This is a genomic window from Actinoallomurus rhizosphaericola, from assembly GCF_024055675.1.
Taxonomy (GTDB): domain Bacteria; phylum Actinomycetota; class Actinomycetes; order Streptosporangiales; family Streptosporangiaceae; genus Actinoallomurus; species Actinoallomurus soli.
Genome location: NZ_JAMXMW010000020.1, coordinates 112,265 through 167,914 on the forward strand (window position 1 = coordinate 112,265; position 55,650 = coordinate 167,914).

60 protein-coding genes, 1 tRNA gene and 1 riboswitch (2 of these 62 only partly in view) are annotated in these 55,650 nt (G+C 70.9%); of the genes, 35 read left to right on the plus strand and 26 right to left on the minus strand.

From position 1 onward, the window contains the following. Positions 1–95, minus strand: partial view of a hypothetical protein gene (locus NE234_RS34825; RefSeq protein WP_252785180.1) — the beginning only. 553 nt of this gene lie to the left of the window's left edge; 95 of the gene's 648 nt are visible here — the first part of the coding sequence; the start codon lies at positions 93–95; its stop codon lies off the left edge, out of view. A gap of 130 nt (positions 96–225) precedes the next feature. Here NE234_RS34825 and NE234_RS34830 point away from each other — a divergent pair, with 130 nt between their 5' ends. Further along, the gene (locus NE234_RS34830; protein WP_252785182.1) at positions 226–1,422 is read left to right on the plus strand and encodes an arginine deiminase; all 1,197 of its coding nucleotides are present in this window, start codon (positions 226–228) and stop codon (positions 1,420–1,422) included. 74 nt (positions 1,423–1,496) lie between these two features. Here the strand turns inward: NE234_RS34830 and NE234_RS34835 are convergent, their stop codons facing one another. Both NE234_RS34835 and NE234_RS34840 read right to left on the minus strand, forming a co-directional pair. Beyond that, complete coding sequence (locus NE234_RS34835) at positions 1,497–1,952, minus strand: ATP-binding protein (RefSeq protein WP_252785184.1); 456 nt, start codon at positions 1,950–1,952, stop codon at positions 1,497–1,499. 191 nt (positions 1,953–2,143) lie between these two features. Then, positions 2,144–4,009 (minus strand): sensor histidine kinase, encoded by a 1,866-nt coding sequence (locus NE234_RS34840; RefSeq protein WP_252785189.1) that lies wholly within the window; start codon positions 4,007–4,009, stop codon positions 2,144–2,146. 321 nt (positions 4,010–4,330) lie between these two features. Between NE234_RS34840 and NE234_RS34845 the strand changes: the two genes are divergently transcribed. Further along, complete coding sequence (locus tag NE234_RS34845) at positions 4,331–4,636, plus strand: hypothetical protein (protein ID WP_252785191.1); 306 nt, start codon at positions 4,331–4,333, stop codon at positions 4,634–4,636. Between the two features lie 415 nt (positions 4,637–5,051). After that, complete coding sequence (locus NE234_RS34850) at positions 5,052–6,329, plus strand: serine hydrolase domain-containing protein (RefSeq protein WP_252785193.1); 1,278 nt, start codon at positions 5,052–5,054, stop codon at positions 6,327–6,329. Positions 6,330–6,380: 51 nt separating this feature from the next. Here the strand turns inward: NE234_RS34850 and NE234_RS34855 are convergent, their stop codons facing one another. After that, positions 6,381–7,742 carry a purine-cytosine permease family protein gene (locus tag NE234_RS34855; RefSeq protein WP_252785195.1) on the minus strand — a complete coding sequence of 454 codons (1,362 nt, stop codon included), beginning with the start codon at positions 7,740–7,742 and terminating at the stop codon, positions 6,381–6,383. After that, a riboswitch (TPP riboswitch) is annotated at positions 7,733–7,849 on the minus strand. (Overlaps the previous gene by 10 nt.) 24 nt (positions 7,850–7,873) lie before the next feature. Further along, a complete protein-coding gene (locus NE234_RS34860) occupies positions 7,874–8,212 on the minus strand; it encodes a rhodanese-like domain-containing protein (protein WP_252785196.1) in 339 nt (112 codons plus the stop codon). A gap of 42 nt (positions 8,213–8,254) precedes the next feature. Here NE234_RS34860 and NE234_RS34865 point away from each other — a divergent pair, with 42 nt between their 5' ends. Beyond that, positions 8,255–8,794, plus strand: coding sequence for an SSI family serine proteinase inhibitor (locus NE234_RS34865; protein ID WP_252785197.1), 540 nt, complete (start codon positions 8,255–8,257; stop codon positions 8,792–8,794). Positions 8,795–8,821: 27 nt separating this feature from the next. On the opposite strand, the gene NE234_RS34870 is transcribed toward NE234_RS34865, so the two are convergent. Continuing rightward, entirely contained in the window at positions 8,822–9,682 is an 861-nt protein-coding gene (locus tag NE234_RS34870) for an Fpg/Nei family DNA glycosylase (protein ID WP_252785198.1), read from the minus strand. Between the two features lie 125 nt (positions 9,683–9,807). Between NE234_RS34870 and NE234_RS34875 the strand changes: the two genes are divergently transcribed. Continuing rightward, a complete protein-coding gene (locus tag NE234_RS34875; RefSeq protein WP_252785281.1) occupies positions 9,808–10,776 on the plus strand; it encodes a CapA family protein in 969 nt (322 codons plus the stop codon). A gap of 105 nt (positions 10,777–10,881) precedes the next feature. Next, on the plus strand, positions 10,882–11,964 hold the full coding sequence (locus NE234_RS34880) for an alpha/beta fold hydrolase (protein ID WP_252785199.1): 1,083 nt from the start codon (positions 10,882–10,884) through the stop codon (positions 11,962–11,964). Positions 11,965–11,971: 7 nt separating this feature from the next. Here NE234_RS34880 and NE234_RS34885 read toward each other — a convergent pair whose 3' ends face one another. Further along, a complete protein-coding gene (locus tag NE234_RS34885; protein WP_252785200.1) occupies positions 11,972–12,805 on the minus strand; it encodes a sulfite exporter TauE/SafE family protein in 834 nt (277 codons plus the stop codon). 148 nt (positions 12,806–12,953) lie between these two features. Here NE234_RS34885 and NE234_RS34890 point away from each other — a divergent pair, with 148 nt between their 5' ends. From NE234_RS34890 to NE234_RS34905, 4 genes are all read left to right on the plus strand, one after another. Then, positions 12,954–13,664 (plus strand): sulfotransferase family protein, encoded by a 711-nt coding sequence (locus tag NE234_RS34890; protein ID WP_252785201.1) that lies wholly within the window; start codon positions 12,954–12,956, stop codon positions 13,662–13,664. Further along, the gene (locus NE234_RS34895; RefSeq protein WP_252785202.1) at positions 13,661–15,259 is read left to right on the plus strand and encodes an AMP-binding protein; all 1,599 of its coding nucleotides are present in this window, start codon (positions 13,661–13,663) and stop codon (positions 15,257–15,259) included. Before NE234_RS34890 ends, NE234_RS34895 begins: the two co-directional genes overlap by 4 nt. A gap of 87 nt (positions 15,260–15,346) precedes the next feature. Beyond that, positions 15,347–15,688: a hypothetical protein gene (locus NE234_RS34900; protein WP_252785203.1), complete on the plus strand. Its 342-nt coding sequence runs from the start codon at positions 15,347–15,349 to the stop codon at positions 15,686–15,688. A gap of 45 nt (positions 15,689–15,733) precedes the next feature. Further along, complete coding sequence (locus tag NE234_RS34905) at positions 15,734–16,333, plus strand: TetR/AcrR family transcriptional regulator (RefSeq protein WP_252785204.1); 600 nt, start codon at positions 15,734–15,736, stop codon at positions 16,331–16,333. A gap of 6 nt (positions 16,334–16,339) precedes the next feature. Here NE234_RS34905 and NE234_RS34910 read toward each other — a convergent pair whose 3' ends face one another. Together NE234_RS34910 and NE234_RS34915 are read right to left on the minus strand one after the other, a co-directional pair. Next, on the minus strand, positions 16,340–16,915 hold the full coding sequence (locus tag NE234_RS34910; RefSeq protein WP_252785205.1) for a hypothetical protein: 576 nt from the start codon (positions 16,913–16,915) through the stop codon (positions 16,340–16,342). Between the two features lie 580 nt (positions 16,916–17,495). Further along, positions 17,496–17,578, minus strand: a tRNA-Leu gene (locus NE234_RS34915). A 107-nt stretch (positions 17,579–17,685) separates the two neighbouring features. Here NE234_RS34915 and NE234_RS34920 point away from each other — a divergent pair. The 7 genes from NE234_RS34920 to pknB are packed head-to-tail and all read left to right on the plus strand — an operon-like array spanning position 17,686 to position 26,684. Then, positions 17,686–18,426 (plus strand): FhaA domain-containing protein, encoded by a 741-nt coding sequence (locus NE234_RS34920; protein ID WP_252785206.1) that lies wholly within the window; start codon positions 17,686–17,688, stop codon positions 18,424–18,426. Positions 18,427–18,438: 12 nt separating this feature from the next. Continuing rightward, positions 18,439–18,924 (plus strand): FHA domain-containing protein FhaB/FipA, encoded by a 486-nt coding sequence (locus NE234_RS34925; protein ID WP_252785207.1) that lies wholly within the window; start codon positions 18,439–18,441, stop codon positions 18,922–18,924. Then, positions 18,921–20,483: a protein phosphatase 2C domain-containing protein gene (locus tag NE234_RS34930; RefSeq protein ID WP_252785208.1), complete on the plus strand. Its 1,563-nt coding sequence runs from the start codon at positions 18,921–18,923 to the stop codon at positions 20,481–20,483. Before NE234_RS34925 ends, NE234_RS34930 begins: the two co-directional genes overlap by 4 nt. After that, on the plus strand, positions 20,483–21,982 hold the full coding sequence (locus NE234_RS34935; RefSeq protein ID WP_252785209.1) for an FtsW/RodA/SpoVE family cell cycle protein: 1,500 nt from the start codon (positions 20,483–20,485) through the stop codon (positions 21,980–21,982). The genes NE234_RS34930 and NE234_RS34935 overlap by 1 nt, the downstream gene beginning before the upstream one ends. After that, the gene (locus tag NE234_RS34940; protein WP_252785210.1) at positions 21,979–23,427 is read left to right on the plus strand and encodes a peptidoglycan D,D-transpeptidase FtsI family protein; all 1,449 of its coding nucleotides are present in this window, start codon (positions 21,979–21,981) and stop codon (positions 23,425–23,427) included. Before NE234_RS34935 ends, NE234_RS34940 begins: the two co-directional genes overlap by 4 nt. Before the next feature lie 2 nt (positions 23,428–23,429). Continuing rightward, complete coding sequence (locus NE234_RS34945; protein ID WP_252785211.1) at positions 23,430–24,854, plus strand: serine/threonine-protein kinase; 1,425 nt, start codon at positions 23,430–23,432, stop codon at positions 24,852–24,854. A 42-nt stretch (positions 24,855–24,896) separates the two neighbouring features. Next, positions 24,897–26,684, plus strand: coding sequence for a Stk1 family PASTA domain-containing Ser/Thr kinase (pknB, locus tag NE234_RS34950; protein WP_252785212.1), 1,788 nt, complete (start codon positions 24,897–24,899; stop codon positions 26,682–26,684). Between the two features lie 231 nt (positions 26,685–26,915). On the opposite strand, the gene NE234_RS34955 is transcribed toward pknB, so the two are convergent. From NE234_RS34955 to NE234_RS34965, 3 genes are read right to left on the minus strand one after another with little or no spacing between them, the layout of a single operon-like run. After that, a complete protein-coding gene (locus NE234_RS34955; RefSeq protein ID WP_252785213.1) occupies positions 26,916–27,122 on the minus strand; it encodes a hypothetical protein in 207 nt (68 codons plus the stop codon). Beyond that, on the minus strand, positions 27,122–27,772 hold the full coding sequence (locus NE234_RS34960) for a class E sortase (protein ID WP_252785214.1): 651 nt from the start codon (positions 27,770–27,772) through the stop codon (positions 27,122–27,124). Before NE234_RS34960 ends, NE234_RS34955 begins: the two co-directional genes overlap by 1 nt. Next, the gene (locus tag NE234_RS34965) at positions 27,753–28,532 is read right to left on the minus strand and encodes a DUF881 domain-containing protein (RefSeq protein ID WP_252785215.1); all 780 of its coding nucleotides are present in this window, start codon (positions 28,530–28,532) and stop codon (positions 27,753–27,755) included. Before NE234_RS34965 ends, NE234_RS34960 begins: the two co-directional genes overlap by 20 nt. Positions 28,533–28,651: 119 nt before the next feature. Between NE234_RS34965 and NE234_RS34970 the strand changes: the two genes are divergently transcribed. Then, entirely contained in the window at positions 28,652–28,909 is a 258-nt protein-coding gene (locus NE234_RS34970; RefSeq protein WP_252785216.1) for a cell division protein CrgA, read from the plus strand. A 284-nt stretch (positions 28,910–29,193) separates the two neighbouring features. Here NE234_RS34970 and NE234_RS34975 read toward each other — a convergent pair whose 3' ends face one another. Together NE234_RS34975 and NE234_RS34980 are read right to left on the minus strand one after the other, a co-directional pair. Continuing rightward, positions 29,194–30,075, minus strand: coding sequence for a rhomboid family intramembrane serine protease (locus tag NE234_RS34975; RefSeq protein ID WP_252785217.1), 882 nt, complete (start codon positions 30,073–30,075; stop codon positions 29,194–29,196). Between the two features lie 32 nt (positions 30,076–30,107). After that, on the minus strand, positions 30,108–30,626 hold the full coding sequence (locus NE234_RS34980; RefSeq protein WP_252785218.1) for a peptidylprolyl isomerase: 519 nt from the start codon (positions 30,624–30,626) through the stop codon (positions 30,108–30,110). Between the two features lie 210 nt (positions 30,627–30,836). On the opposite strand from NE234_RS34980, the gene NE234_RS34985 reads away from it, so the two are divergent. The 3 genes from NE234_RS34985 (at position 30,837) to NE234_RS34995 (ending at position 32,728) form a co-directional block, all read left to right on the plus strand. Continuing rightward, positions 30,837–31,430, plus strand: a complete 594-nt coding sequence (locus NE234_RS34985) for a hypothetical protein (protein ID WP_252785219.1) — start codon at positions 30,837–30,839, stop codon at positions 31,428–31,430. Between the two features lie 238 nt (positions 31,431–31,668). Then, positions 31,669–32,397, plus strand: a complete 729-nt coding sequence (locus NE234_RS34990) for an acyltransferase (protein WP_252785220.1) — start codon at positions 31,669–31,671, stop codon at positions 32,395–32,397. Between the two features lie 172 nt (positions 32,398–32,569). Next, positions 32,570–32,728: a hydrophobic protein gene (locus NE234_RS34995; protein ID WP_252785221.1), complete on the plus strand. Its 159-nt coding sequence runs from the start codon at positions 32,570–32,572 to the stop codon at positions 32,726–32,728. A gap of 28 nt (positions 32,729–32,756) precedes the next feature. On the opposite strand, the gene NE234_RS45595 is transcribed toward NE234_RS34995, so the two are convergent. Then, entirely contained in the window at positions 32,757–33,521 is a 765-nt protein-coding gene (locus tag NE234_RS45595; RefSeq protein ID WP_252785222.1) for a group II truncated hemoglobin, read from the minus strand. A gap of 210 nt (positions 33,522–33,731) precedes the next feature. Here NE234_RS45595 and NE234_RS35005 point away from each other — a divergent pair, with 210 nt between their 5' ends. Beyond that, on the plus strand, positions 33,732–34,112 hold the full coding sequence (locus NE234_RS35005; protein WP_252785223.1) for a group I truncated hemoglobin: 381 nt from the start codon (positions 33,732–33,734) through the stop codon (positions 34,110–34,112). 121 nt (positions 34,113–34,233) lie between these two features. Here NE234_RS35005 and NE234_RS35010 read toward each other — a convergent pair whose 3' ends face one another. Further along, positions 34,234–35,730, minus strand: a complete 1,497-nt coding sequence (locus NE234_RS35010; protein WP_252785224.1) for an APC family permease — start codon at positions 35,728–35,730, stop codon at positions 34,234–34,236. 529 nt (positions 35,731–36,259) lie between these two features. Between NE234_RS35010 and NE234_RS35015 the strand changes: the two genes are divergently transcribed. The 5 genes from NE234_RS35015 (at position 36,260) to NE234_RS35035 (ending at position 40,724) form a co-directional block, all read left to right on the plus strand. Then, positions 36,260–37,273 (plus strand): SIS domain-containing protein, encoded by a 1,014-nt coding sequence (locus NE234_RS35015; RefSeq protein WP_252785225.1) that lies wholly within the window; start codon positions 36,260–36,262, stop codon positions 37,271–37,273. Positions 37,274–37,292: 19 nt separating this feature from the next. Beyond that, a complete protein-coding gene (locus tag NE234_RS35020) occupies positions 37,293–38,120 on the plus strand; it encodes a PfkB family carbohydrate kinase (RefSeq protein ID WP_252785226.1) in 828 nt (275 codons plus the stop codon). 99 nt (positions 38,121–38,219) lie between these two features. After that, complete coding sequence (locus tag NE234_RS35025; RefSeq protein WP_252785227.1) at positions 38,220–38,939, plus strand: GntR family transcriptional regulator; 720 nt, start codon at positions 38,220–38,222, stop codon at positions 38,937–38,939. Then, positions 38,940–39,686: a sulfite exporter TauE/SafE family protein gene (locus NE234_RS35030; RefSeq protein ID WP_252785228.1), complete on the plus strand. Its 747-nt coding sequence runs from the start codon at positions 38,940–38,942 to the stop codon at positions 39,684–39,686. Positions 39,687–39,809: 123 nt separating this feature from the next. Next, a complete protein-coding gene (locus tag NE234_RS35035; RefSeq protein WP_252785229.1) occupies positions 39,810–40,724 on the plus strand; it encodes a sulfotransferase family protein in 915 nt (304 codons plus the stop codon). On the opposite strand, the gene NE234_RS35040 is transcribed toward NE234_RS35035, so the two are convergent. From NE234_RS35040 to NE234_RS35065, 6 genes are all read right to left on the minus strand, one after another. Further along, positions 40,711–41,601, minus strand: coding sequence for a glycoside hydrolase family protein (locus NE234_RS35040; protein WP_252785230.1), 891 nt, complete (start codon positions 41,599–41,601; stop codon positions 40,711–40,713). The two genes, NE234_RS35035 and NE234_RS35040, sit on opposite strands and share 14 nt — an antisense overlap. Positions 41,602–41,752: 151 nt before the next feature. Further along, positions 41,753–42,904 carry a methyltransferase domain-containing protein gene (locus tag NE234_RS35045; protein ID WP_252785231.1) on the minus strand — a complete coding sequence of 384 codons (1,152 nt, stop codon included), beginning with the start codon at positions 42,902–42,904 and terminating at the stop codon, positions 41,753–41,755. Between the two features lie 367 nt (positions 42,905–43,271). Further along, on the minus strand, positions 43,272–43,496 hold the full coding sequence (locus tag NE234_RS35050) for a hypothetical protein (RefSeq protein ID WP_252785232.1): 225 nt from the start codon (positions 43,494–43,496) through the stop codon (positions 43,272–43,274). Between the two features lie 53 nt (positions 43,497–43,549). Further along, positions 43,550–43,882, minus strand: a complete 333-nt coding sequence (locus tag NE234_RS35055; RefSeq protein ID WP_252785233.1) for a hypothetical protein — start codon at positions 43,880–43,882, stop codon at positions 43,550–43,552. A 143-nt stretch (positions 43,883–44,025) separates the two neighbouring features. After that, positions 44,026–45,267, minus strand: a complete 1,242-nt coding sequence (locus NE234_RS35060; RefSeq protein ID WP_252785234.1) for a helix-turn-helix domain-containing protein — start codon at positions 45,265–45,267, stop codon at positions 44,026–44,028. Between the two features lie 290 nt (positions 45,268–45,557). After that, complete coding sequence (locus NE234_RS35065; protein ID WP_252785235.1) at positions 45,558–46,433, minus strand: aldo/keto reductase; 876 nt, start codon at positions 46,431–46,433, stop codon at positions 45,558–45,560. A 94-nt stretch (positions 46,434–46,527) separates the two neighbouring features. Between NE234_RS35065 and NE234_RS35070 the strand changes: the two genes are divergently transcribed. Next, a complete protein-coding gene (locus tag NE234_RS35070; protein ID WP_252785236.1) occupies positions 46,528–47,193 on the plus strand; it encodes a helix-turn-helix domain-containing protein in 666 nt (221 codons plus the stop codon). A 690-nt stretch (positions 47,194–47,883) separates the two neighbouring features. Here the strand turns inward: NE234_RS35070 and NE234_RS35075 are convergent. Continuing rightward, positions 47,884–48,696 (minus strand): inositol monophosphatase family protein, encoded by an 813-nt coding sequence (locus tag NE234_RS35075; protein WP_252785237.1) that lies wholly within the window; start codon positions 48,694–48,696, stop codon positions 47,884–47,886. After that, positions 48,693–49,616, minus strand: coding sequence for a DUF5919 domain-containing protein (locus tag NE234_RS35080; RefSeq protein WP_252785238.1), 924 nt, complete (start codon positions 49,614–49,616; stop codon positions 48,693–48,695). Before NE234_RS35080 ends, NE234_RS35075 begins: the two co-directional genes overlap by 4 nt. A gap of 199 nt (positions 49,617–49,815) precedes the next feature. Between NE234_RS35080 and NE234_RS35085 the strand changes: the two genes are divergently transcribed. Further along, entirely contained in the window at positions 49,816–50,082 is a 267-nt protein-coding gene (locus NE234_RS35085) for a hypothetical protein (protein ID WP_252785239.1), read from the plus strand. Between the two features lie 97 nt (positions 50,083–50,179). Here NE234_RS35085 and NE234_RS35090 read toward each other — a convergent pair whose 3' ends face one another. Then, positions 50,180–50,989: a TetR/AcrR family transcriptional regulator gene (locus NE234_RS35090; RefSeq protein ID WP_252785240.1), complete on the minus strand. Its 810-nt coding sequence runs from the start codon at positions 50,987–50,989 to the stop codon at positions 50,180–50,182. 135 nt (positions 50,990–51,124) lie between these two features. Between NE234_RS35090 and NE234_RS35095 the strand changes: the two genes are divergently transcribed. The 3 genes from NE234_RS35095 to NE234_RS35105 all read left to right on the plus strand — a co-directional run bounded on the left by NE234_RS35095 (position 51,125) and on the right by NE234_RS35105 (position 52,860). Further along, complete coding sequence (locus tag NE234_RS35095) at positions 51,125–51,571, plus strand: nuclear transport factor 2 family protein (protein ID WP_252785241.1); 447 nt, start codon at positions 51,125–51,127, stop codon at positions 51,569–51,571. Between the two features lie 81 nt (positions 51,572–51,652). Beyond that, on the plus strand, positions 51,653–52,048 hold the full coding sequence (locus tag NE234_RS35100; RefSeq protein ID WP_252785242.1) for a VOC family protein: 396 nt from the start codon (positions 51,653–51,655) through the stop codon (positions 52,046–52,048). A 161-nt stretch (positions 52,049–52,209) separates the two neighbouring features. Continuing rightward, positions 52,210–52,860 (plus strand): class I SAM-dependent DNA methyltransferase, encoded by a 651-nt coding sequence (locus NE234_RS35105; RefSeq protein ID WP_252785243.1) that lies wholly within the window; start codon positions 52,210–52,212, stop codon positions 52,858–52,860. Positions 52,861–52,992: 132 nt separating this feature from the next. Here NE234_RS35105 and NE234_RS35110 read toward each other — a convergent pair whose 3' ends face one another. Then, a complete protein-coding gene (locus NE234_RS35110) occupies positions 52,993–53,589 on the minus strand; it encodes an HD domain-containing protein (RefSeq protein ID WP_252785244.1) in 597 nt (198 codons plus the stop codon). A gap of 194 nt (positions 53,590–53,783) precedes the next feature. On the opposite strand from NE234_RS35110, the gene NE234_RS35115 reads away from it, so the two are divergent. The 3 genes from NE234_RS35115 to NE234_RS35125 form a co-directional block, all read left to right on the plus strand. After that, positions 53,784–54,188: a hypothetical protein gene (locus tag NE234_RS35115; RefSeq protein WP_252785245.1), complete on the plus strand. Its 405-nt coding sequence runs from the start codon at positions 53,784–53,786 to the stop codon at positions 54,186–54,188. Between the two features lie 189 nt (positions 54,189–54,377). Beyond that, positions 54,378–55,544, plus strand: coding sequence for an MGDG synthase family glycosyltransferase (locus NE234_RS45600; RefSeq protein WP_252785246.1), 1,167 nt, complete (start codon positions 54,378–54,380; stop codon positions 55,542–55,544). Beyond that, positions 55,541–55,650: the start of a polysaccharide deacetylase family protein gene (locus NE234_RS35125; RefSeq protein WP_252785247.1), read on the plus strand. 652 nt of this gene lie beyond the right edge of the window; the window shows 110 of its 762 coding nt (coding positions 1–110); the start codon lies at positions 55,541–55,543; its stop codon lies beyond the right edge, outside the window. Before NE234_RS45600 ends, NE234_RS35125 begins: the two co-directional genes overlap by 4 nt.

The window sequence follows — 55,650 nt, forward strand, 5'->3', positions numbered from 1 at the left end:
GCGAGCACCTGATCCTCGAGGCCGGGGACGCCGCCCTGCCACCCCGGGTTGATCCCGTCGTAGTCGCCGACGAGCAGATAGGACCGGTTCGCCATGGTGGCCGACCCTAGCGCCCACGCCGGCGCGGGCAGGCGCAGTTGTGGCAACTGTCCGGTTGTGGAGTCTTTGGTCGATTCAAGCAAATCTGCAAAGGTCAGGGACGGAATATCCGGTTAAGCTCCTCCTGTGACTCATGTGCATCGCGTCGACAGCGAGGTCGGTCGCCTCCGCACGGTCCTTCTGCACCGGCCGGGCCCAGAGCTCAAGCGACTCACTCCCCGCAACAACGATCAACTCCTCTTCGACGGCATCCCCTGGGTGGGCCGTGCCCAGCAGGAGCACGACGCCTTCGCCCAGGCGCTGCGCGACCATGGGGTCGAGGTCCTCTACCTGACCGAGCTGCTGCAGGAGGCCCTCGAGTACCAGGACGCGCGGAGCGAGGCCATCGCGGACGTCCTGAGCGACCAGCGGCTCGGCGACCAGCTCCGCGTCATCCTGGAGAGCCACCTGGCCGACCTGACCACCGAGGACCTGACCCAGGTGCTCGTGGCCGGCCTGGCCCACGAGGAGCTGAAGACCGGCCGCGGCCTGGTGTACCGGCTGATGGACCGGCACGACTTCGTCATCGACCCGCTGCCGAACCTCCTGTTCACGCGGGACTCCAGCGTGTGGGTCGGCGACCAGGTCGCCGTCACCAGCCTGGCGATGAACGCCCGCCGCCGGGAGAGCGCCCTCACCCGGGTGATCTACCGCTACCACCCGCGCTTCGAGGGCACGAAGCACCTGTACGACCCGGAGCTGGAGCACATCGAGGGCGGCGACGTCCTCCTGCTGGCCCCCGGCGTGCTGGCCATCGGCACCGGCGAGCGTACGACCCCGGCGGGCGTGGAGCGGATCGCCCGCCGCGCGTTCGAGGCCGGCCTGGCGCACACGGTCCTCGCGGTGCCGATCGCGCAGGAGCGCGCGACCATGCACCTCGACACGATCTGCACGATGGTCGACGTGGACAAGGTCGTGATGTACCCGGCCGTCGCCTACTCCCTCGTCGCCTACACGGTGACGAAGGACGACGGCGACCTGCGCGTCTCACGGGCGCGGCCGTTCCTGGAGGCCGCCGCGGACGCGATGGGCATCGACCGGCTCCGGGTCATCGACACCGGCCTCGACCCGGTGACCGCCGAACGCGAACAGTGGGACGACGGCAACAACACCCTCGCCATCGGCCCGCGCCTGGCGGTGGCGTACGAGCGCAACGTCGAGACCAACGCGCGCCTGGAGGCGGCCGGCATCGAGGTCATCCGGATCCAGGGCAGCGAGCTGGGCAGCGGTCGCGGCGGCCCGCGCTGCATGTCCTGCCCCATCCTCCGCGACCCGGCCCGGTAGGTGTAGGTAAGGGCGGAACGAAGAGATCCGGTGCCGAAACGGGCACCGGATCAGATCCGCCTCGCCGTCCCGGCTCAGGCGGACTGGTCGAAGGCGATGTGCAGCGGCTGCATCAGGGCGGCGGCCCGGCCGTTGCCCGACTGCTGGTCTATGCGGAGCTTGGCCCAGACGGTGGTGGTCTCCGCCTCATGGGAGACGCCCCACTTGTCGGACAGCGCCTCGACGATGCTGAGGCCGCGGCCGCCGAGGGAGGACAGGGCGGCGCGGGTGCGGCGCGGCTCGGTCATCGAGCCGCCGTCGCTGACGGCCAGCTGGATGAGTTCGCCTTCGTGGGTCCACGAGACGCGGATGTCGCCGGACGGCAGAGGACGGGCGTGCCGCAGCGCGTTGCTGATCAACTCGCTGATGATGACGGCCGCGTCATCCGCGATCTCCTCGTACACCCCCGCTGCGCGGAGTTCGGCGCACAGGCGCTTTCGCACGTCCGAGACGCTGGACGGCGCGTGTGGCAGGAACACGACGCTCGACACCCTCACCTCCCCGGGCGGTTGGCTCCCGGATACTCCCCGTAACTTGGTCACCCCGGTAACGACCGAAATGCCCACTTAAAAAACGCGGAAACCGCGCCACAGGAATCTGTTACCAACACCACGTGTAACTGTGACCTCCAACACGTGGCGAAGGCGCAGCCCAGCTGGGCGGTATGCCCAAGTATGACCGGTTACGCTGTGTCACCACAGTGGGGGAGGGTGAAGCGCATGCTGGTGCCCGCCAGGCCGTCCGCGCGGGGATGCGCGGAGACTTCGCCCTGCTGAGCGCGGGCGAGCCGGCGCACGATGTACAGGCCCAGCCCGAGACCGCCGAACCGGCGGCGATCCCCCGCCTCCCCCTGGACGAAGCGCTCGAAGACCCGCTCCCGGTCCCCGGCGGTGATCCCGATCCCGGCGTCCTCCACCGTCACCGCGATGACGTCGCCCTCGACCCCCGCCCGCACGGTGATGACACCGCCGTCCGGGGAGTACTTCACGGCGTTCTCCAGGAGCTGGCCCACGATGATGTCGGTGGCCATCGGGTCGCCGAGGGCAGCCGGCAGGTCGGCGGCGACGTCCAGCTCCACCGCGTGGCGCTCGGACACGCCCCGCAGGCCGTACGCCGCGCCGCGCAGGAGCCCGGCCAGGTCGAACGGCTCGCTCGTCACGGTCAGGCCGTTCGGGACCGCACGGGAGTACAGGAGGTTGTCGACCAGACGCCCGAGGGCGTCGGCACGGTCGGCGATCGTCGCGACCGCCCGCCGCCGGTCCGCCTCGTCGAGCTTCTCCCACCGGTCCACCAGCGTCTTGGCGAACCCGCGTACCACCGTGATCGGCGTCCGCAGCTCATGGCTGGTCATGGACAGGAAGAGGTCCTTCTCCGCCTCGAGCGACTTCGCCTCGGTGACGTCACGGAAGTCCACGACCACCTCGTCATGGCCCTCGATCTCGGTGTGCAGGACGCCCAGCCAGGTGCCGGACTCCAGCCGGATCGTCGGCTCGCCGTCCGGATCGGGCAGCGGGAACGGCAGCGGACGGCCGATCACCTCCTCGGGGGCCAGGCCGGTGATCCGCTCCGCCGCGAGGTTCCACCGCTTGACGACGCCGTCGCGGTCCAGCACCGCGATACCGTCCGCGCTGGCCTCGATCACCGCCCTCTCATGCCTGCGCTGCCGGACCGCCTCGTCGTAGTGCAGGGCGTTGCCGATCACCACGCCCGCGTGCCCGGCGAACAACTCGAGCAGCTCCAGCTCGATGTGGCCCGCCCGCCGGCCGGAGAACAGCGCGTACAGCGCGCCGTACGGGCTGCCGTGGACGTTCGAGATGCCGACGGCGATCGTGTGCAGACCGTCCAGCTCGGACCAGATCAAGTCGCCGAGTCCGCGCGCCTCGGACGTGGCCAGCATGACCGTGCGCCCGGCGCGGAGCAGCTCGCCGACGAGGCTGGAGCGCAGGTCGGCGGTCGAGTCGCGCAGGTTCCGCGGCAGCCCGGTCATGCTGACGAGCTTCAGCGTGTTGGTCTGGTGCTCGATGACGACGAAGCCGGCGGCGTCCGCGCCGGTCAGCTCGATGAGGCCCGAGGTCACCCGGTCGAGGACCGACGACAGCGCGGGCTCGGTGTTGAGGTCGGCCACGACCTCGTTGAGCCGCCGGACGAGGCGGATGCGCTCGGCGGTCTGGCGCTGGACGGCCTCGTCCTCGCGCACGGGCCGGTAGAGGCCGACCCAGCCGAGGAACCGGCCGTCCTCGCCGCGCATGGCACTGACCACCGCCCGGATGTCGAGCAGCCGGCCGTCACGGTGCAGCCGCCGGGTGACGAACGAGATGTGGCCGCCCTCGCGGACGCGTTCGAGGACGGCGCGGTGCTCGGCGGTGTGCTCCTCCGGGATGGTGCGCAGCGGCCGGTCCAGCACCTCCCGCGCGGCCCAGCCGAACACCCGCTCGGCGGCGGGATTCCACAGCCGGACGGTCAGGTCGGCGTCCACCGCGATCATCGCGTCGGCGGAAGAGGCCACCGCCGCGCGCAACATCGCATCCGAGGCGCCCACGGGGCCCATAGTGCCACTCGCGCGGCGCGCCTACGCGAAGGTCAGCACCAATCCGCACTTACGGCATCGTTTCTGGTTGGGGGCCGTGTGCACCCAGTCGTGGTCACAATGCGCCATGGTGATCGCCTCCCCGCGCTCCGTACCTCCCATGATGACCGCCGTACGGCCCCCGCGCCGGGCTATTCGGCCACTCGCCCTCCCCGTGGCCGCGCGGAAGCGCCGAGGTGGGGCAGGCACCACCCCCCGAAGTGGACATCGCCCTATCGAAGCGGCATCGCGGTAGCTTCTAGCCTCTTCCATATCGACGACCGCACCCGAAGGAGAATCGGCATGGCGCGGAAGATCAAGGGGCTCGGCTCGACCGGCTCTCGGCGGACGGCGGCGGTGCTGGGGCCGGCGCTCGCTCTCGGTGTCGTGGTGGCCGGCCCGGCATCGGCGCAGGCGCACGACACCGCGCGGGCGTCACAGACCCGGCGGTCCGTCGAGACTGCCGGCAGGGCCGGCGCGCCGGCGGGTTCCGGTTTCGCCGGACCGGCCCACGGTGCGTGGAACGGCGCGACCGCGATCGACCGGTCGGGGAACGGCGCGACCGGAATCGTGGTCTCCGACCCGAGTGAGTGGGGGCCCACTTCATGACGAGGCCCTGATGACCGGGCGGCCGACCCCCGCCACCGGCCGACCCCGCCGGGCGCCCGGCTCCCGAAAGAGCCGGGCGCCTGTGTCAGGTCGGGGAACGTGTCGGCGCCCTCCTGCGGCGTGCGCACAGCACGAGGGTCCGCCTACCCGGCAGCGGCCGGAACCGTGGGCTCCCAGGTGGGCGGCCCATGAGCACGGTCGCGCCCGCGGTCAGTGCGTGCAACTGCTTCGGGTCCCCACCCTCCGAGCCTGAGAGTGAGCGTCACCCCGGCTCCGCCAGGCTCCACCGGGTGGCGCGCCACGGTCGTGGGGTGGCCCCAGCACCACCACCAATGGGGGCTTCGCCCTATCGAAGCGCACCGCGGTGGCTTCTAGCGTCTTCGACATCGACGACCGCCTTCGAAGGAGAATCAGCATGGCGCGGAAGACCAAGCGGCTCGGCTCGGCCCCCTCTCGGCGGATGGCGGCGGTGCTGGGGCTGGCGCTCGGCGTCGGTGTCGTGGTGGCCGCCCCAGCGTCGGCGCAGGCGCACAGAGGCGGAGGGGACACCGCGAGGACGTCGCGGACCCGGCAGTTGATCGAGAGCGCCGACAAGGCCACGGCCGCCGGTGTCCCGGGGGTGATCGTCCGGGTGGACGACGGGCACGGCCCGGTCGTGAACATCGTCCGGCAGGCCACGTGGAGCATCCCTGATCACGCACTGGCCGAGGACGACGAGTTCCGGATGGGCTCGAACACCAAGACGATCATCGCGACGCTGGTCTTGCAACTCGTCGCCGAACACCGCGTCGCGCTGGACGATCCCATTGAGAACTGGCTTCCCGGAGCCGTTCCGAACGGCCGGAACATCACCGTGCGGATGCTGCTGAACCACACCAGCGGCCTGGCCGACTACGCGTACGAACCCGAGGCGCTGGCGCTGATGACCGGCCATCAGGCGGAGCGGCCCACGGCCGCGCAGTTGCTCGCCGTGGGCACGAGGCTGCCGGTGGAGTTCCCGCCCGGTCAGGGCTGGGCCTACAGCAACACCAACTACATCGCGCTCGGCCTGCTGGTGGAGAAGGTCACCGGACACAGCGTGGCGGACCTGATCCAGCACCGTATCGCCGGACCGCTGGGGCTTCGGCACACCTCCCTGTCCACCGATGCCCCGGACCCCGCCGATCGCCGGTTCGCCCACGGGTACGAGCCCGACGCGGCGCACCTCGCGCCGATCCTGCCGCCCGGTACGCCGGCGGGTTTCGGCTTCGTCGGACCGGCCCGCGGCGAGCGGGTCGACGTCACCGGGATCGACCAGTCGTGGGACGGGGCTGCGGGTTCCATCATCTCGACCACGAGTGACTGGGCCCGATTCGACAAGGCCCTGATGTCCGGCCGGCTCTTTCCCAAGTCGCTGCTCGCCCAGATGATGGTCACCACTCAAGAGGACGAGGCGAACGGGCTGAACCGCTCCTACGGGCTGGGCCTGGAGGAGGTCCGCACTCCCTGCGGCACCGTGTGGGGGCACGACGGCGCGCTTCCGGGATACCGCAGCGACAACTACACCGACCAGTCGGGACGGCGCACCGTCTCGGTGCTGAGCACGACCCACTTCGGTCTGAAGACCGACGCCGCGGCAGGTACGGCCGAGGACGAGCTGGTCACCGCGGCCATCTGCACGATGCTCGACAAGCCCGTCCCCGCCACCGGCTGATCCCGCGCGGGCGCCCGGCTCCGGAAAGAGCGCGGGCGCCCGCGCGGGCACTCAGGCGCGCGCGGTGTCGGGATCGGCGGCCGGCCGACCGCGGTGGAGGGCGCCGATCAGGGCGGTGACGGCCGCGGCGACGGCGAAGGACAGGAGCGAGGCGCTCATCCAGTCCGCCGGGGTGAAGTGCAGGGCGCTCTGGGCGTGCGTCCACAGCCGGGACCACCAGCCGACCTGGCCGGGGTTGATGAGCTGGTACGCCGCGATCCCCGCCGCCCAGGCGACGATCATCCCCCAGCGGGCGGGGGCGCGGTCGGAGACGTCCCAGCCGCGCCGTCCGGTGAAGCAGAAGAAGTCGACGGCGAGCACGCCGAGCATGGGCACGAACACCGACCCGATCAGCGTCAGGAAGCCCGCGTAGTTGTCCATGTTCAGCGCGAGGGCCAGCACCGTCGTCAGGACCCCCAGCACCACGGTGAGCACCCGCCGGTCCGCGCGGGTCACGAGGTTCTGGATGGAGACCGCGGTCGAGTAGACGTTCGCGAAGGACTGGTCGACCTCGCGCAGGACGAAGACGGCGAAGAAGAGCGTGCCGAGCGCCACGTGCTGGAACGGGCCGAACACCTTGGAGGAGTCGCCGGCGACGAGCGCGAGCGCCAGCAGCCCGAGGACGTACGCGACGACCTGCGTCAGGCCGTACGCCACGCTCGCGGCGCCGAACGCCGCCCGCTCCGAGCGGGAGTGCCGCGTGTAGTCGGCCGCCATCGGCACCCAGGAGATGGAGACGGCCAGCGCGGCGTCCGCGCCGATCCAGAAGTGGCTCCACGAGCCGTGGGTGAGGTTCGGCAGCGGCTGCCGGGCCAGCTGGACGTAGAAGTAGCCGAGGGCGAGGACGACCGCGACGGTGACGTACCGGCGCAGCACCCGGACCGAGCCGAGCGGCCAGAGCGTCAGCACGGTCGTGATCACGCCCGCCACGACCACGTACACCCAGCGCGGGCCGCCGCCGACGAGCTCCTTCGCCGCGCCCGCGATCGTGACCAGCTCGAACGTCCCCCAGCCGACCATCTGCAGGATGTTCATGACGGTGGGGATGTAGGACAGGCGCGTGCCGAACAGGCCGCGCAGCAGCATCATCGCCGGGACGCCGGCGCGGGTGCCGGGCACGGCGGCCAGCCCGAGCATGATCCCGCCGATCGCGGTGCCGACGACCATGGCGAGGATCCCGGCGACGATGGGCAGCCGGGGCGTGCCCTGGGCGTCCGGGGCGAGCACGGTGTACGCGCCCGAGAAGGCGAGGAGGCTCACGCCGAGGTTCGCCCAGAAGGCGCTCTGGTCCCAGAAGCTGAGGACCTTCGGTGCGGGCTGGTCGAGGGTGTACGGGGCCTCGTTGGACGAACGCTCTTCGACGGCAGCGCTCAAGGCACACTCCCTACGCCGGCATTATCCGGTCAGGTTCGAGCGGTCGGCGGCACGTTCGAAGCCGCCCTCTCAGCCCGGTCGTCGTCCGAGCTCCCGCGGGTCTTTACTTTTCCGCCGTAAATGTACCTCGATCAGGCGACGTATGGCTCCCCGCCCGATTCGCTGACCATCGGACGGCCCGCCGCCGCCCAGGCGTTCATGCCGCCCTGGACGTTCTGGGTCTTCCAGCCCGCGTTGTTGAACGCCGCGACCACCGACGCCGAGCGCGCCCCCGACCGGCAGATGACGAAGATGTCCTCACCGGTCGGCACCTCGGAGGCGCGGGCGCCGAGCTGGCTCAGCGGGATGTGCACGGCCCGGGGCGCGTGACCGGCCTGCCACTCGTCCAGTTCGCGCACGTCCAGCAGGAACGCGTCGTCCGGAACCTTGGCGACCTCCACGGCGGGAATCTGTTCCCTGAAAGAGTTCACCCGTCAAAGGAACCATGAGTCATCGCCCGGAGTCGAATCGTCATGAGGCAATCTCTCTCCAGACTGGGACCCACGGCCCTCGCCATCCCCGGCATCCTGGCCGCCCTTGCGCTGGGCGGTTGCAAGAACGGGGACGGAGGCGCCGCCACGCACGGCAAGGACTCCCCGACCCCGACCTCGTCGGCGGCGCCGGGCACACCGGCGCCGACCACCTCTCCGACCGCGCCCGCCCCGAGCGGGTCGGCGGCCGGGACCCGTCTGACCGTCACCGTACGGGCGTCGCAGACGTCGGCGCCGAAGTCCTGGACGCTCACCTGCGACCCGGTGGGCGGGAGCCTGCCGGCGGCCGAGCAGGCGTGCACGGTGCTGGCCGCGGCGGCCGCGAAGGGGGAGGACCCGTTCGCGCCCACGCCCAAGGACCAGATGTGCACCCAGATCTACGGCGGCCCGCAGACCGCCACGGTCACCGGCACCTGGAACGGCAAGAAGATCGACGCGACGTTCAACCGGAGGAACGGCTGCGAGATCAAGCGGTGGGGCAACCTCGCCTCGCTGTTCGGAGCGACGCCGCCCGAGCGCTGACCCGGCCGCAGGGCCGCCGGGGCCGGCTCACTTGAGCAGGCGGGACATCCGGCGGTCCGCCAGCGGCTTGCCGCCGGTCTGGCACGTGGGGCAGTACTGCAGGGCGGAGTCCGCGAAGGACACCTCCCTGATCGTGTCGCCGCAGACCGGGCACTTCTGCCCCGCCCGGCCGTGGACCCGCAGGCCCTCCTTCTTCTCGCCCTTGAGGTCCTTGGCCGCGACGCCACGGGAGCGTTCGACGGCGTCGCCGAGCGTGCGGACGATCGCGTCGTACAGCGTCGTGACGTCCTCGTCGGTGAAGCTCGCGGCCAGCTTGAACGGCGACATCCGCGCCACGTGCAGCACCTCGTCGGAGTAGGCGTTGCCGATCCCGGCGATCACGCTCTGGTCGCGCAGCAGCCCCTTGATCTGGGTGCGCCGCCCGTCGAGGATGCCCTTCAGCGTCTCGACGGTGAAGCCCTCGCCGAGCGGGTCGGGCCCGAGCGACCGGACGCCCGGCACGTCCGCCGGGTCTCGTACGACGTAGACCGCGAGCCGCTTCTGGGTGCCCGCCTCGGTGAGATCGAACCCGGAGCCGTCGTCGAGATGGACGCGCATGGCCAGCGGGCCCTTGCCCGGCCGGGGCGGCGCGGGCGGCAACGCGTCCTTCCACCGCAGCCAGCCGGCCCGGGACAGGTGCATGACGAGGTGGATCCCGTCGACGTCGAGGTCGAGGAACTTGCCGTGGCGGGCGACCTCGGTGATCGTGAGACCGTTCAGCGCGGTGATCGGCGGGTCGTACGTCTTCAGCGACGAGATGGCGGCCACGTCGATCCGCGCGATCACCCGCCCGACGGCGTGCTCGCGCAGGAAGGCGGCGAGGGACTCGACCTCGGGCAGCTCCGGCATGGTCCCAGAGTACGGCTCCGTCCACAGGCTGTGGATGAACACGGCTGATCGCCGCCGGGGGACCTTGGTCCCTTGGCCGCGCGCGCTCGGCGCGACCATCCTGGAGGCGGGAGCTCGATGTGACCATGACGGTCGCCCTGGGCGGCGACACGATGCTGGGCCGAGGGGTCGCGGAGCGGATCGCGGCATGCGGCCCGTACGGCATGTTCGCCGACGAGGTGCGGGAGATCTTCCGATCCGCCGATCTGGCCCTGGTCAACCTGGAGTGCTGCGTCTCCGCACGCGGCGAGCCGTGGCCGGCCCCCGGCAGGCCGTTCCACTTCCGCGCGCCGCCCCCGGCCGCGGAGACCCTCGCCGACCTGGGGATCGACTGCGTCACGCTCGCCAACAACCACGCCCTGGACTACGGTCCCGAGGCGCTGACGGACACGCTCGGCCACCTGGCACGGGTCGGGATCCGGGTCGTCGGGGCGGGACTCGACGTACGCCGGGCGCGCGAACCGGCCCTGTTCGACACCGCGGACGGGGCCGTGGCCGTCCTCGGGATCACCGACCATCCCGCCGACTACGCCGCCCTGGAGGAGAGGCCCGGAGTGGCGTACGCGGACCTGCGCCGCGAGATCCCGTCCTGGCTCACCGACCGGATCCGCCGGCTGTCCGCCGACGGGTTCCGCGTGCTCGTGCTGGCGCACTGGGGCCCGAACATGACCACGGAGCCCCCGCGATACGTCCAGGTGGCCGCCCGTGCGCTGGTCGACGCCGGGGCGACCCTGATCGCCGGGCACTCGGCGCACGTCTTCCACGGCATGTCCGGCCGCGTGCTGTACGACCTGGGTGACCTCGTCGACGACTACGCCGTGGATCCGGCCCTGCGCAACGACCTCGGCCTGGTCTTCCACGTCGCTCTCGACGGTTCGCGGATCACCCGGCTGACGGCGTTCCCCCTCACGCTGGAGTACGCCCGTACGCGCCTGGCGACGGGCACCGACCACGCCTGGATCCGGGACCGGTTCATCAGCGCCTGCGCGGCGTTCGGGACGGAGGTCGTCGAGGAGGACGGCCGGCTCGCGGTGGCCTGTCCCGGACCGCCGTGAGGTCCTTGAGCAGGGCTCCTGCCTTTGACGATGCCTCCACCATGACCCAAACTGGAGTTAGGGGCCACCGTAAAAGGCTGGGAGCGGCAACGGGCGGAGGTGGCCATGTCCTTGACGGAAATCACCAAAATCCTCGGCCGGCACAGCTGGTGGATGAGCGGATCACCCGGGGAGACGCGGGATGCCGTCGCCGGCGATCTCCGCACGCCGACCGTGACGGCCGACGACGGAATCCGGCTCCACGTCGAGGTGACCGAGGCCCCCGATGCGGACGCGACCGTCGTCTTCTGCCACGGGTTCCTGCTGAACTCCACGAGCTGGCGCGTCGAGCGCGACGCGCTGGCCGGCCGGGTCCGCGTCGTGCTCTGGGACCTGCGCGGCCACGGCCGGTCGGGGTGGGGCTCCCCACCGAACGCCACGATCGACCAGCTCGGCCGCGACCTGTTCGCGGTGCTGAGGGAGGCCGCCCCGGAGGGGCCCGTCGTCCTGGTCGGCCACTCGATGGGCGGCATGGCGATCCTCGGGCTCGCCGACGCGCACCCGGAGCTGTTCGGCGACCGGATCGTCGGGGTGCTGCTCGCCTCCACCTCCTCGGGCGACCTGTCCTCCGTCACGATCGGGCTCCCCGAACGGACCGCGCGGGTCCTGCACCGGATGGTCCCCGTCACGCTGAGCACGCTCCGCCACCAGGCCAGGCTGGTGGACGCCGCGCGTCGGCCGCTCGGCGGGATGTCCTTCCTGCTCACCCGCTCGTACCTCTTCGGCGCCCACGTGTCGCGGCAGGTCGCCGAGGTGACCACCCGGCTGATGGCGTCCGTGCCGATCGAGGTGATCGCGACCTTCTACACCGAGCTGATCGCGTACGACAAGCGGGCCGCGCTGCCCGGCCTCGGCCGCGTGCCCGTGCTGGTCATGGTCGGCGACCGTGACCTCATCACGCCGATGCGGCACGCGGAGGCCCTCGCCGCGCAGATCCCCGGCGCCGATCTCGTCGTGATCCCCGGCGCCGGCCACCTGCTGCCCCTGGAGCGTGCCGCCGAGGTCAACCACCACCTGTGGAACCTGCTCCGGCGTACGACCGGCATCGAACCGGCGGCCGAGCCCGCCCTCGTCGACGGCCACGAGCAGGCCCGCCGCCACCGCCGGCCGCACCTGCACCTGAACCGGCGCGGTCAGCCTGGCGGCTGAGCGGTCCTCAGCCGCCGACGAGCTTGATCACCGCGGCGACGCCCACGCAGACGATCACTGCGCGCAGGATCACGGGCGGCAGCCGGCGCCCGACCCTGGCGCCGAGGAGACCGCCCACCATGGAGCCCAGGGCCACCAGCAGCACGGCCCACCAGTCGACCTTCGCGACGCAGATGTACAGGACCGCCGCCGTGGCGTTGACCAGCATCGTCAGCAGGTTCTTCGCGGCGTTGACGCGCTGCAGGTCCTCGTCGAGGAAGATCCCCAGCAGGCCGACGAGAAGGACGCCCTGCGCCGCGCCGAAGTAGCCGCCGTAGACGCCCCCCGCGAACACCCCCAGCCAGAGCCAGGGCCCGCCGTGCGCCCGCCGGGGCCGGGAGGCGAGCCGGCGACTGATCAGGGGCTGGGTCAGGACCAGCACACAGGACACCCCGATCAGGACGGCCACCACCACCGTGAAGGCCTGCTCGGGCAGGGTGAGCAGGAGCAGACCTCCGACCAGCGCGCCCAGCACCGAGGCCGGGGCCAGCCGGGCGAGCCGGCCGCGCTGGCCCTTCAGCTCGGCCCGGTACCCCAGCACGCCGGTGACGCCGCCGGGCACCAGGCCGATGTTGTTCGAGACGTTCGCGGTGATCGGCGGCAGCCCCACGGCGAGCAGCGTCGGGAAGGTGATCAGAGATCCCGACCCGACGATCGCGTTGATGGCCCCCGCCGCGGTCCCTGCCGCGAGGACCGCCAGCACCGACCACGGCCGCGCGGAGAGTCCGAAGACCGCGGCGCATCCCACGATCGCGACGACGAGGAGCAGGCCGATGACGACCCGGGGGGCGGGGGACCTCATGGTCGGCGACTCTATGCGAGGGCGCACTGACCACGACAACCAGCGTCAAACTGGCTGTTCGCGTGTCAAACTGGGTGTTAACCCCCTGACCTGAATAAGGACTGCGGACGGAGCCGGACATGTAGTCGACCCGCACCGGGGGGAGCACATGCTGGAAGTCATCGGAGCCGGCATGGGACGGACCGGCACTTACTCGCTGAAAGCAGCACTCGAGCGCCTGGGGCACGGGCCCTGTCACCACATGTCCTCGCTCGGCGGGGACCTCGGCCGGATCAACGGCTGGGAGGCGGCCGCCCGCGGCGAACCGGTGGCCTGGGGAGACCTCCTGGCGGGCTACCGCGCGACCGTCGACTGGCCCTCGTGCTTCTTCTGGAAGGAGCTCGCGGACGCCTACCGCCACGCCCCCGTCATCCTCACCGTGCGCGATCCCGTCCGGTGGTACGCCAGCGTGCGCGACACGATCTACCGCTCCAGCCACCGGCAGCCGGGATGGCACGGCCTCGCGATGTGGCTGGAGGACCGGGTCTGCGCCGGGCTCCGCGTCCGGCGCCGGATGTGCGAGCGGGTGATCTGGGAGGGCACCTTCGGGTCGCGGTTCGGCGACCCCGACTTCGCCATCCAGGTCTTCGAATGGCACAACGCCCACGTGCAGGAGGTCATCCCGGCTCACCGGCTGCTGGTGTACGAGGTCGGCCAGGGCTGGGGACCGCTGTGCGACTTCCTCGGCGTGCCCAGGCCGGACGAGCCGTTCCCGCACCTGAACGACACGGCGGCGTTCCGCCGGATGGCGTCGCGGCGCCGCCGGCGCCTGCTCACCCTGCGTCCTCTGGCCCCCGACGAGCGGACGGCGGTCCGGTGAACGCCGCGTCGTACTATGCCCGCGGCTGGTGGCGCCGGGAGACCTTCGTGGACGACCTGCGCGCCGCGGCCGCGGACACGCCCGGCCGTACGGTCTTCGTCAACTGGCGCCGGAACCTGAACCGGGAGGTCGTCGTCACCTTCGGCGACCTGGCGGCGGCCGTGGACCGCCTGTCCGCCGGGCTGCGCGGCCTCGGGCTGCGCCCCGGTGACGTGGTCGCCTTCCAGCTCCCGAACTGGTGGGAAGCGGCGGCCCTCGCCCTCGCGTGCCTGGACGCGGGCCTGATCGCCGTGCCGATGATGGCGACGCTCGGCGCCCGCGAGGTCGAGCGCATCCTGTCCGGGACGGAGGCCGGCGCCTGCGTCGTCGTCGACCGATGGGAGACCGCGCGCCCCGCCCGCCTGCTGGCCGACCTCCACCCCCGCCTGCCGCGCCTGCGCCACCGGATCGTCATCGGCGACGCGGCGGCGACCGGCGCGACCGCGTTCACCGACCTCCTCCAAGCGCCCGCCCCCGACGCATCCGCGCCCCGCGGACCGGACGAGGTCTCCCTCATCCTGTTCACCTCCGGAACGACGGGCGAGGTGAAGGGCATCCTCCACACCCCCAACACCCAGTACGCCTCCACCCGCCCCCGCCGCGGCGCCCTGCGCGGCGTCCCGATGCCGCGAACGGCCACCCCCGCCGATCTGACCCACTCGGTCGGGATGCGGACGAACGTCCTGACGCCCCTGGTGACGGGCTGCTGCTCCGTGTTCGCCGACACCCGCGACCCGGACGTCTGGCTCGACCTCCTCGCCCGCCACCGGGTCACCCACTTCCTCGGCGCGCCCCACATGCTGCTCAGCCTGATCCGGGCCCAGCGCCGCCGGTACCGGCCCCTCCCCGCTCTACGCGTGGTGACAAGCACCGGGGCCCCGCTGCCCGCCTCCCTCGTCGCCCCGATCCACGAATGGCTGTCCCCCGGCCTGGTGAACGGCTTCGGCATGACGGAGACGGGCGGCCTCACCGCGACCGCCGTCGACGACCCGCCCGGCTGGGCGGGCCACAGCATCGGCCGCCCCGTCCCCGGCTGCGAGATCCGCCTGGTGGCCGACGGGCCGCCCTCCCCGGACCGGGCGTTCCGCCTCCACGTACGCGGTCCCTCGGTGTGTGCGGGCACCTTCCGGCTCCGCGACCGGCGGCCGACCTGGGACCCGGCGGCCACGGACGGCTGGTACGACACCGGCGACCTCGTCCGCGAGGACGGCCGCGGCGGCCTGTGCTACCTCTCCCGGGTCGCCGACCGGATCGGCAGCCCCCACCCGATCCCGATCCTGGAGGTCGAGGACGAGCTACTGCGCCACCCCGCCGTCGCCGACGTCGCCCTCGTCGGCTGCCCGGACCGGAACGCCGCCGAGGAGACCGTCTGCGCCGTCGTGGTCCCCGCCGGCCCGGCCCCCACCCTCACCGACCTGCGGGAACACCTCCTCCGTACGGGCATGACGGAGTGGTGGCTGCCCACCCGCCTGGAATGCGTCGACGCGCTGCCCCGCAACGAGCTCGGCAAGGTCCGGAAGACCGAACTCCGCGCCCGCCTCCACCCACCCGAATGACCGCCCTCGGGGCCATGACTTTTGTCATCGGCGAAGCATGATCACCGGTACTAACGCGCCGACCTGCGCATCTCTAACGTTCAGGACATGACGAGCACGAACACGAAATTCCACATCGCGGTCCTCGGCGGCGCGGAGTACAAGGCCGACCAGCAGGCGTCCCCGCGCTTCGTCTCCATCTCCCCGATCGGCGGCGCCGAGGTCGACCTGAGCGGAATCGACCACGATGTGACCGTGGTCAAGGTGTCGCTCGTCGGCGGCGTGAGGCTCACAGTGCCGGCCGACGTCACCGTGGAGGCCACCGGCTTCGGAGTGCCGGGCCTCTTCGGACGGCGGCGGTTCCGCGGCACCGGCGGCCCGGACGCGCCGACCGTGCGAGTGCACCGCTACGGGATCTTCGGCGGCGTCAACATCGTCCGCAACGGCTGAGCGACCCGCGCGATACTGAACGTTCTATCGATTACACTCCCCACGATGGCGCACAACGATCGAGGTCAGGTTTCCGAAGCGCGATCGCGGCTCCTCGAAACCGCCACGCGGCTCTTCTACGCCGAGGGAATTCACTCCGTCGGGATCGATCGGATCGTCGCGGAGGCGAAGGTGACCCGCGCGACGCTCTACCGGCACTTCCCCGGCAAGGAAGACCTCGTCGTCGCATACCTCCAAGCCGTCCACCAGCTCGATCGCGAGCAGGTCGGCGAGGCCCTCGACAGCGGCCGACCGGCCGCCGAAATCCTGAGGGCCATCGCCGCATCGATCGCCGACGGCATCCGGTCGGCCGGCTTCCGCGGATGCGCCTTCCTCAACGCCGTGGCGGAGTACCCGGATCCGGAGCATCCCGTTCACAAGGCCGTCCTCGCTCACCGCGAATGGTTCCTGCGCACCATCACCGATCTGCTCGCGCAGGTCGGGGAGACGCCACCCGAGCCCGCGGGCCGGCATTTCGTCATGCTGCGAGACGGCGCGATGGCCGAGGGCTGCCTCGCCGACCCGGTAGAGGTCTGCGACACGTTCCTCCAGGGAGTCGACGGAATCCTGCAACACCGCACCGGCTCCGAGGCGAAGACCGCCTGAGGCCGATCAAGCCGCCTGGTGTCCATCTCGGCGCTCCCTGGCGGTGCGCCCGAGGCGCAGCGCCGAGATGAGAAAGAAGATGCCGCCCGGCACCGCGTAGCCGGCGATGCCGGCCAGTGACGGGTGCTGCGCGGAGGCGGACATGATGAACGAACCGCCGGCGAGCACGGAGATGGCACCGCTGAGGATCATCGGCCACTGGCCGCCCATCGTGCGACGTGTGACGCCCACGACCAGCTGCACGAGCCCGGAGACGACCGCCCAGGCGCCCCACACGCGCAGGACCGCCGGCACACCGGACGCGCAGGCGACGGCCACGCCGATCGCGGCCAGCAGACTGATCGCGATGTTCACGTACAGTCCGCGCGCCGGCCCGGTGGCGCGAGACGAACGAGCGTCCACGACCGCCGCGGCGGCGTCGAACAGGGGATACAGAACGAGCAGGGCGACGCCGGCCGGACCGAGGGACTTGGCGGCGAACAGCAGGACGGCCCAGACGATGGCGAACCCGAACCGGACGAAATACAACCGGCGCAGAGCCGGCGCGATCCCGAGGGCAGCGGACGAGGCAACGGTGGTCACGAGAATCCTTCCGGATGATGAACAAGTAGACCGAACGTTCTATCCCTCCCAACGATGACAGCACCCCCCGTGAAGCGTCAAGACCGAACGTTCTACCCACACCATCCACGCCCGGTCCCGCACTCGCGCCCGGAAGTCGAGCCCGGTTACTTGCCCCACAAGAGAGTTCGAGCGCCTGGAAGACGAGAGCCGGCCCCTCAACGGCGATGCCTGGCACCACGAGGCGACAAAAGATGCCCAGCCACCAAGGGGGGGAGGGGGCGAAGCCCCCACGCGGCTCAAGCCCGCGCAGCGGGCGAAGGGCCAAACCTCAGCCCGGGAGAACCCGCACCCACCAACAACCCCAGCCACCAAGGGGGGGCAGGGGGCGAAGCCCCCACGCCGCTCAAGCCCGCGCAGCGGGCGAAGGACCAAACCTCAACCCGGGAGAACCCGCACCCACCAACAACCCCAGCCACCAAGGGGGCGTGGGGGGCGAAGCCCCCCACCTCGGGGGGCCCGGGGGGTCGTCCCCCCGAAAAAACGACGAGGGGTCGGTGGGAGGAAGCAAAGCTTCCGACCAGCCGACCCCAACACCGAGTGGGCGAGGAGGGATTTGAACCCTCACGTCCTTTCGGACACACGGACCTGAACCGTGCGCGTCTGCCGTTCCGCCACCCGCCCCGGGCGCGTCCAAAGGTTAGCACCATTCCGGCGGAGGTCCGAATCGGTTGCTCGGGGCGAACCTACTCACAGATACGATCGTCTCTCAGTGGAGAGGGGAGGTGCACGTGGGTGTCCTACAGCGCTTCGAGCGACGGCTCGAGGGCATGGTCGAGGGTGCCTTCGCTCGGGCTTTCAAGTCGGAGCTTCAGCCCGTCGAGGTGGCCAGCGCCATCCAGCGCGAGATGGACGAGCGCGCCGCGATCGTGGCGCAGGGTCGCACGCTGGTGCCGAACGACTTCGTCGTCGAGATCTCACATCCGGACGGCGAGCGGCTCGAGGTCTACGCCGACAGCCTGAGCCAGGAGCTGGCCAATCTCGCCCGTGAGCACGCGAAGGAGCAGGGTTACTCCTTCGTCGGGCCGGTGCGGGTGCGGTTCGAGAACGCCGATGACCTGCGTACGGGGATGTTCCGGATCCGGTCCGGCGTCATCCGCGGCTCGACGGTCGAGGGCGGCGAGATCCGCCAGCCGATGAGCGACATGCCGCCTCCGCCGCGTGGGTTCGCGGGCGGCCGGCCGCGTCTGCTGGTCAGCACGGAGGGTCAGCCGAGCCACACGTACGATCTGACCACTCCGGTGACGTTGCTCGGCCGGGGCACCGATTGTGATCTTCGGCTTGTCGATCCGGGCGTTTCCCGGCACCATGCCGAGATCAGAGTCGAGGGCCCGGAGGTGGTTGCGGTTGATCTAGGGTCGACCAACGGCACTTTCGTGAACGGCCAGCCGATCCGCCGCGTGACGCTGAATGACGGCGCGCGGGTGACGCTCGGCCGGACAACCCTGGTGTTCCGCCGCGATAGGGAGTAGCTCCGAACTCCGATGAACCAAATCACCCTGACGCTCATGAAGGTGGCGTTCCTGGCCGTGCTGTGGCTGTTCGTCATCGCGGCCGCGGGCGTCATCCGTGCTGACCTGTGGGGTTCGAAGGCCGCCGCGAAGGCCCAGCGGCCCCGGCAGGCCGCCCAGCCCGCCCGGCCGCCCCGGCAGGCCGCGGCGCCGCGCGTCAGGCGTGCGGAACCGACCAAGCTGGTGATCACCGAGGGAGCCCGCGCCGGCACGACGATGGACCTGGTCGGCACGGAGATAACGATGGGTCGATCGAATGACGTCACGCTGCCTCTCGGAGACGACTACTCTTCGGGTCGGCATGCCCGGCTCTTCTCGCAGAACGGTCAGTGGTTCGTGGAGGATCTCGGTTCGACGAACGGCACCTTTCTCGGGCGCGCCAAGGTGAGCAGGCCGGAACCCGTCCCCGTCGGCGTACCGATCCGCATCGGGAAGACCGTCATAGAGCTGCGCAAATGACCATCGGAATTCGCTTCGCCGCCCGGTCGGACGTCGGCATGCTGCGCGAGGGCAACGAGGACTCGGCGTACGCGGGCTCCCGGCTGCTCGCGGTGGCCGACGGCATGGGCGGCCACGTCGGCGGTGAGATCGCCAGTGCCGCCGCGATCGAGACCCTGAAGCCACTGGACCGGGACTTCCCCGCGCACGAGCTCGTCGGCGCGCTGGAGCAGGCGGTGTACCGGGCCAACGAGACCCTGCACAGCATCGTCGAGGGTGATCCGTCGCTGCAGGGGATGGGCTGCACGCTCACCGCGATGCTGTGGAACGGCCCGCAGGTCGCCCTCGTCCACATCGGCGACTCCCGCGCGTACCTTCTCCGGAACGGCGAGCTGTTCCAGATCACCCATGATCACACACTGGTCCAGTCGCTCGTCGACGAGGGTCGGATCAGCCTGGACGAGGCCGCTTCACACCCGCAACGCTCTCTCCTGCTGCGGGCGCTCGACGGCCGGGGTGAGGTCGATCCGGACATCTCGCTGCGCGAGGCGCAGCTCGGCGACCGCTACCTGCTGTGCTCCGACGGGTTGAGCACGGTGGTGACCGCGGAGACCATCCACCATGCGCTGAGCACGGCGGCAGAGCCGGACCAGGCCGTACGTCAGCTGATCGATCTGGCCAACCGCGGTGGCGGCCCGGACAACATCACCTGCGTGGTGGCCGACGTGGTGGAGCTGGAGCAGCAGCCCGGCCCGCCGTCGGTTCCGATCACTGCGGGCGCCGCGCACCACGCGGGCCGGGGCCGTGGCGAGGCGGACACGCCGCCCGGCGCGATGGCCGCGGAGACGCCGGCGCAGCGGGCGGCCGCGCTGCGGGAGCAGCAGCAGCCCGCGCCCGTGACCGTGGCGGACATGCCCGCGATCGGGCGGCAGCCGGAGGACACGCTGCCGCAGGAGGCGGTGGGGCGGCGTCGGCGTCGCTGGCCCTGGCTGGTCGCGGTGGCGGGCGCGGTCGTCCTGCTGGCGGCCGGCGGCGGGGGGTACGTCGCCTGGAGCACCATCCAGGGGCAGTACTACGTCGCGGCGGACGGCGGCCAGGTGGTCATCTACCAGGGGATGAACCAGGACCTCCTGGGCCTCAAGCTGTCCCACCTGAAGGAACGGCCGAGCCCGACGTTGAAGGTCGCCGACCTGGCGCCCTCGGCCCGTGACTCGGTGACTCACACGATCGACGGCCTGGGCAGCCTGGGCAAGGCCCGTACCACCGTCAACACGCTGCGCAAGCAGGTGTGCCACATCGTCGTCGCCGACAACGCGCAGGGCGTCGTGACGATCTGGAAGGGCAAGGGCCAGAAGAACTCCATCGGCTGCGACGAGACGGTCCTGGAGCCGTCGAACCCGCCGGTGCAGACGAGCTCGCTGCCCAAGCAGACCAAGGACACCGTGCACAGGGGCATCTCCGTGAACGACGTCACGCAGGCCCGTGCCAAGGTGCAGGAGCTCCGGGACCAGGCCGAAACGTGCAAGAGGAAGCCGGGCAAGTCCGGCTGTCCCCCCGTAAAGGCGAACACCACCCACTGATGACTTCCGCAGCCGCCGAACCCGAGGTTCAGATCGCGACCCGCCCCCGGCGGAGCGCCCAGCTCGCCATGCTGATCTTCGCGATGGTGATCACCATCGCGGGATTCGCCCAGGTGGGCCTGGCGCGAGACGGGAGCCTGCCCACCGGGATGTACGGCTACGGGGCCGGGCTGGGCGTGCTGGTCGCGATCTCGTACGTCGTCGTCGCGCGTTTCGCCCCGTACGCCGACCCGCTGCTGCTGCCGCTGGCCGTCTTCCTCAACGGCATCGGGCTGGCCATGATCTACCGGCTCGACCTGGGGACGAGCCGCGACGTCCAACTGGCCCGCGCACAGGGCAAGAACCCCACGGGCCTCTGGGCCTCCGCGCCGAACCAGCTGATGTGGACGGCGCTCAGCATCGCGGCGTTCGCGGCGGTGATCGTGCTGCTGCGGGAGATCAAGATCCTGCAGCGGTACATGTACACGATCGGCGCGGTCGGGCTGTTCTTCCTGGCGCTGCCGGGTTTCCTGCCCTCGTCGATCAGCGGCAGCCTCGGCGCCAAGATCTGGATCCGGCTCGGTCCGTTCTCCATCCAGCCGAGCGAGTTCTCCAAACTGGCGCTGGTCGCGTTCTTCGCCGGCTATCTCGTCAACAAGCGGCAGGCGCTGTCGATCGTCGGCAAGAAGATCGGCCCGCTGAACCTCCCACGGGCGCGGGACCTGGGCCCGATCCTGGTGATCTGGGTGCTGACCCTGGGCGTCCTCGCGCTGGAGAACGACTTCGGTACGGCGATCCTGTTCTTCGGGCTGTTCGTGAGCATGTTGTACATCGCGACCGAGCGGTTCATGTGGGTGGCGATCGGCGGGCTGCTGCTGGCGTTCGCGAGCGCGCTCACGCCGTTCGTCCCGCACGTGCAGCAGCGGATCAACATCTGGCTGGACCCGAAGTCGTACTTCGACGGCGGCTGCCAGGTGGGCAACAAGATCATCAATCAGATCCAGACCGTGGCGGCGTGCCACGCGAGGGGCGGCACGTACATCGCCGACAGCGGCCAGCTGATGCGCGGCCTGTTCTCGCTCGGACAGGGCGGGGTGCTCGGCACCGGCCTGGGGCAGGGCGAGCCGTGGCGCACGCCGTACTCCTTCAGCGACTTCATCTTCACCTCATTCGGTGAGGAGCTCGGGCTGACCGGCGCGATGGTGATCCTCATCGTGTACGCGCTGATCGTGCAGCGGGGCATGAAGGCCGCGCTGGCCACGAAGGACAACTTCGCCAAGCTGTTCGCCGGCGGTGTGTCGTTCGTCTTCGCGCTGCAGGTCTTCGTCATCGTCGGCGGTGTGACGCGGCTCATCCCGCTGACCGGTCTGACGACGCCGTTCCTCGCCCAGGGCGGGTCGTCGCTGCTCGCCAACTGGATCTTGATCGCCCTTCTGATCCGCATCAGTGACACCGCGCGGCGGCCCGCGCCGCAGCCCATCCAGGACGAGGGAATGACCCAGGTGGTGAGGACCCAGTGAACAAGCCGCTCCGCAAGGTCGCGGTGGCCGGCATGCTCCTGCTGGTCATCCTGATCATCAACGTGAACTACATCCAGGGGTCGCAGGCGGACAAGCTGCAGACCGACCCGCTGAACTCCCGGCAGTTCGCGCAGCAGTGGGAGCACAACCGCGGCCCGATCATGGCCGGGAAGGTCACGCTGGCCTACTCCGAGAAGATCGGCGGCAAGGACGGCAAGGAGTACCAGCGGCACTACAACCAGGGCACGCTCTACTCCCCGGTCACCGGGTACGTCAGCGTGTTCAGCCGCACGGGCCTCGAGTCGGCCGAGAACGGCCTGCTGGACGGCACCGACAAGCGGCTGGCCCTGCACAACTGGTTCGACATGCTGGTCGGCAAGAAGGCCGCCGGCGCCACCGTGCAGACGACGATCGACCCGGACGCCCAGGAGGCCGCCTACAGCGGCATCAAGAACCAGACGATCCGGCGTGGCGGCGCGGTCGCCATCGACGTCAAGACGGGCGCCATCCTGGCGATGGCCTCCTTCCCGTCGTACGACACGAACGACGTCGCCGTGCACGACGGGACGAAGGCGAACAAGGTCTTCGAGTCGCTGAACAAGCAGAAGCCGGCTCCGATGCTGAACTACGCGACGCGGGAGACGTTCGCACCGGGCTCGTCCTTCAAGATCATCGACTCGGCGGCGGCCATCGAGAGCGGGCGGTACACCAAGGACACCCCGACCGACGCGAACCGTCTCCTGCTCCCCGAGTCGGGCAACGAGCTGCACAACTCCGACGGTGACGAGGCGAAGTGCAACGGCTCCCCGCCCCTGATCGACTCGTTCGCGGCGTCCTGCAACTCGACGTTCGGCCGCCTCGCGCTGACGCTGAAGCAGCAGACGCTGGCGGACATGGCGGCCAAGTTCGGCTTCAACAAGCCGACCGAGATCGAGAACGGCGTGTCCAGCGCCACCAGCGTCTACCCGACCAAGCCGCTCGGCGGTGACTCCCTGGCCCGCAGCGGCATCGGTCAGGAGGTCGTGACCGCCTCGCCGCTGCAGATGGCGATGGTCGCGCAGACGGTCGCCAACGACGGCAAGATGATGAAGCCGTACCTCGTCAAGCGGGTCGTCGCCCAGGACCAGTCCGAGCTGGTGACCGCCGAGCCGAAGCAGATCGGGCAGCCGATCAGCGCCGACACGGCCGGCCAGATCCAGGAGATGATGCGCGCGGTCGTCGACCACGGTACGGCGTCGGCCGTCCTCGCCGGGCGGGACATCGCCGGCAAGACCGGCACCGCCGAGACCGGCATCGGCGGGATCAACGAGGACTGGTTCGTCGGCTTCGCCCCGCGAGACAACCCCAAGGTCGCCTTCGCGGTCGTCACCGAGGGCCGGGCGGGTTCGAGCGGTGCGACGTTCTCGGCGCCGATCGCCTGGCGCATCGTTCAGGCGGTGCACTGACCATGACCCCGCCAGACGTCCTGAACAACCGGTATGTGCTCGACGAACGTCTTGCCATCGGTGGGATGGGCGAGGTCTGGAAGGCCACCGACCGGCTGCTGGGCCGTCCGGTGGCGGTCAAGCTGCTCAAACAGCAGTACCTGGGCGACGAGACGTTCCGGGGGAGGTTCCGCGCCGAGGCGCGGTTCGCCGCGGCGCTGCAGCACAGCGGCATCGCCCAGGTCTTCGACTACGGCGAGCAGGACGACCTCGCCTACCTCGTCATGGAGCTGGTGTCGGGCGAGACGCTGTCGCAGATCCTCACCCGCGACGGGCGGCTGCCCGTCGACGCGACGCTGGACCTCGTCGGGCAGGCCGCGCGGGCGCTGCACGTCGCCCACTCGGCGGGCATCATCCACCGGGACATCAAGCCCGGCAACCTGATGGTGACCGGCGACGGCACCGTCAAGATCACCGATTTCGGCATCGCGCGCAGCGGCGACAGTTCCATGACGCAGACCGGGATGGTCATGGGCACCGCGCAGTACGTCTCGCCGGAGCAGGCGACCGGCAAGAAGGTCACCCCGGCCGCCGACCTGTACTCCCTGGGCGTCGTCGCGTACGAGTGCCTGGCCGGAGGGCCGCCGTTCGTCGCCGACACCCCGGTCGCCCTGGCCCTCAAGCACGTACGGGAGGAGCCGCCGCCGCTGCCGTCGTCGGTGTCCCCGGCCGTCCGCGGGCTCGTCTCCACGATGCTGGCCAAGCACCCGGACGACCGGCCGCGGTCGGCGGCGGAGATCGCCGAGGGCGCGTACGCCATCCGCCACTCGCTGGGCGTCGGCGACGCCGCCGTCGCGGAGGAGACCGCGCTCGCGTACGGATGGACGGTCGAGGCCCCGCTCGCCGCCGGGGACGACCTGCCGGAGTCCGCGCGGGCCGGCGACCCGACCGTCGGTTTCGCCGAGGCCGGCATCGCCCTGGGCGGTGTCGTCGCGGCCGAGGGACCGGACGGGTACGGGGATGGTCTGCCGCGCAGGGCCGCCGCACGCCGCCGTCGGCAGCGCGTCGGCCGGTTCGTGCTCGTGGGCGCCGCCCTCGTCGTCGTCCTCGGTGCTGGCGTGTTCACCGTCACAGCGCTGTGGAAGGGCCCCGGCCACACTAAGCTCGTGGACGGCAACCGGGTTCAGCCCGCCGGCGGTATCGCCCCGACGAAGCACGTCAAGCGGCCTCGTCTTGGCGAGCCGAGCAATCGGCCCGTACCCTCGGGTTCGACCTTCGAACGGACCAGTCCAAGCCCGACGCCGAGTTCGGTGACGAGCTCGACGCCGACCACGAAACCGACCAAGACGAGGAGTACCCCGACACCGACGCCTACCACACCGGCGGTGGACTCACCGCCGACCCCTCCGGAGCAGTCTCAGCCTGAGAGCACCCCTTCAGGCGAGTAGGTTCGGAGAGCACGGCGTAGACGACGAGGGAAAGTGCGAGACATGACTCAGCCTCGGCTACTCGGTGGTCGCTATGAGCTCGATGGTGTCATCGGGCGTGGTGGCATGGCCGAGGTCTACCGAGCTCGGGATCTCAGGCTTGATCGAATAGTCGCGATCAAGACGCTGCGGGCCGACCTGGCCCGCGATCCGACGTTCCAGGCGAGGTTCCGCCGGGAGGCGCAGTCCGCCGCCTCGCTGAACCACCCGTCGGTGATCGCGGTGTACGACACCGGCGAGGACCTCATCGACGGCAGCCCGATCCCCTACATCGTCATGGAGTACGTCGAGGGGCGCACGCTCCGCGACGTCCTGCGCGACGAGCACAGGCTGTCGCCCGAGCGGGCGATGGAGATGACCGACGGCATCCTGCGCGCGCTGGACTACAGCCACCGCGGCGGGATCGTGCACCGGGACATCAAGCCCGCCAACGTGATGCTGACCTCCGGCGGCGAGGTCAAGGTGATGGACTTCGGCATCGCCCGTGCGCTCGCCGACTCCGCCGCCACGATGACCGCGACCGCCCAGGTCATCGGCACCGCGCAGTACCTCTCGCCGGAGCAGGCGCGGGGCGAGCGGGTCGACGCCCGCAGCGACCTGTACTCCACCGGCTGCGTGCTGTTCGAGCTGCTCACCGGCCGTCCGCCGTTCCAGGGCGACTCTCCGGTGGCCATCGCCTACCAGCACGTGCGGGAGGAGCCGCCGGCGCCGTCGCAGATCGATCCGTCGATCCCGCGCTGGGCCGACGCGATCGTCCTGAAGGCGCTGACGAAGGACCCCAACTACCGGTACCAGAGCGCCGCGGAGATGCGCGCCGACATCCAGCGCGCGCTGCAGGGCATGCCGGTCGCCGCCCCGACCATGGCGATGAACGGCGGCACGCAGGTCATGCAGGGCGGGCCGCCGACTCAGGGGACCCGGCCCGCGACGATGGGCTACGACCTGCCGCCGGTGCACTACACCGAGCCGGAGGAGCCGGAGGGCCGCGGGAAGAAGATCGCGCTGGGCGTCGTGGTCGCGCTGCTCGCCGTGGGCGCGGTGACGGCGCTGTTCTTCATGTTCAAGGGTGGCGGGGCCCCGAAGGACCCCAACACCGTCGCGATCCCGACCGGCATCGTCGGCAACGACCAGGACTCCGCGAAGCAGCAGCTGACGGATCTCGGCTTCACGAAGATCACGACGAAGAAGAAGTCGAGCGATAGCGTCGACAGCGGCAAGGTCATCAGCGTCTCGCCGAACGAGAACACCAAGATCGACAAGGCTCAGGTGGCCACCACCGAGGTCACCCTGGTCGTCTCGACCGGCAAGCCGAAGGTCACGGTGCCCAGGGTCCGGGGGCTGAGCGAGGACGACGCCAAGAACGCCATCGAGAACGCCAACCTCAAGGTCGGCAACACGGACAAGCAGAACAGCTCGTCCGTGCCCAAGGGGTACGTGATCAGCTCCGACCCGGACTCCGGCTCGAAGGTGGCGGAGGGCACCGAGATCAACCTGATCATCTCCGACGGCCCGGGCAAGACGACGGTGCCCTCGGAGGTCGGCAAGCAGGTCTCCGACGCAAAGGCCGACCTGCGCAGCAACGGCTTCGGCGTCCGGGTGACCTACGTCGACGCGCAGAACGGCGAGGCGCCCGGCACGGTCGTCGACCAGAACCCCGGTCAGGGCGAGACGGCGAACCGCGGCAGCACGGTGACCCTCATGGTCACCAGGCAGCAGACGCAGCAGCCGCCGCCCGACCAGCCGAGCACGAGTCCGTCGCAGCCCGGTAAGGGTGGCTGGCCGGGCTTCTGACGCGAACCGACCGAGGCCTCCTCGCCCTTCCCGGGCGTGGAGGCCTCGTCGTTTGTCGGGAGGCTTCGTCGTTCGCGGGGCGCTCTTCGCGGAACCGGGCGGTGGGCGTGGCGCACCGGAGGGGGTGCGGACATGAGGGAGGGCTTCCGCCGCTCGGGGGCAACGGCGGAAGCCCTCACTCGTTGATCCGTATTGACCCCCCGGGCGTTACACGCTTCGCCGAGAATCTTTTTACCGATGTTTTGCGGCCGGGGTGGGGGGTGCCGTAGCCGACGTGCCGCCGTCGTCCACCGTTCCGTGATCGAACTGCACCTGGGGCTCGAACCAGGGGAACACGACGTACCAGAGCAGGACGCCGACCACGAGCAGGCCCACGACGGCGGTGTAGACGCGCGTCACCGTGTCGCCGGGCAGGTGCCGCCACAGCCAGGAGTACATCAGGTCGCTCCGTTCACCCGGGGGATCGAGCCGACCATCCGCCCGAACACGATGAGCCGCTCGGCGGCGGAGTACTTCGGGTGGCAGGTGGTGAGCGTGATCAGCCGATCGGTGGGGTCCTTGGTGGGGTGTTCCGGCACCGGGGCCACGACGCTGACGTCCGTGGGCGACACGACCTTCTTGCCGGTGACCTTGTAGGTGTACTGCCGGGTCCGGGTGTCGATGAGGATCTTGTCGCCGACGTGCAGTTCGCCGAGGCGGTTGAAGGGCGCCTGGTACGTCGTCCGGTGCCCGGAGACGACGAAGTTGCCGATCTCGCCCGGCATCGCGGTGCCGGGGTAGTGACCGGGCCCCTTGCGCAGGTCCGCGATGGACACGCCCTCGATGATCACGTAGTGGAAGCCCTTGCCCAGCCGGGGGATCCGGATCAGCGCGAGACCGTGGCCGAGCCGGACGCGCTCGGTCGTCACGGCGCCCGGGGCCTTGCGCGGCGGCGGGGCGGCCCAGTCGCGGGTGAGCTCGCCGCTGAGCTTGCGCTGCTCGGCCTGCGTGTACGCGCCCGTGCCCCACAGCTCGTACGCGACGAACAGCAGCAGGACGACTCCGGCGGTGATGCACAGCTCGCCGAGGCTACGGATGAGTGTTCGCACCGTCGGGCTCCAGCGCGGTGGCGTACTTGGGCTGCACGTTGCCCGTGTAGGCGGGCAAGGTCGTCTTCTTGAGGGTTCTCACGGTGTACCCGAGTCCGTATTCGGCGACGTACTGCCGGTAGACCTGAATGTCCGGCGAGGCGTCCAGCGCCGCTCGCAGCCGGCCCGGATCTCCGGTCGCGGTGATCCGGAACGGCGGCGAGTAGACGACGCCCTGGAGGATGAGCGTATTGCCGACACAACGTACGGCGCTGGTGGAGATCAAGCGTTGGTCCATGATTTGCACGCCCGTTGCACCGCCGGTCCACAGCGCGTTGACGACGGCCTGGACGTCCTGCTGGTGGACGACGAGGTCGTCCGGGCCGGGGTCGCCGGCGATCCGCCGGCCGGTGGGCGCGTCGTCGAGGGTGACGCGCAGGCCACGTCCGGTCAGCCGGGCGAGCCCGGCACGGGTCGCGAGGCGGTCGGCGGCCTCCTGCGCGGCCTTGACGCGTGCGTCGCGCTGCGCGGCCGCCCGTACGAGGCCCTCGACCTGCCGCCGCAGGTGACGGTAGTCCGCCTGCGAGCCCTGGTACTGCCGCTGTTCCTGGGCGATGAGCTCGGTGACCTTCGTACGGCCGCCGCCGCGCAGGTCCGTACCGTGGGCGGTGCTCGCGCTGGCCGCGAACAGGGTGCCGGCGAAGATCGTGAGAGCCGGGATCGCGTACCGCCACGGCCGGCGGGCGCCGTTCATCTCGCCATTGCCGGGTTTTGCCCGCATCGCGACACCCCACCGCCCCCAATAAGGTCGTACGCTGCTCACCAGCGACTACGCTAACTGACAAATTGACCCATGCGCGGACCCGGCGTGCGGCCGCGTTCCGCCCGAGGAGAGACCCCGTGCCCAAGTCGAAGGTACGCAAGAAGGCCGTCTACACTCCGCCGCAGCGCTCGCAGAAGGTCTCGGTCAGCCCCAGGTGGCTGGTGCCGACGATGGTGGGCTGCTGGCTGCTCGGCCTGGCCTGGATCGCCGTCTACTACATCACGGCGAGCGTCGGCGCCACGGTGCCGGTGATCACCACGCTGAGCAACTGGAACCTTCTCATCGGTTTCGGCGTGATCGTGATCGGCGTGGTGCTGTCGACGCGCTGGCGTTGACTTCCCCACACGGTTATCCACAGCCTGTGGACCGCGCTGGGGGTTATCCACAGGAGCCGTCCCCAGCCTTCTCTCGTGCCGCGCTCCGCGGGCGGGCACGTCCGTGGCCGCCCGCGCGACACCGACGGGGCAGTGCCCCTGGCCGTCGCTGACGCGGCGAAACGGTGCCTCTGGCCCTCGCCGACGCCGGCGAGGCGCTGCTCCCGGCCGTCCGTCGCCGATGCCGGCCGAGGCGGTGCGCCGCGGGTCGGCGTCGCGGAGGTGTACGGCGTCGCGCGTACGTGTCAGGACGCGAGCGCGGTGGCCACGGCGGTGAGGACGACGAGCAGGGCCGCGACGACCGCCGACGCGGCGACCTGTACGGCCTTCTGCCGCCGGCGCGGAGCGTAGGCGAACGCGACCGCGAGCACCGCACCGGTGACCAGCCCGCCGACGTGCCCTTCCCAGGAGATTCCGGAGAAGGTGAACGTGAACACCAGGTTGATCACGATGAGGAAGACGATGCCGCGCGTGTCGACGCCCAGCCGGCGGCCGACGACGAAGAACGCCGCGAACAGCCCGAAGATCGCCCCGGAGGCGCCCACGGCGGGCTGCAGCGGGGCCACCAGGTAGAGCAGGACGTTCCCGCCGATCGCCGACAGAACGTAGAGCACGGTGAACCGCACGCGGCCCAGCACCTGCTCCAGCTGCGGACCGAGCACCCACAGCGCCCACATGTTGAACAGGATGTGGGTGATGCCGAGCCCGCCCGCGTTCATCGGCACGTGCAGGAACGCCCCGGTGATCAGGCGATACCACTCGCCGTCGGCGACGCCGATCCCGGGGAGCCGGCCGCGCGCGGGCATGCCGCCCAGCATCTCGAACCGGTCGACGAACGTCGGCGAGACCAGCTCCCCCAGGTAGGCGAGGACGTTCAGGCCGATGAGCGTCAGCGTGACCGCCGGGCGGCCGCGCACCCGGCCGCCGAACACCGTACGCGGCTCGCGCACCGTCCGGTTGCCGTCGTGGACGCACTCGGGGCACTGGTGCCCGACCGCGGCCACGCGCATGCAGTCCGGGCAGATCGGCCGGTCGCACCGCGTACACCGGACGTAAGTCTCCCGGCCCGGATGCCGGTAGCACATCGAGGCCTCGGGGGCCGGGGCCTGCGCCGGATCGGTGCTCATCGTCGCCTTCTCGTCTGTGGCCGGTTATCCGTCTAACGACGCTCGATCGTCACCGATTCCAGAACGACGTCCTCGACCGGGCGGTCGTTGCGGCCGGTCTTGGTCTTGGCGATCGCGTCGACGACCTCGCTGCCCTGCACGACCTCGCCGAAGATCGTGTGGTTGCCGTTCAGGTGCGGGGTGGGGACGACCGTCACGAAGAACTGCGAGCCGTTCGTGCCGGGCCCGGCGTTGGCCATCGCCAGGAGGTACGGCCGGTCGAAGCGCAGGTCCGGGACGATCTCGTCCTCGAACTCGTAGCCCGGACCGCCGATGCCCTGGCCGAGCGGGTCCCCGCCCTGGATCATGAAGCCGTCGATGACCCGGTGGAAGATCGTGCCGTTGTAAAGCGGGCTCTTCGACCGCTGACCGGTCGCAGGGTGCCGCCACTCGATCGTCCCCTCGGCGAGACCGACGAAGTTCTCGACGGTCTTGGGCGCCTTGTCGGGGAACAGACGGATGACGATGGGCCCCAGAGTGGTGTTGAGGGTCGCGATGAGTTCTCCGGCCATGAAGACCGCCTCCTCGTTTCGGAGTGTGCCCGCGTCGGGCGTGTTCGGATACGTCACTGAGGTAGCCAACGCTACTGGCCTCGACGTGTTCCCCGAACGACCCGCCCGTACCGTGCCGAACGGCCGAACAGTGCCCTCACCGGTCCGGTGATTGACATCGCCTACCGGGGGAAGAGGTTGGTCGAGACCGCACATAACGGAGGGGTATAGATGTCCCTACGATCGATGACCAGTAAGAAGCCGCAGGTCAAGCTGAGCGGCTCACAGCTGACCCGGGCGCAGAAGCGCGCGATGCGCAGCGCGCGGCAGCTGCGCCTCTCCGAGCTCAGCCGGGCGCAGAAGCGCGCCATGATGTCGGCTCAGCGGACCGCACAGCGGACCGCACAGGGTGCGCAGACCGCGGCGCAGACCGCCCAGACGGCGGCCCAGCGGACCGCGGACCGGCTCGGCCCCACGGCGGGTCAGGCCCGCGACATGGCCTCCACGGGCGTGTACCACGCCCGCGTCTGGGGCGCGCCGCGGCTGGACCGCGCCGGCGCGTACATCGAGAAGGAGCTCGCCCCCCGGGTCGGCGCGATGATGCGCCGGACGGCCAAGCGGCTGGAGCCGCCGCAGCCCCGCCGGCGCCGTGGCATGGCCACCACGCTGCTCCTGGCCGGTGGCGCGCTCGGTGCCGCCGGAGCGATCGCGACCCGTCGCAACGTCGCGCGCAGGCAGGCCGAGGAGCCGACGTCCGCGCCGTCCGAGCGCCTCTCCTCGGTGTCGGACGGCGACAGCGGCGGCGACCGTGCTCGCACGTCCTGACGTTCGATCGGCGGTGGGGCCCGCCAGGTGGGCGGGGCCCCCCCCTGATGGCCGGGCCCACCGCCGTTCCGCATCCGGTCTCGGCCACCGGGAAGAGGCAGTCATTCGGTGCGGCAGCGGGCACTGCCGTTCTTTTCGGCCGACCCGGCCATTTCGACGGGACGCGATGCGGTCTGGCCGACAGCGGATGCCATATTAAGGGGATCAAACGGACATCCCATGCCGTACCGTTTCCGGCATGTCGCTAAGGTCGTCGATCGGTTCCGCGACCCGCAGGGTGGTGGCGGTGGCTGTGCACCGGGGCTGGGAGTGGGTCCGCCGACATGGCGAGATAACACCGAGCACCCCGGCCGGACGGCGATTCGGCCATCTGGGAAAAGGCGTCTGCATCGGATTCCCCACCGGCGCGCTGTTCGGTGAACCCTGGATCCACATCGGCGACGACACGCTCGTCGGGGTACACGTCACGATCTCGGCCGGTTTCGTTCCCGACCTGGATCTGGGCCCCGACCCCATCGTCAAGATCGGGAAGGCCTGTTCGATCGGCCGCGGCAGCCACATCGTCGGTCATCAGTCGATCGAGATCGGCAACGACGTCTTCACCGGCCCGTACGTCTACATCACCGACCAGAACCACGGCTACGCCGACCCCGACGTCCCGGTCGGCCGGCAGTGGCCGGTCAACGACCCGGTCGTCATCGGCGACGGGTGCTGGCTCGGCGCCGGCGCCATCATCCTGCCCGGCACCCGCCTGGGACGGAACGTCGTCGTCGCCGGCGGGGCGGTGGTGCGCGGGGAGTTCCCCGACCACAGCGTCATCGCGGGCGTGCCCGCCAAAGTGGTACGGCGCTACGACCCGGAGACCGGTTGGCGGCCGCCGTTCCCGGAGACGCCGCTGGACGAGGCCACCCTCGCGGCGCTGGCCGATCTGCCGCCGCTCTCGGGACCGGACGAACTGGCGAGCTGACCGCCGCCCGCGCCATCCCGGCCCCGCACTCCGCGCCGCCCCGACCGGGGCGGACACCATGATGCCGCCTGAGGGGATGGTCCTTATTACCGCGCCAAAGCACGGTTAAGCGCTCTTATCGGGAATGGATCCGGTTAGAAGCCATAAAAGGTCCCGGAAGGTGGTGGCCACCATGGCGCTGCTCCTGGTGGTGCTCGTGCTCGCGCTTCTCCTCGGCGGGTTGGGATTCGCCGTCCACGTCCTCTGGTGGATCGCCCTCGTCGTTCTGGTCCTCTGGCTGCTCGGCTTCCTGTTCCGCGCGGGAGAGGGCCGTCGCTGGTACCGCTGGTGACCGGCGGCTCAGCGGCGGGGACGGCCGTTCACGCGCCGACGTACGGCGGAGCGACGCCCCAGCCCCAGTGCGGCACGGGCGCCTGCTGGATCGGGTGGGCGTCCGGCTGGGAGTTCGCGAGCGCGATGCGGGTGCCCCACTCGATGTAACCGACGAAGGCGGCCCGGAACTCCGGGTCGTTGGGCAGTCCGACCTCGTCGGCCGCGTCGAGGAGGAGGTCGACCCACCGGCGGCGCTGCCGCTCGGTGATGCCCTTCCCCAGGTGCTTGGACAGCATGTGGTGGTAGCCGCCGCGCTCGTTCGTGTAGCGCGCGGGACCTCCGAACACCTCGCTCAGCCACATCGCGACGTACTTCGGATGATCGGGGTCCATGTGGGCGAAGAGCGGCCCGACGACCTCGTCCTTGAGCACCTCACGGTAGAACGCCTCGGTCAGCCGCTCGAGGGCCTCCGTTCCGCCGGCCCACTCGTCCATGGTGGGAACCGATCCGCCGGCGCCGGCGACCGCGGTGCGCCGGTAGTGCCGCATCTCCTCGATCTGCTCGACGTACGGCCTGATCTCGGCGAAGAACGCGGTGAAGTTCTCGCTGTCACGGAACGCCTTCAGGTGGTCGTCGGCGGAGGTCCACACGATGCGCAGGATGTAGCACTCCGGCTCGTCGACGCACCGCGTCAACTCGTACTCGACGCACTGCGGCGCGGCGGCGAGGGGGACGGCGGCACGGGCGTACGCCGCTTCGAAGTCGTCGGATCTCTGGGCGGGTACGCGATACCGGATGTACTCGACGATCACAGTCTTCCTCCAGCGCGTCGGCGTGGAGCTATGTAATCATGTAAGTCGATCAATAGAAAGACTCGGCACCCGGTCCGGTCTCACAGTCGTACCGCACACCGGTGCGCCGAGCGTCACCTCTTGGTTACCGCCCGCGGCGCCGATCGTAATCGGCGAAGCCGACGCTGGCCTTCTCCCCGATTCCGACGGACGGGCCAGGAAGGCGGCGCGATGACCACCACGGAGCAGACCATCTACGACAGGATCGGCGGCGAGGAGGCGCTCGTCGCCGTGGTCGACGACTTCTACGTACGGGTGCTGGCGGATCCGAAGCTCGCCGGCTTCTTCGCCGGCGTCTCCATGCCCCGGCTCAAGGGCCGCCAGGTGGAGTTCTTCGGGGCGGCGCTGGGCGGGCCGCAGGTCTACGCGGGCGCGCCCATGCGGCAGGTGCACCAGGGGCGCGGCATCGAGCAGGAGCACTTCGACCTGGTCGCCGGGCACCTGACGGACGCGTTGACCGCCGCCGGAGTGCCGGCCCCGCTGGTCGAGCAGATCATCGGAGTGGTCGCCACCCTCGCCCCGGACATCGTCTCCACCAAGGTCACGAGCTGAGTCCGCATCCCGGTACGGATCGGCGACCGCCGACCCTCGATCGCCCGGGGCCCCGCCACCTCGTGTGGCGGGGCCCCGGGCGGTCCGTGCCGGGCGAGCGCCCGTGCCCGGGCGAGACGGGCTATCCCCGCGTGTCGAGGCCCTCGTCGGCGGTGAGGCGTTCCCCGATGCGCCGCATGACGGCCGGGAAGCAGACCACCGCGACCAGCGCGATCAGGATCCAGACGCCGCTGGCCACCGGCAGCCAGCGCGCGGCTCCGGAGGGGTAGGGCACGACGTTCCGGTAGAGCGTGTAGCCGAGCACGACGATCGCGGCGACCGGAATCACGATCTCCCACCGGGACACGGTCGAGGTCCGGGACAGCATCCGCGCCGCGCCGACCGTGGCCAGCAGGTAGACGACCAGGACGATGAACGTGCCGACGGTGCCGATCCAGCCCCAGACCGACTGCACGGGCTGCTGGAGGATCCAGCCGAAGACCACCACGGACGCGACCATCACGGCCGACACCGTGATCGTGGCTCCGACCGGTGTGCCGAAGCGTGGGGAGATCCGGGTCATGAAGCCCGTCTTGGCCGTCGCCGACCGGGCCAGGGAGAACGACAGCCGCGCCGCGCCGACGACGCAGCCGAGCGCACCGCCGAACGCCGAGACCATGGTCCCCACCGTGACCAGGTCACCGACCCAGGACGCCAGGTAGGTGCCGCCCAGGTCCCCGAAGAGCGAGCCGCTGGCGTGGAAACGGTCGAGGTCGGCCGGCCTGGTGCCGAAGCCCATGACCTCGACGGCGCTGGTGAACACGTAGAAGACGCCGCCGATGAGCACGGTGCCGAGGATGGCCCGGGGGATGCTGCGGCGTGGCTCACGGGCCTCCTCGCCGAGGGTGGCCGCTCCTTCGAACCCGGCGAAGGCGAGGAAGCCGAACACCGCGCCGAGGAACAGCGACGAGCCGCCCGTGCCCTTCGCCGGCTGGAAGACCGACAGGGTGAAGGTCTGCCCCTGGGGACCGCCCCCGCTGCTGATCTTGAACAGCACGACCACGCTGACGATGACGATCAGCACCACGGTGGCGAGTTCGAACACCAGAAGCAGATCCGCGCCCCGTTTGGCCGGGGTGATGGCGACGGCCGCGGCGACGACCACGACGATCAGGGCGACGAGGTAGGGCAGCCAGCCCGGCGGGTCGGTGGCCAGGCCCAGGGACTTCAGGAGCGACGAGGAGAAGATGGCGGCCGAGTAGGCGCTGCTCGTCCCGAAGAGCAGGTAGGTGCCGAGCAGGCACCAGCCCGCGATGGTGCCCGCGCGGGCGCCGAGGGTCGCGCCGACGAACCCGAACACCGATCCGGAGGTGTTGAAGTGCTGGCTCAGCCGGACGAAGCTGTGCGACAGCAGCAGAACTCCGACCGTGGCGATCGCGAAGGTGAGCGGGATGGCGCGGCCGGCGGCGGGTTCCGCGCCCTGCGGGTTGATGTTGGCCGACAGGGTCAGGCCCATAACGCCGATCGAGACGCCGAGGACCTGCCAGAGGCTGAGGTTCCGGCGGAGTCCCCGGGCGGGCGGGGTACCGGTCTGGTGCGCCGTCGGCGTGTGTCTGGCGCCGGACTGCTCCGTGGTCATCGTTGGCACCTTCTTGGCTGAGATCGGGGGGGCGACGAGCCGGAGAACCCTCGCTCCCCGCGGCCGGTGGGACGTGGGGGCGGCGAGCACCTGGAGCACCGTGCGGGCGAACCCCCCGAATCCGCCACGCACGGCCACCCGATGTCCGGTCCTCGGCCGCGCATTGCTCAGTCCGTAGCGGCACCGGCTCACAGTGTGCGTCATCGCGGCCGATGACCTCTACAAAGACTGATGTCTGACAACATCGATCTGATGTCTGCCGCCTTACTGTGGCCGGAGTCCTCCACCACCGTCAAGAGGCACTTTCCAGCAGTTCACCAGGCACCCGCCTGATCGCTCCGCAGGGATCGGGCAGAGCTCCTCTGCCGGAGGACGCGCGGGGGGCGCGATTCCCGACGGTGAGAGCGTTGACATCCGAAAATCGATCAGACATAGTCCGTACTCGTCAGACAAGTTAGATACAGATCAGACAACGCCTGGGGCAGCGGCGTCCGCCGTGCGACCGCCCCCGGTCCGCAAAGGAGCCTCCATGCTGAACTTCGACGAAGAGCGGTTCCTCCGCATTCAGTCCGGCGCGGTAGCCCTCGCCGACGACCTCCACCGCACCATCGCCGAGTGCCTGAACAAGGGCGCCCGCAACCTGTTCTTCGCCGGCTCCGGCGGCGCCGGCATCCTGATGCTCCCCGCCGCCCGTCTGCTGCAGACGCGCTCGACCTTCCCGGTGTACGTGGAGATGCCCGCCGAACTCGTCGTCACCGGCTCTCCGCACCTGGGGCGCGACTCGATCGTCGTCATCCCGTCCCTGTCCGGTACGACCAAGGAGAGCATCGAGGCCCTGGCCTACTGCCAGGAGCGGGGCGCCACGGTCATCACGCTGACCGGACACGCCGACAGCCCCCTCGCCGAGCGCGCCGACCACACCTTCACGAACTTCGCCGAGGACGACACCTCGTGCGAGTCCTTCTACCTCCAGTCGCTGATCATCGCGCTCGCGGTGATGGGGGAACGCGGTGAGATCGACGACTACGCCGAGGTCGTCGGAGAGCTGAAGCGGCTGCCCGAGCTGCTGCTGGAGGTCAAGCGCGGCTTCGAAGAGCGCGCCGAGAGGTTCGCCGCCCAGATCCAGGACGAGCCGTACCACATCATCACCGGATCCGGGGGGACCTGGCCGGAGGCCTTCTACTACGGGATGTGCATCCTGGAGGAGATGCAGTGGATCCGCACCCGTCCCGTACACGCCTCCGACTTCTTCCACGGCACGCTCGAACTGGTCGAGCAGGGCGTGAGCGTCATCGTGTTCAAGGGTGAGGACGAGACCCGGCCCCTCGCCGAGCGGGTCGAGGCCTTCGTTCCCCAGTACACCGACAAGCTCTCGGTGTTCGACACGGCCGAGTTCGCGCTGCCCGGCATCTCCCCGCGGGTCCGCGCCCTGATCTCGCCGGTGATCCTGGCGACGATCTTCGAGCGTGTGAGCGCCCACCTGGAGGTCAAGCGCGACCACCCGCTGACGACCCGCCGCTACTACCGGCGCGTGTCGTACTGAGACGGCCGAGGTGACGGGCGTGTCCGGACAGGACGACACCCTGGCGGACGGGTCACCGTTGTTCGCCGCGGTCGGCGACAACACCATCGACGAGTACGTCGGCGTGGAGTCGCGCAGCTACGTGGGCGGCAACGCCCTCAACGTGGCCGTACAGCTGCGGCGCCTCGGCCACGCCTGCCGGTACTCCGGTGCCATCGGCGCCGACACGGCCGGGGCCCGGGTGCGGACGGCCCTGGAGGCCCAGGGCGTACGGACCGACGGACTGGTCACGCTGCCGGGGCACACCTCGGTGTCGCGGATTCGCGTGGACCCGACGGGCGACCGGACCTTCGAGTTCGAGGACTTCGCCGTGACCGCCGACTACGTTCCCGACGAACGGGAGCTCGCCGCGCTCGCGCGCTGTGCCGTGGTGCACATCGGGATGCTGCCCGCCGCGGGGGACGTCCGTCGCCGGCTGTACGGCAGCGGTCCCATCGTGAGCCAGGACTGCGCGGTCAGCGCGGGGTTCGACCATCTGGACGTCGCCTTCTGCTCGGCGGGCGAGGACGAAGGGCGCGCCCGCGCGTACGCCGAGGAGGCGGTCCGCGGCGGCGCCCGCCTCGCGGTGGTCACCTGCGGCGCGGCCGGCAGCCTCGCCTACGACGGCCGTGACTGGTGGCGGACGCCGGCCGAGCCCGTCACCGTGGTCGACACGACCGGCGCGGGCGACAGCTACATCGCCGGATTCCTCGCGGCGCGGGCGACCGGCGCCGACGTGGCGCAGGCCATGCGGGCCGGTGCCCGTACCGCCGCACGCACGTGCGCTCACGTGGGCGCCTGGCCCCAGGACGCGGTGCCGGCCGACTGACCCGGCGCCGATCGCCTCGGCAGCCGGAGGGCCGGGAGGCGGGGTCCCCGCCTAGACTCTTGGCCCTCCGGAACTCTTCGTTGAACAGGAACAAGCCACATGCCGGACAAACGGCCGATGTCGGTTCAGGTGCGTGATCGGCTCGTGGACCTGTTCCGGTCGCGGAACCTGCGCCCCGGCGACCGGCTGCCCACCGAGTCGGAGATCGCGGAGCTCTGTGACGTCGGCCGGAGCACCGCCCGCGAGGCGTTGAAGCTCCTCGAGCAGGAAGGACTGATCGTCGTCGAGCGCGGGCGCGGCCGCTTCCTGTCGTCGCTGAGCGCTCTGTCCGTGGAGCGGCCGATCACCCGCTTCGAGTCGGTGAGCACCATGCTCGAAGCGATGGGGTACGACACCCGCAGCGTCGTCCTGTCGGTCACCGAGAACGAGCCGAGCGAGGCGGAGGCGGAGGCGCTCGAGCTCTCGGCCGGGGAGACCGTGATCCGGCTCGAACGGCTCCGGTTCACCGGTGACGACCCCCTCATCTACAGTGTCGACACGGTGCCGCGTGAGTACATCCCCGGCCCGATCCGGCACGTCAACTGGACCGGCTCGCTGAACGACCTGCTCGCCGCCCAGGGGTACCCGCCGGTGTCGTCGGTCGCCCGGCTTCAGGCGGTCGACCTGCCCCCGGACGTGTGCGAACGCTACTCCCTCGGCGGCGTCGGCCCGTGGCTGCTGATCTCCGAGACCGTGATCACCACGTCGGGCCGTCCCGTGCTGTACGCCCAGGACTACCACCGGGGCGACGCCTTCGCCTTCAACGTGCTCCGCCGTTAGATGACCCACCTTCCCATCCTCTTCGGGGTCGGTGTTCTGGCCGGGGTGGTCAGCACCGTGGTGAGCCTCGCATCGGTGGTGTCCTACCCGGCGCTCCTGGCTCTCGGGCTGCCCGCTCTCAGCGCGAACGTGACCAACACGGTCGCGCTCGTCTTCACGGCGGTGGGCGCGGCGGCGGGTTCGCAGCGAGAGCTCACCGGCCAGCGCTCCCGCGTCCTGCGGCTGGGCCTGCTGACCGCGCTGGGCGGCGCGACCGGGGCGGTGCTCCTGCTGGTGACGCCGTCGGGAATGTTCGAGCTGATCGCACCATGGCTGATCGCGGGTGCGTCCCTCATCCTGCTCCTGCAGCCGAGGGCCGGGCGGCTCGCGGAACGCTCCACGGGTGAGCGCAGCCGGCTGCTCCGCCTGGCGCTGTTCACGGTCGCGATCTACACCGGGTACTTCGGCGCGGCCGGCGGCATCCTCACGCTGGCCGTGCTGTCCGCGATGATCGACCTGCCGCTGGTCCGGGTCAACGCGGTGAAGAACGTCCTCGCGGGCCTCGCCAACGGCGTCGCCGCCGTCGGATTCGCGCTGTTCGGCCCCGTACGGTGGGACGCCGTCCTTCCCCTGGCGGTGGGATTCCTCGTCGGCGGCTGGATCGGCCCGGCGTTCGTACGCCGGCTCCCCGGCGACGCGTTGCGCGTCATCGTCGCGATCTGCGGCGTGGCCGTCGCCGTCAAACTCGGCATCGACAGCTACGGCTGACCGCGCGGCGATCGCACATTCCCTTCCAGAACCGCGACGATCGCAATGCTGCATATTTTCCTGCTATTTAGGTAGGTATGGGATGATTACACCCACTGCTGGACGCCTGGCCAGGGAGGATGGATGGCCCTTCCGGACTTTCTGCTGATCGGTGCTCCGAAGGCCGGCACCACGGCCCTGCACGCCGCGCTGGCACGTCACCCCGACCTGTTCATGTCCCCGGTCAAGGAGCCGAAGTTCTTCCTCACGGACGGACCGCCGCCCACCCGCGGCGGACCCGGTGACGCCCAGACCTACCGGGAGCACGTCTGGCGCCGAGCGGACTATGAGGCGCTGTTCGACGCCGCCCCGGAGGGGACGCTGCGCGGCGAGAGCACGCCGTTCTACCTCCACGACCGGGATGCGCAGCTCCGCATCCGCGCGCTGATCCCCGACGTGAAGATGGTCGCCGTCCTGCGGGACCCGGTGGAACGCGCGCACTCCAACTGGACACACCTGTGGTCGGCGGGCCTCGAACCGATCGGGAACGTCGTCGACGCGTGCGCCGCCGAGCCCGAGCGGATCGCGGCGGGCTGGGCGGCCTTCTGGCGGTACGTCGACCTGGGGCGCTACGGCGAGCAGCTCCAGCACCTGTACAAGTTGTTCCCGCGCGACCAGGTGCTGGTCGTGAGGTACCGGCGGATCCACGAGGAGCCCGCATCGACCCTCGACCGGATCTGCGCGTTCCTCGGCGTACGGACCGGGGTGATCGATTCGATCCCCCGCGAGAACGTCACCAACCACGTGGCCGACTCCCCGGTCACCCGCGCCCTGCGGCAGGTGCTGCGCGCCGGCGCCCGCATCGGCCGGGACCTGCCCCTGCCCGTACGCCGCCTGGCCCGTGGCCCGCTGCTCGCCGCGCTGCACCGCGAAAGACGCCCCCGGCAGCCGCTGACCTGGGACGACCGCCGGCGGCTGATCCCCTGCTTCGCCGAGGACATCCGGCTGCTCGAAGAGATGACGGGCGAGGACTACGGCGACTGGCTCAAGCCGCGATGAGCTCGGTGCGCAGTTCGTGCGCGCCGTCCGCGCGCGTCGCCTCGTAGTAGAGCCGCCACTCCCCACGGCCGAGGGGCAGAGCCGTCAGATAGCGCAGGCCCCCGCCGGCGTGCGGCGAGACGGCGGCCGGGCCGGCGCCCTGCTGCTCGAACATGCCGAACCCGTCACCGGCGGCGATGCCGGTGCGCTCCTCATAGTTCTCCGCGGCACTGGCCCGGCCGTCGTAGCAGGCGACGGTCCTGCCGCCGTCCGTCACCACGGACGAGATCCGTACGCCGCGCGCGTCCCACCGCCCGGGACGGCCCGTCAGGACCGTGCCGTGCCAGGTCCAGTCCAGACCGTCGGCGCTGGTCGCGTAGTCGGTCACCATCCGGTCGGCCTCGTCCGGGTCGGCGAGCGGGTGGCAGGACGCCCACAGGTGCCACTTGTCGCCCTGCCGGAGGATCACCGGGTCCTTCACCCCTATGGCGTCGCTGCCGGGCAGCACCACCTCGGCCGTCGACGGGTCGAAGGAGCGCGGGTCGGCCGCCTCGATCACCTCGACCCGCCAGTGCTTCGTCCCCGGCGTCGCGCAGCTGAGGTACAGCCGCCAGGCGCCCTCGGGGGTCATGACCAGCGCGGGGCGTTCGAGCGACTCGGCCGACATCCGGTCGCTGTCGATGACGGCCAGGGTCTCCGGCCGCTCGCCGTCGACCGCGTGGGCGACCACGACGGCATAGCCCCGGCCCTCCCCGACGGGCCGCCGCAGGCGGTACGCCAGGTAGATCTCGCCGTCCACGACGCAGGCGCTGGGCGCGCCCGCCCAGTGACCGGGAGTGTCCCCGGGCGGCGGAACGACGACACGGGACCGCTCGTACGACGGCAGGGGAAACGACATGGACTCCTCCTTACGGCCGCACCGGACGCGGAGGCCGCACCCGCGCGAACGCGACGATGATCCGCACACCGTCCTCGACGACGCACGGGAGCCCACTTGACGGTCGGCCCCGTCGTCTCGATACCAGAGTATCCGGGTAGGGAAACCCGAATTAATTCCCGGAGCGCACAGGGGCGTCGGGCGAGTCGAGATAGATGTACTGACGGTCGGCGGTGACGGCGAGTCCGAACCGGCCGGTCTCCGGACGCCCGGCCTCCTCCCACCAACGATAGGCGGCCTCGATCTCGGTCCAGAGCGCACGCGGACCGTGTTGACGGACCCGATGCGGGAACGCGCCGTCGATGACGTCGACGCGCGCCCAGGACTCGCCGCAGAACGCCCAGAAGGTGAAGTCGTCGCCACCGTCACCGGCGTCCTCGAACCTCGTCACCACGTCGGGCACCCGCACACCGACCGCGAACCTCGCGTCGTAGTCGTCGAAGGCCACCGCGTCCGGGTGCAGCGTCGTGGTCGAATCCGCCGCGCCCGCCAGGTGCGCCGGCACGGCCGGACGCGGCACACGCTGCGCGCGCACCCACATGAACGCGATCGTGTTGTCGAGGAACGGACCGTACGCCGCGCCGCGATCATCGACCGTCAGACGGACCAGCGCCCCGTTGTCGTAGGCATTGCCCCACGGTGAGAGGATCAGCCCGCCCGGCCGGGTCTGCGCCACCCAGGGATAGGGGACGACGCGCACCGACGCGGTCGCAAGGATCCGGTCGTACGGCGCGCTTGGCGGGTACCCGTCCGTGCCGTCTCCGGTGACCACCACAGGCGACACCCCGGCCCCCGCCAGTGCCGTACGTGCCCGCTCGGCGAGAGACCCGTCGACCTCGATGGTCGTGACGTTCTCCGCGCCGACCTTCTGGGCGAGGAGTGCCGCGTTCCAGCCGGTGCCGGTACCGATCTCCAGGATCCGCGTGCCGCGCTCGACCTGTAGGTCGCCGAGCATCTTGGCCACGATGGACGGTTTGGAGATCGAGCTGGTGACCCGCCGGCCCGTCCCGGTGCCCGGTGTCGCCCCGTCGTCGACCTGCGTGACGATCGCCTCGTCGGCGTACACGGCGGCCAGCCAGGCCGCAGGATCCTCATCGCATCGGCGCGGTGTCAGCGTGCCCTCGCCGGCGTCCTCCCAGATGACATCGGGTACGAACAGGTGCCGGGGAACGGCCAGGAACACCGCACGCCATTCTTCGGGCAGCGCACCGGCGGCCGCGAGTTCGTCGACGAGCCGCCGGTTCAGCGCTTCAGCGTCGGTCATTTACCGCTGTCTTCGCCTTTGTCGTCCTTGGCAGGGTCCACGAACGTGCCCTGCTTGCCCTTGTCCTTGTGGCCGTCCCTCTCGTCGCCACCCGTACCGTGCCTGCCCATATGTTGTCTCCTCTGTCGCTGATATTCCTGGTGGTCGGACCGCCGGACACGCCTCCCTCATGGCGCGTCCGGCGGCCCGCCGGCCCCGGCAGTGGACGTGGTGTTCTTACCTGCCGGGACGCCTGGGTGGAGCCGCCGGGGAGCGCGATCTTCTCCGGCGGGTTCATCGCGCTCGACCCGGCGGCCATCCCGCACGGCTTCGGGGGGTCGGCGGCCGTACGGGAAGCAGGGTGGAGGTGCGGCGGTGAAGCGGCCGCTCACGCTGTCACCGCCAGTTCGGCCGCACGGCACCGGTACACGAGCCGTCGCGGGTCCGGATCGAACAGGATCGGATCCGCTGTGTCGAACCGGGCGATGGCCATGTACTCACGCCGGTACCAGCACCACATGACTAACCACAGCGAGCACAGCCCCTGCAGCTCGGCCAGCTGCCGCGCACTGGGATCGACCGGGCAGGCCGCGATGTCGGTGACCGTGTCCACGGTCGTCCTACGACGTGGGGTGCGGAGAAAGAGCGCGGCGAGTCCTCGCCGGATCACCGTTCGGTCCCGGTGGTCTTGTCGACGTGCAGAACGTTCGCGATACGGCGGGCCGCCTCCTCGACGTCGTCCACCGGCACCATCGGCTCGTACTCCGGGAGCCCGTCCCGAGTCGGCCCGGACCACTGCCAGTGCCACCACAACCCGTCCTTCTCACGGATGACGATCGGCTGCACCATCCGCGTGTGGCCGGGGTTCCGAATCTCGACGACGCCGTCTGGTCGCACCGCGACGTTCAAGCCACGCCGCACGAGCGGCGGTGCGAGCTTGAGCACCAGATTCCTGACGGTGTCGATCGGTGGTGAGGCGTTCGTGTCCCGTGTGCGCACGTACCGCTCCCGAGATGTCGCTTGGAGTAACCAAGCGAGAACACTAGACAGGAGCCATCCCAGATCCAGGGGCGCGGCGCGTCCCGACGAGCGAAGGCGCGCACTGTGCTCGGTGTTAGGGGGTGCACTGTGCACCCCTTGGGTCACACCGGAAGACCGAGCACCTGAGCGAAGGAGCGCGCCTCGCGGTCGATCATCGGGCCGCCCTTGTCGACGATGTTGGACATCATCTCCCGGGCACCGGGCGAGTAGTGCACCGAGTCGTTGCAGATCGCGTACGCACGCTGTAGCCAGGTCAGGGCCGCGGAGTGGTCGCGTCTCTGGTGATAGGACCGGGCGACCTCGACGTGGAGGCGCGCGCGTCGCTCACGGCTCGGGATCGTGTCCGGGTCGATCTGTTGTGCCTGCTCACGGGCGGTCACGGACTTCGACAGGTCGGCCCTTATCGACACCGCGTGCACCGCCACGTTGGAGGCACCGAACTGCGTCCATGGATGGTGATAGCCGGCGGGCAGCCGGTCGGCGACCGCCCTGCCTTCATCCAGATAGCGCAGCGCGTCACCCTCCCGACCGGCGCGGGCTGAGGTCAGTGCACCGTTCAGCAACAGCGCGCCGTACATCGCCTGCAGTCGCGGGGAACCGTTCTCCAGCTCGGGTCGCAGCAGATCCGCCGCGTCCCTGACGCAATCGAGCGCGCCGTCGTTGTCGCCGCGCGACCGGTGAACCATCGCGAGCGTCCAGGCCGCGCCCGCGAGCGGTAGCGGCCGGTCGGCCTCCTGTGCGGCGATCATGCCGCGGTCGGCGACGACTGCCATGATCTCCGCCCCGCTCGCCCACACGAGCTCGTGCTGTACGAGCGCGTAGACGTCGACGAGTAAGGCGTTCGCCGTGCGCCGGTCGTCGCCTTCCGCGAGGCGGGCGACCGCCCGGGCATCGTTCACCAGCGCGGGCAGGATCCGGCCGACGTCGGTGCGATGGGTGATCGAGCCGTGCCAGAGCCGCCACGCGTCTTCGACACGCCGCCGCAGCGCATCGACGTCCGGAGCGCTCGTCGGTGGACGCAGCATCGGGGACCACACGGCCTCATGAATCGCCGGCGCGGCGGCGTGGGGGATGTGAGAGAACGACGCCAGCGGGATCGAGACACCGTTCGTCAGTTCCATGTCGGTGCCGGCCAGCACGGCGACGTCACTGATGCCGAGAGCCTCGGCGAGCTTGACCAGCTTCGGCAGCCTAGGAGGCAGGCGCGTGCCCCGCTCGATGCCCTTGAGCCAGCTCTCGGACATGCCGACGAGTCCGGCCAGGACGGGCCGCGAAAGCCCTCTGCGCTCACGAAGGATCTGGATGCGTTCCCCTGTCCTTCGTCCTTCCAAGTCGTCGAGCATGACGTGCCTTCGTCGTCGTCCCGTTATCACCGCCAGGCTACGCGCGCTCTTCGAGGTACGGCCGGGGAACGCGAGACGCCCCTCAGACTGAGCCCCGGGGGTGCGGGGTCGTTCTCGGGTGCTGTCACCTGAGAAGAGATTCCTGCTGGGGTTCCGCGCAGGTTACGCGGCCATGCTCCGCCCGCCGGAGCACGCCCCGCCGTCCTCTCTCATAGGACGCACCCCAGATGTGCCGTCCGGCTCAGCGCACCTGGGGCGACGTTTCGGCGGTCTGGTCGTCGGTACGCGGTTCAGGCGGTCAGGTCGGTCAGGTCGTCGTCGGTGAGGTGGACGCCGGCGGCGGCGATGTTGTCCTCCAGGTGGTCCAGCGAGCCCGTCCCCGGGATGGCGAGCATGACGGGAGAGGACGCCAGCAGCCAGGCCAGGGCGACCTGCTCGGGGGTGGCGTCGTGGCGCGCTGCGACCTTCGCCAAGCGGTCCCGGTCGAGTGGCCGGTCACCGCCGCCGAGCGGGAAGAACGGCACGAACGCGATGCCGAGCTCCGCGCACTGGGCGAGCAGCCCGGAGTCGTCGCCGTGCTGCACGTGGAAGTGGTTCTGCACCGCGGCGACCGGGGCGATCGCGCGGGCCTCGGCGAGCTGGGCGGCGTCGACGTTGCTGACGCCGAGGTGGCGGATCAGCCCCTCCTCGCGCAGCCCCGCCAGCACCGCGAACCGCTCGGCGATCGACTGACCACCGGGCCCGCCCCTGCCGCCGACCCGCAGGTACACCAGGTCGAGACGGTCGAGGCCGAGCCGCCGCAGGTCGTCCTCCACCAGGCCGCGCAGCTGGTCCGGCGTCGCCTCCCCGCTCGGGTAGCCGTCCGGGCCCCACAGCGGCCCGACCTTCGTGGCGATCACCAGGTCAGTGGCGTACGGGGACAGTGCCTCACGGATCAGTTCGTGGGCGTTGACGTCGCCGCGTCCGTAGAAGCCGGCCGTGTCGATGTGGTTCACGCCGAGCTCCACGGCGCGACGCAGCACCGCGATCCCGTTCTCCGGGCTGCGCGTGGGCCCGCCCCAGGTGCCCGTGGGGAGCCGCATCGCGCCGAAGCCGAGCCGGTTGATCCGCAGGTCGCCGCCGAGGATGAAGTCGCCGCCGTCGGCGGCCGTCACGTTCGTCGTCATGCCTTCGACTCTGGCCCGAAGCCGCCGGGCGGACGAGCGGCTGGCAGCAAGCTGCCATTTGCCGCCGCGCGGACGGCTGGTCAGACTGGATGACGTGAGCGGCAATGAGCAGGTCATCACCATCCGCGGCGAGCAGGAGCTCGTCGCGCGTGCCGGGCACCTGTTCGGAACAGCGGGGTCGGAGTTCGCCTGCGCGGCCACCGACCTGAACACCTGGTCGCGTCCGGCGGCGCGAGCGTCCATGGCCGGCCGGGTCCGTCGAGCGGACGGCCCGGTGATCCGCAAGCTCTACACCCCCGTCGCGCTGGCGGATGAGGAGCAGCGGACCCTCCTGCTGGAGCGCGCGTCGCTGGGTGCCCAGGTCCGGATCTGCGGCACCGGGCTGCTGCCACACGAGACGATCATCATCGACCGGCGGGTCATGATCCTCGCGGGGGCCGAGGTCGCCGGTGACCGCGAGTTCACCGTCACCACGGCGCCGACTCTGATCAGCGGGGTGTACGCGCTTTTCGAGGCGACGTGGGAGGCCGCCACGGAGCTGACCGCGTACCTCCGTCAGGATCCGCCGCAGGTCGATGAGGAGGGCCGACGGGTCCTGCGGGCGCTCGGGGAGGGGCTCACCGACGAGGCCGCCGCCCGGCGGCTGGGCCTGTCGCTGCGGACCTACCGGCGGCGGGTGGCCGAGCTGATGCGGCTGCTGGACTCGGAGTCGCGGTTCCAGGCCGGCGTGCACGCCGGTGAACTCGGCCTGATTCCCTGAACGAACGCGTCGATCACCGTGTCAGCGATGGACACGCCTGCACTTCTCCGGCGTCTTGCGGAGCCCGGGCGGGCAGTCGATCGAAGACGCAGACGGTACGGTTCCGTGCGACGCCGGGCTGTTCACACGCGTCGGGGCCGGCCGGACGCTGTGTGAGGGGGCGGTTTGCGTCGGCACGCTCCGCAGGACCGGAGACGGCGTCTGCTCGCGCAGGGCGGACCTGGCCCGCGGCGTCCGGCGTGACGCGGATGGCGAGGGCGAGAGTCCGCCGGCCGCCTCGTCGTCCCCTCGCTCACCGGGCGAGAACGTGACCACGCCCACCACGATCACCGCGGCCCCGACGAGGAGAATCCCGCCGGCCAGCAGCGCCTTCCGACCGTGTGCGCGGCGTTCCGCTCCCCACCGTAGCCAGGCGGAGGCGAGATGGGTTATGCCCGATTTGTCACGATGTCGACCACTCACGCGAGCAGAGTAGCGATCTTTCGATCGGCGCGTGACGCCCCTCTTCGGGCGAGCTTTCCTCAATCGATCGAGCCTGAACACCGCCGAATCCACGCCGTTATCCGCAGATCACCGGCCGTGGTCCTCTTCCCGGTGGCCCGCAGATCGCCGACCGTACGATCCGGTGGCGCGGCGATCGGCCGACGGGACCGCCGCCGTACCCCCTCGGCGGCGGGGCCGCCGGACCCGTCAGGTGAGCGCCAGGCCGTCCAGGGTGTGCCCGATCAGCGCGCTGATCTGCTCGGCGACGCCGGGTGCCGCCGCGATGGTGGCGGTCGAGTCGGCCGTGTGCTCCCCGCCGTCCCGATCGACCACCACGGCCCCGGCCTCGCGGGCGATGGCCACTCCGGCCGCGGTGTCCCACGGCTTGTTCGACATGCTCAGGCTGACGTCCAGCCGGCCCTCGGCGACCCAGGCCAGGTCGATGGCCGAGGAGCCCAGCATCCGTACGCGCTGGACCTCGGCGGCGAGCGCGGCGGTCAGCGCCAGGCGCAGGCGGTTCTTCTCCTCCGCGTCCGCGCCGACGGCGTAGTCGCCGACGGCGACGATCGCGTCCCGCAACCTGCCGGTCGAACTCGCCGTGATGCGCCGCTCGCCGAGGTGGGCGCCGCCGTGTTCGACGGCCGAGTAGCGGGCGCCGAGGAACGGCAGGTCGATCACTCCGAGGACCGCGCGACCACGGCGGAGCAGGCCGAGGGAGACGCCGCACAGCGGGAGTCCGTGGACGAAGTTCGCCGTGCCGTCGATCGGGTCGAGCGCCCACAGCAGCTCCCCGCCGGCGTCGCCGGTCACGCCTTCCTCTTCGCCCAGGATCGGCACGTCGGGCGTACGTTCGCGCAGGTGCGCCCGTACGGCGCGCTCGACGGCGTAGTCGAGGTCGGTGGCCATGTCCCGGTCGCCCTTGGCGGTGAGCAGGCCGGGCGCCCGTGTGCGGATCAGATCGGTGGCGATCGCGACGGCGTCCAGAGCGACGGGGAGCAGCGCTCCGACGGACGTCGTCATACCGGGCGGCTCCGTTCCGACAATTCGCGGTATATCTGCTCAAAAGTGTTATACAGCCCCGTTCCTTCCGGGTCACGGCGGAGCAGGAAGGTCGGGGAGTCCACGCCGCGCGCCTGCGGCAGGTACGGCTGCATCACACAGGTCGTGCCGTCGATCAGGACGATGCCGAACCGGATCGTCTCGTCGTACACCGCGAGCGACAGCCGGTCCCGCGCATCGGCCGGCAGGTGGTCGCGGACGCGGGACAGCACCTCGATGTTGAGCTTCGTCAGCGTGGACAGGAAGTGGTCGGTGTAACCCTCCTCCCGCTCGCGCGCCCTGATGGCCTCACCGTCCGGGTCGAGGAAGAGGCACTCGAGCCGGGCGCCGTTCGCCACGAGCCGCCGTAGTCGCTGGTCCGGGTACTGCTGGCACAGGAGGTTCAGCGAAAGCCCGGCCGCCCTGATCTCCTCCGCGTCGTCGAACATCGCCTGCGGCGGCATGGCGCAGGTGAACTCCGCCCGGGTCGTGAAGACGGCGGCGACATCGGACAGGGGCGGGCCGGGCGCGTGCGGCATGTCGAGCGCCGCCCGGCCGGGAGGCACGATCGCACGCCGCATCCCCGGGGACGGCGGGACCGCCGGACCGTCCGCCGGACGCGCCGGATCGACGGGCAGGAGGTCGTCCGGGCACGGCCCGAACAGCTGGTCGGCCGTCCAGCCCGGGAACATCCTCTGCAGGACGCGGCAGTGATCGGTGTGCGGCAGGCGTTTCAGCCCGCCGGAGATCCAGCGGTGCAGTTGGGCGCGGCTCGGAGCGGTGCCGACGAGCTCGCGATCGACTTTCTTCGCCGCACTCTCGTAGGCGGCGCGAAACATGCCATATCGCATTAATTGCCGTTGCTGGACGAGAACCTGGAGCAGGATCGGTCGCTGCGTCATGATTCCGCCCCTTCACCGCCGTCAGTGCAGGTCCAGGTTAGCCACCCTATATCCGTACGACGAGACGAATTCGAGACAGAGGCAAGACATTGGTGTCGAAAAAGCGCCTTTGATGGCATCGAGACGAAACACCGGTACGAAGGACACTATGGCCGGAGGGTGAGGGACCTGTTCCCGGGGGCGTTGGAGGGCAGCGGCGGTGAGCGCCGATCACAGCGAGAAAATGCGGCTTCTGGTGGCCTTGTGCCGCGAACTGGCCAGGCTCGGACTGCCGTCCGTGATGAGCGACGCGCGACCGGCCCTTTCGGTCGGTGGCGGCCCGGCCGATCCCAAATTGTGGATCTCCGTGAGTCCCTGCGGTGAATTCTTCGAATGGTGCCCGGACTCCGGAGGTCGATTTCCGGCGGACAACCCGGAGTGCGCCGCCGAGACCATCGCGGGGCGCCTCCGCGCGCATACCGGTTGAGCCCGCGACCACGTCCCACGGCGTCCGCCGCCGACGCCCGTTCCGTCGGGCCCGGCGGATCACCCGGCCCGCAGCCGATCAGCCGACCTGGAACGGATCAGCCGGTCCGCGGCGGCCGGTCGGTGTTCCGCGCGCGGCGGCGGTGCGCCTTCTGCCGGCAGGCCGCCCCGCAGAACCGCGCGGGCCTTCCGGTGCGCGCGGTCACGATCGGCCCACCGCACTCGGCACACCGGGGCGCCGTCGCACCGTGCCGCGACCCGACGGATGCCAGCGACCGAGTTTCGTTACGCGCATCGACCGGGTGTTCCGTTACGGCCGGGAGTCCGGTGAGCCGATCGGAGGCCGTGGGCCGGAGCCCATCGCAGACGATCGCGGTCGGCCGCCCCGTCGGCCCTTCGAGCTCCATCCGCACGCAGCCGTGCACCAGGCGCTGGACGTCGTCCACGGTCACATCGGCACGGACGGCGCCGGCGCGCTGTGCCGCGTCGAGCAGCGCGGCGAGGGCCGCACGGAACCGCTCCCCGAGGTGCGGCGCCACCGTCATCACCCGTCCCGATCCGGCCGTGAGCGCATCGCAGAGCGCCTTGTTGACCGCGACCTGGCGGACGATCATGTCGAACGCCGCGAAGAACGCCGTGCCGGGCTCTTCGCCGACGGCGAGGGCGCAGGTGTCGTCGACGAGCCGGGCGATCCGGTCGCTCACCACCGCCTCGAACAACGCCTCCTTGCTCGCGAAGTGCCGGTAGACCGTTCCGGGCCCGACTCCGGCCCGCCGGGCGACCTCGCTGAGGGGCACCGCGAGTCCGCCGACCGCGAAGGACTCCTCGGCGGCCGACAGCACGCGAGCACGGTTGCGCCGGGCATCCGCCCGTTGCTCACCGGTCGTCCGGTCGCCGCCCTCCGACATGCCCCACCTCTTCCCGCCGACGCGTCCGCACCCGGTGCCGCGCCCGTTGACAACCGGAGTAGCCGTTCCGTAACGTCTTCAATCGGAGCAGCCACTCCGATTTTAGGTGTTCCTCGAATAACTCTGGAGTCTTCCGTGCCCACAGCGACCACCGCCACGCCCCGAGAGACCGTCGAGCGCTTCCTCCGCGCCTCCGCCGACAACGCCTGGGACGACCTCGCCGACCTCTACGCGCCGGATTCCGTCATCGAGCTGCCGTTCGCGCCGCCGGGCGTCCCGAAGCGATTCGAGGGCCGCGAGGGACATCGAGCCCGGTTCAAGGCGGTCGCCCCGGCGCGCCGCTTCACCAAGGTCGACTCGGTCGTGCTCCGGCAGACCGAGGATCCGGAGGTGATCGTCGCCGAGTACGACCTGCACGGGACGATGGTCCGCTCAGGCCGGCCGTTCGTCTTCTCGTACATCATGGTGATCCGGGTCAGGGACGGCCTGATCGTCCACTCGCGCGACTACGGCGACAACCTCGCCGGTGCCGAGTTCCGTGACGAGATCACCGAGGTCCTCAGCCGGAATTCCGCCGAGTAGCACCCGCGTCCGCCGCCCCGGCGCCCGGCCTTCTCCCATTCGTCCAAGCCCGGACCGCGGCCGTACCGGCATGGTCGGATCATGACGCAGCAGCCGACCCTGGGCATGCGACCCCAGCCGATGATCTCCGTAACGGACGTCGAGCACTCTGGCCGCTGGTACCGCCGGGTGCTCGGCGCGACCAGCGGTCATGGCGGCTCCGAGTACGAGCGGTTGCTGGTGGACGGTCACCTGGTCATGCAGCTGCACCGGCTCGAGGTCGGGCACCACCACGGCCCGCTCGCGGACCCCGAGCGGCCGGTCGGCAACGGTGTCGCGCTCTGGTTCGCCACGGGCGACTTCGACGCCGCGGTCCGGCGCATCCGGGCCGTGGACGCACAGGTCGTCACGGACGTGCACGTCAATCCGAACGCCGGCCACCGCGAGATCTGGCTGCGCGACCCCGACGGCTATCTCGTCGTCATCGCGGAATCCTGATAGCGGCCGTCCCGGAACTCCTGATACCGGCCGTCGCGGTCCCGTACCCCCGCGTCCGGCGCGTCCCGCTCAGCCGCCGGTCTCGAACCGATCCACAAGGCCGCGACCGCGATCACGCTGGAGGACTACTCCGCGGCGTACGCGGGCTAGGGTCGTCCACCATGATCGAACCCTCCCTGGACACGACCCGGACGGCGTACGACTCCGTCGCCGTCCTCTACGCCGACACCTTCCGCAACGTCCTCGACGACTCTCCGCTGGACCGCGCGACGATCGGCGCCTTCGCCGAGCTCGTACGGGCCGGCGGCGGGCAGGTCGCGGACCTCGGGTGCGGCCCCGGTCGGCTGACCGCCCACCTGCACTCGCTCGGCGTCTCCGCCTTCGGGATCGATCTCTCGCCCACGATGATCGAGCTGGCGCGCCGGGACCACCCCGGCCTGCGGTTCGAGGAAGGGTCGATGACCGCCCTGGACCTGGCGGACGGCTCGGTGGACGGGGTGCTCGCCTGGTACTCCGTCATCCATATGCGGCCGGATGAACTGCCCACGGTGTTCGCGGAGTTCGGCCGGGTGCTGGCCCCGGGCGGTCACCTGCTGCTCGGGTTCTTCACGACCGACGACGACTCTCCGCACGCGGCCGTGCCCTTCGACCACAAGGTGACCACGGCCTACCGCCTGTCCATCGACCACGTCGCGGCCCTGGCGCGCGAGGCCGGACTGGTGGAGCTGGCCCGGATGCGCCGGGAGCCGCGCGAGAACGAGAGGTTCCTGCAGGGCCACCTCCTCGTCCGCAAACCCGCGCACCCCGCCTGACGCGCCGTCCGCCTGAAACGCCGTCCGCCTGAAACGCCGCCCGCCTGAGCGCGCCGACGGTTCAAGGGCGCCGTCCGCCTGGCGCACTGCCGTGCGCCCGACCTCGTTACGCGGCGTGGTCCCCGTGACCCGTCAGGCGGCGGTGTGCCCGTACGCGGCGGTGAGCGGCGCGAGGTCGGGCGTTCCGTAGCGCTCGCGCATCGCCTCGAAGCGCGCGACCTTGTCCTCCCCGAACCGGCGGAGCCGGGCGGCGTAGGAGGCGGCCGTGAGAAAGGCCGGCGGGTCGCTCTTGGTGTGGAACTTGTCGGCGTACATGACGAGCTCCTCCTCCCGTGACTCCGCCACATAGTCGGCGGCGGGGAGGGGCAGCCCCTGGTTCCGCACGTCGTCCCGGGTGATGCCCACCCCGGTGTGGCAGGAGCAGAAGCGGCAGAGCACCTCGGGGAACCCTTCATCCCTCAGCAGCTCGTAGCCGAGTACGCCGTGCCGGATGTAGCCCGCGTGGTCGATCCGTCCCGCGTCGTCGTACAGGCGGTAGACGCCGATGTCGTGCAGCAGGGCGCCGGCGCGTACGAGGCCCGCGTCGACGCCGGGGTCACCGTCGGCCAGGAGCTGCTCGGCGATCCCGCACACGATCTCGCAGTGCGTGTACACGAGTTCGAAGGCCGCCTCCGTGGGCGCGTGCCTCTCGTGCAGCGCGCGGATCTCTTCGTCCGTCGGGATGATCACGCCGAGAGTCTAACGAGGCGCGCCTCGGCCGCCCCTGTTCGACCAGGTCAGAGGCATGACTGGAGCAGGCATGAGTCCCGGGGGTGCACCTGGTGCCACCCACGATCGGATGGTCGCGCTACTGACCTCGCGAGCTCCTGCCACGACGCTGGTTCCGTGCCCGAAGGACCGGGCGCGGAAGGAGATCCACCGCCATGGCCACCAGCGCGACGCACGTCGACAGCCGGCTGACCGGCACCCCGTGGACGGTCCGGCTCGGCCGGAGCTCGGCGGGACGGCCCGCGTTGGAGGTGTACGACGCGGAGACGCTGGTCGACGTCGTCGTCGAGACGCCGGTGGCACCGGAGACCCTGCGGGGCGCCCGGCGCGGCGTCTCCCCGGGCGGCCCGTGCGCCGTCGCCTGGGGCCGGCTCCCGGCCACCACGGCCCTCCCGGAGGTGCTGTTCGCGGGCTGGACGCGCCGGTGTCCGGCCGACGTCTTCCTGGTCGGCGGGTTCTGCTGGCTGGCCGTCGCACACGGCCGGTTCACGACCGTCCGCGTCAACCATCGCGGCGACGCGTGCGGACGCCTCCGCATCCGGGGCGGCCGCCGGTCCTGACCGCCCTCCCCGCCGGTCCTGACCACTCCTCCCCGCCGTTCTGACCGCCCTCCCCGCCGGTCCTGACCACTCCTCCCCGCCGTTCTGACCGCCCCCGCCGGGTCGTACGCCCGGCGCCCCTGACGTCCCTCCCCTGAGATCCGGCCGGCGAGGCCGGGACACCACCACGACATAGGCAGGCATCGAGCAGTGAACACCTCCCTCATCCGCTCCGGCGGCGGCCGCCACGTCACGATCGTCTCGGCGAGCGTCGGCGCCGGCCATGACGGCGCGGCGGACGAACTGGCCCGGCGGCTCCGCGCGGCCGGGTTCTCCGTCGACCGCCATGACTTCCTGGACCTGCTCCCCGCCTCGCTCGGACGGCTGCTCCGGCAGACGTACGCCGTGCAGTTGCGCGCCGCGCCGGAGAGCTGGGAACGGCTGTTCACCGCGCTCGACCGGCGGCGGAACCTCGCGGCGGCGGTGCGGGCCCTGAGCGGGCTCGCCGCGCGGCGCATCGCCCGTACGGCCGCACCGGAATCGGCCGCCATCGTCTCGACCTACCCGCTGGCGAGCCAGGCGCTGGGCCGGTTGCGGAGACGCGGCGTGCTGCGGGCGCCCGTCGTCACCTACCTCACCGACCTGTCCGTGCACCCGCTCTGGGTGGCCGACGGGGTGGACGTGCATCTCGCGCTGCACCCGCTGACGGCGGCCGAGGCCCATCGGCTCGGCGCCGCGGACGTACGGGTGTGCGCGCCGGCCGTACGCCCCGGGTTCAGGCCGCCGTCGTCCGTCATCGAGCGGCAGATGGCGCGGCTGCACTTCGGCCTGCCGGACGGCGAACGGCTGGCCTTGATCACCGCAGGGTCCTGGGGCAGCGGCGACGTCGCGGCCACCGTGTCCGACGTCGCCGCGACCGGGCTGGTGACTCCGCTGGTGGTGTGCGGCCGTAACACGGCGCTGCGCGAGAAGCTCGCCCGGTCCGGGACGGGCATCGCCCTGGGCTGGGTGGACGACATGCCCGCGTTGATGCGCGCCTGTGACGTCGTGGTGCAGAACGCCGGTGGCCTCAGCTCCCTCGAGGCGCGGGCGTCCGGACTGCCCGTGCTCAGTTACCGCTGCCTCCCCGGCCACGGCCGGGCGAACGCCGCCGTTCTGGAGGAGGCCGGCTGGGCGCCGTGGGCACGCCACGCGGACCGGCTCCCCGAGGCGTTGTTCACGGCACTGACCGGCCCCCGGACGGTGGGCGGCGCGGTCGCGGCGGACCCGGCGGCGATCGTCACCGCTCTCGCGGCCGGGCGGAGCGCGACGGTGACCGCGGGCCGGGCGCCGGCGGACGCGCCTGAGCTCGCCGTGGTGGCGGAGGCGTCCCGATGAGCGTCCCCCGTCTCCGGCGGGCCCTGCCGGGCCCGCGGGCCACCATGGCCGCGGCCGGAGTTCTGGCCGCCGCGCACGCGGCACCGGCGATCACGTCGATCGGTCC

Excerpts from the sequence above, each read along its gene's own strand:
- NE234_RS34935 (WP_252785209.1), top strand. The coding sequence starts at position 20,483 with ATGACTTCCGCAGCCGCCGAACCCGAGGTTCAGATCGCGACCCGCCCC.
- NE234_RS35115 (WP_252785245.1), top strand. The coding sequence starts at position 53,784 with ATGGCCACCAGCGCGACGCACGTCGACAGCCGGCTGACCGGCACCCCG.
- NE234_RS35015 (WP_252785225.1), top strand. The coding sequence starts at position 36,260 with ATGCTGAACTTCGACGAAGAGCGGTTCCTCCGCATTCAGTCCGGCGCG.
- NE234_RS35025 (WP_252785227.1), top strand. The coding sequence starts at position 38,220 with ATGCCGGACAAACGGCCGATGTCGGTTCAGGTGCGTGATCGGCTCGTG.
- NE234_RS35030 (WP_252785228.1), top strand. The coding sequence starts at position 38,940 with ATGACCCACCTTCCCATCCTCTTCGGGGTCGGTGTTCTGGCCGGGGTG.
- NE234_RS35010 (WP_252785224.1), bottom strand. The coding sequence starts at position 35,730 with ATGACCACGGAGCAGTCCGGCGCCAGACACACGCCGACGGCGCACCAG.
- NE234_RS35035 (WP_252785229.1), top strand. The coding sequence starts at position 39,810 with ATGGCCCTTCCGGACTTTCTGCTGATCGGTGCTCCGAAGGCCGGCACC.
- NE234_RS35100 (WP_252785242.1), top strand. The coding sequence starts at position 51,653 with ATGACGCAGCAGCCGACCCTGGGCATGCGACCCCAGCCGATGATCTCC.
- NE234_RS34840 (WP_252785189.1), bottom strand. The coding sequence starts at position 4,009 with ATGGGCCCCGTGGGCGCCTCGGATGCGATGTTGCGCGCGGCGGTGGCC.
- NE234_RS34905 (WP_252785204.1), top strand. The coding sequence starts at position 15,734 with ATGGCGCACAACGATCGAGGTCAGGTTTCCGAAGCGCGATCGCGGCTC.
- NE234_RS34880 (WP_252785199.1), top strand. The coding sequence starts at position 10,882 with ATGTCCTTGACGGAAATCACCAAAATCCTCGGCCGGCACAGCTGGTGG.
- NE234_RS34995 (WP_252785221.1), top strand. The coding sequence starts at position 32,570 with ATGGCGCTGCTCCTGGTGGTGCTCGTGCTCGCGCTTCTCCTCGGCGGG.
- NE234_RS34925 (WP_252785207.1), top strand. The coding sequence starts at position 18,439 with ATGAACCAAATCACCCTGACGCTCATGAAGGTGGCGTTCCTGGCCGTG.
- NE234_RS34945 (WP_252785211.1), top strand. The coding sequence starts at position 23,430 with ATGACCCCGCCAGACGTCCTGAACAACCGGTATGTGCTCGACGAACGT.
- NE234_RS35045 (WP_252785231.1), bottom strand. The coding sequence starts at position 42,904 with ATGACCGACGCTGAAGCGCTGAACCGGCGGCTCGTCGACGAACTCGCG.
- NE234_RS35075 (WP_252785237.1), bottom strand. The coding sequence starts at position 48,696 with ATGACGACGTCCGTCGGAGCGCTGCTCCCCGTCGCTCTGGACGCCGTC.
- NE234_RS34985 (WP_252785219.1), top strand. The coding sequence starts at position 30,837 with ATGTCCCTACGATCGATGACCAGTAAGAAGCCGCAGGTCAAGCTGAGC.
- NE234_RS34850 (WP_252785193.1), top strand. The coding sequence starts at position 5,052 with ATGGCGCGGAAGACCAAGCGGCTCGGCTCGGCCCCCTCTCGGCGGATG.
- NE234_RS35065 (WP_252785235.1), bottom strand. The coding sequence starts at position 46,433 with ATGACGACGAACGTGACGGCCGCCGACGGCGGCGACTTCATCCTCGGC.
- NE234_RS34885 (WP_252785200.1), bottom strand. The coding sequence starts at position 12,805 with ATGAGGTCCCCCGCCCCCCGGGTCGTCATCGGCCTGCTCCTCGTCGTC.
- NE234_RS34980 (WP_252785218.1), bottom strand. The coding sequence starts at position 30,626 with ATGGCCGGAGAACTCATCGCGACCCTCAACACCACTCTGGGGCCCATC.
- pknB (WP_252785212.1), top strand. The coding sequence starts at position 24,897 with ATGACTCAGCCTCGGCTACTCGGTGGTCGCTATGAGCTCGATGGTGTC.
- NE234_RS34845 (WP_252785191.1), top strand. The coding sequence starts at position 4,331 with ATGGCGCGGAAGATCAAGGGGCTCGGCTCGACCGGCTCTCGGCGGACG.
- NE234_RS34975 (WP_252785217.1), bottom strand. The coding sequence starts at position 30,075 with ATGAGCACCGATCCGGCGCAGGCCCCGGCCCCCGAGGCCTCGATGTGC.
- NE234_RS35090 (WP_252785240.1), bottom strand. The coding sequence starts at position 50,989 with ATGTCGGAGGGCGGCGACCGGACGACCGGTGAGCAACGGGCGGATGCC.
- NE234_RS34930 (WP_252785208.1), top strand. The coding sequence starts at position 18,921 with ATGACCATCGGAATTCGCTTCGCCGCCCGGTCGGACGTCGGCATGCTG.
- NE234_RS34965 (WP_252785215.1), bottom strand. The coding sequence starts at position 28,532 with ATGCGGGCAAAACCCGGCAATGGCGAGATGAACGGCGCCCGCCGGCCG.
- NE234_RS34870 (WP_252785198.1), bottom strand. The coding sequence starts at position 9,682 with ATGCCGGAGCTGCCCGAGGTCGAGTCCCTCGCCGCCTTCCTGCGCGAG.
- NE234_RS35040 (WP_252785230.1), bottom strand. The coding sequence starts at position 41,601 with ATGTCGTTTCCCCTGCCGTCGTACGAGCGGTCCCGTGTCGTCGTTCCG.
- NE234_RS34955 (WP_252785213.1), bottom strand. The coding sequence starts at position 27,122 with ATGTACTCCTGGCTGTGGCGGCACCTGCCCGGCGACACGGTGACGCGC.
- NE234_RS34990 (WP_252785220.1), top strand. The coding sequence starts at position 31,669 with ATGTCGCTAAGGTCGTCGATCGGTTCCGCGACCCGCAGGGTGGTGGCG.
- NE234_RS34875 (WP_252785281.1), top strand. The coding sequence starts at position 9,808 with ATGACGGTCGCCCTGGGCGGCGACACGATGCTGGGCCGAGGGGTCGCG.
- NE234_RS34865 (WP_252785197.1), top strand. The coding sequence starts at position 8,255 with ATGAGGCAATCTCTCTCCAGACTGGGACCCACGGCCCTCGCCATCCCC.
- NE234_RS35060 (WP_252785234.1), bottom strand. The coding sequence starts at position 45,267 with ATGCTCGACGACTTGGAAGGACGAAGGACAGGGGAACGCATCCAGATC.
- NE234_RS35080 (WP_252785238.1), bottom strand. The coding sequence starts at position 49,616 with ATGACGCAGCGACCGATCCTGCTCCAGGTTCTCGTCCAGCAACGGCAA.
- NE234_RS35005 (WP_252785223.1), top strand. The coding sequence starts at position 33,732 with ATGACCACCACGGAGCAGACCATCTACGACAGGATCGGCGGCGAGGAG.
- NE234_RS34900 (WP_252785203.1), top strand. The coding sequence starts at position 15,347 with ATGACGAGCACGAACACGAAATTCCACATCGCGGTCCTCGGCGGCGCG.
- NE234_RS34890 (WP_252785201.1), top strand. The coding sequence starts at position 12,954 with ATGCTGGAAGTCATCGGAGCCGGCATGGGACGGACCGGCACTTACTCG.
- NE234_RS35105 (WP_252785243.1), top strand. The coding sequence starts at position 52,210 with ATGATCGAACCCTCCCTGGACACGACCCGGACGGCGTACGACTCCGTC.